The organism is Paenibacillus chitinolyticus NBRC 15660 (assembly GCF_000739915.1).
Classification (GTDB): Bacteria; Bacillota; Bacilli; order Paenibacillales; family NBRC-103111; genus Paenibacillus_F; species Paenibacillus_F chitinolyticus.
In genome coordinates, this window is record NZ_BBJT01000019.1 from 1 (window position 1) to 57671 (window position 57671).

Below are 57671 nucleotides of genomic sequence, written 5' to 3' on the forward strand. Positions count from 1 at the left end.
GCAGTCCCACAACTGTGGGTTTTTTTATGGGATTTTGTCTCGTATGCACAATGGAGAGGTGTCCGAGCTGGCCGAAGGAGCACGATTGGAAATCGTGTAGGCGCCAAAAGCGTCTCGAGGGTTCGAATCCCTCTCTCTCCGCCAGTATTAAGGCGGCGTAGCTCAGCTGGCTAGAGCGTACGGTTCATACCCGTGAGGTCGGGGGTTCGAGCCCCTCCGCCGCTATAGATACATAAGGCCCGTTGGTCAAGGGGTTAAGACACCTCCCTTTCACGGAGGTAACAGGGGTTCGAATCCCCTACGGGTCATTTACCTTTCTTAAGGTAAGAAGTACAGCAAGATTCAATTATGGACGCTTAGCTCAGCTGGGAGAGCATCTGCCTTACAAGCAGAGGGTCGGCGGTTCGATCCCGTCAGCGTCCACCATATATGCTTTTTACTGACGCGGGGTGGAGCAGCCCGGTAGCTCGTCGGGCTCATAACCCGAAGGCCGCAGGTTCAAATCCTGCCCCCGCAACCAATTTATATGGAGCTGTGGTGTAGAGGCCTAACATGCCTGCCTGTCACGCAGGAGACCGCGGGTTCGAATCCCGTCAGCTCCGCCATTTTTAACAACGCTAGTATTTGTGGCGGTCGTGGCGAAGTGGTTAACGCATCGGTTTGTGGATCCGACATTCGGGGGTTCAATTCCCCTCGTCCGCCCCATTACCTTGATATGAGTTTTAAATATTGGGGGTTAGCCAAGCGGTAAGGCAACGGACTTTGACTCCGTCATGCATAGGTTCAAATCCTATACCCCCAGCCATTTAGTTATGAGCCATTAGCTCAGTTGGTAGAGCACCTGACTTTTAATCAGGGTGTCGAAGGTTCGAGTCCTTCATGGCTCACCATGATTGTTTTATGTGCGCGTGTGGCGGAATTGGCAGACGCACTAGACTTAGGATCTAGCGTCTTTGACGTGGGGGTTCAAGTCCCTCCACGCGCACCAGATTTATGCGGAAGTGGCTCAGCGGTAGAGCATCGCCTTGCCAAGGCGAGGGTCGCGGGTTCGATTCCCGTCTTCCGCTCCATAATTTCATACGTGCCCTTAGCTCAGCTGGATAGAGCGTTTGACTACGAATCAAAAGGCCGGGAGTTCGAATCTCTCAGGGCACGCCATTATTACTTTCGGGACGTAGCTCAGCTTGGTAGAGCACCTGGTTTGGGACCAGGGGGTCGCATGTTCAAATCGTGTCGTCCCGATACGTCTGTCCCAGTAGCTCAGTTGGATAGAGCAACGGCCTTCTAAGCCGTGTGTCGGGGGTTCGAATCCCTCCTGGGACGTAATCTAATTAACATTAGATGCCGTGAAAACCGTCTAAATCCTTGTGCATCAAGGGTTTGGCGGTTTTTTGTTGTTTGAGAATGACATAGAATAACATATGTTTTTGATTTTTTTACACACGATTTTACACAAATCCGAGCCCTCTTTTCCTAAGTTTAAGCGATGAGCTGTATATTTTTAAAACGAATAATGAAAGGGTTATCATATATTTATTGATCGGATTTTTAAAGTTTTTCTGTATAAAATACCTCACTTTCTATGTTATTTGATGTAAATTTTATGTGTATTTTTTGACCATTGTTCAAAACTTTTAACCCCATTAAACCGATATAATTGATTAGGACATAGAAAATGGATGTCATCTCTTTTAAGTAAATACACATAGACGTTTAAACAGAAAGAGGGGGATTAAAGAGATGAAAAAAGAAATGCTAACGAAAAGCTTTAAAGGATTGAACCGGAACTCGCTAAAGGTGAAGATTCCGCTTCTTTTATTAATTCTGGCTTTGGTTCCGCTGCTTGTCTCGGAATATTTTCTCAGTAATCAATTCACATCGGTACTCCGGAAAAGCATAGAGGAGAATCAAGTGAAGATAACGACGTATACGGCCGATTACATATCTTCGACACTTGTTCAGAAAGTATCTACGGTTCAGAGTGTAATCCAAAACCATACTGAAATGGGCACTCAAACGGAGGCCCAAAAAATCGCGATTCTTAAAACAATGTCGGAAAACGATACCGAGGTGAAGATTGCTCTGTTTGCGGATAAAGACGGACAGGCGGTCGATCAGAACGGCAAGAAAAGCAGTCTCGCGAATGACGAGACGTTTAAAAGTGTCAAAGATACGAAGAAAAGGGTTGTGTCCGATATTATTAAGGACTCCAGCTCCAATCAATATTCTTTGAAAGTCAGCGCGCCTGTCATAGGGGCAAATGGAGAATTCGCAGGTATGCTGCAAACCTCGATAAATCCGAGCCGGATGATCAATCAGGTCAACAAGGTAAAGATCGGCGAGACCGGATATGCGTATCTCATGTCCAAAGAAGGCATCTACATGGTTCATCCTCAGACTGACCGTATCGGTAAGCCGTTATCGGATATGGCGACTCCGGAAAGACTGGAGCTTTTCAAAAAGACGGTACTTGTTAAAGAGCAGGGGCAAGTGGCTTATAAGGAAAAGGATAATACGAATAAGGCCGCGGTTTACGAAGAAATCAAGGTTCCTGGCTGGCGCATAGTCGTAACAGGAAACTCGGACGAAATTTATTCCCAGGTTGATCAGGTAAACTTCGTCGCCAAGATAATCGTTCTCGTTTCCGCTATTGTTGTAGTAGCTGCCGCAATCTGGCTGTCTACGTTTATTTTGAAGCCTCTTCTCGGTATTTCCGCTATGATGAAACGGATCGCCGGAGGAGACTTGTCCAGAAGGTTAAAGGTACAATCGCAGGATGAGATGGGAGACGTGCAGCAGAACATCAACGAGATGCTGAATTCCTTCTCTGCGCTTCTCCAGAAGTTAAGCATGGCGATTGAGCATATGGCGGCATCGTCCCAGCAGTTAAGCGCTATTGCAACCCAATCGGCGGATGTTTCCCAGAATGTGAATCAGACTGTCCTGGTTATGGTAAAAGGGGCGGAGACCCAATTCGAAACGGCTGAACAAACAACGGAGGCCATGAATGAAATGGCGGCGGGTGTGACCAAAATTGCGGATTCCGCCTCTACGGTGTCGGAGGTCGCACAGGGAGCCGTGCAAAGAGTAAACCAGGGTTCAAGAGACATGCAGGATGCGATTCACCAAATCCAACAGGCAAGCGAAGCAGTGGAAGCAACTTCCCTGACTATAAAGGCGCTGGAGGAAAGCTCAGCCCGTATTCATCAAGTAGTCGGGTTTATATCCGAAATCGCCAAACAGACGAATTTGCTTGCTTTAAACGCTTCTATCGAGGCGGCACGCGCGGGCGAGCACGGAAGAGGGTTCGCCGTGGTTGCGCAGGAAGTGAAAAATCTTGCGGAACAAACCTCCGGGGCGACAGTCCAAATCAACGACACGATCAAACAAGTACTGTCGGCCACCAAACAGGCTGCCGCGTCGATGTCGCACGGCAAAGCCGAAGTGGATCGGGGCGTAGAGCAGGTGCGCAATACGGATAGGGTGTTTGAGGATATTCTCGAGACCGTATCGTCGATAAACGGGCAAATCCAAGAAGTTTCCGCGGCGACACAGCAAATTTCGGCCGGTACGGAAGAGGTCGCGGCTTCCATGCAGGAAACGGTTCAAATTTCCAGAGATTCGCTTGGCAAAATGAACGACATGTCGCGTTCCACGGAAGAGCAGCACGCCGGTATGAAAGAGATCGTCATTTCCGCATCCGAGCTTAACCGGTTAGCTTCCGAGCTCCAGGAACTGTCCGGCAAGTTTACCGTAGAGAGGAACGCAGCCGAAGACAACGAAACCGAGGACAAAGAGGCCGGCAACAAAAAGATCAAACAGCCGAAACAGAAACGACAGAAGCCGGACAAGCCGATAAAAGGGGCCAAGAAAGGCAGAGCGGGTAAGGGCAATACAGAGAAATAGAGTGTTACCGGCAGGATTAGGATTGAAGCGGTAAGTACCCGACAAGGGCATACAGTGGCTTAAATGTGCCCTTACGGAACTACTGAGCTGCAGAGCTGCAGAGCACAAAGTCGGTAGAAGGCAGCTAAGTGTATGAACTCTTCATGCCGAATGAAAAGTCGCAGTGAATGTGAGGCATCAAGGGAGCAAATCCGAAACAGATGAGTCTTTAAGATTTGTCCCGGTTGGTAGGGGAAATAGATCTGAACGCAGCCTGCGTACAATCAACGACTGACAGATCAAACGACAAAAAAGCTATCTCCGAATTACCGGGATAGCTTCTTTGTTGTTTTCTTTTTAAAATACAGGGTCCGGATTACTTCTCTTCATCTTCCGTTTCGATTTCAAATTCAATGGTGTCGGCGTTTACTCTGACATCATGTACTTTAATCCCGTTACGCTCCAAGGAGGACGTGATCAGATTGCGGTCTTGCGACGGAAAGACATAGGAAGGCTTGTCTCTGTTGCTGAGAAGATCCTGAGCGACTTGAATGAGTCTTTCCATCGTAAACGGCTTCCGCATGAATTTCTCGATATCTTTCTCGTGGTAATCGAGAGGCGGCTCCAAAGCGGTGGAGACAATGACAGGCGTCCGGTTATAAACGGGATGGTGGTAGAGTTCCGAAATGAAATCCCATCCCGTCAGGCTGCCTTCCAGATGAATGTCCACGATGAAGAGCAGCGGCGCTTCCGTCGTTTTGCGCTTTAAGGAGAGAATGCCTTCCTCCGCGGAACGGAGCTGAACGGAAGGAAGCTGAAGCTTCGCAAGCGCGACTTGGATCAGTTTAGCGAGGTTGTCGTCGTCCTCGAAAATAACGATTTTGTTATTGAGCGAGACCATTTCAAACGGAACCAGCTCGACTGTAAAGGTAGAGCCTTTGCCCATCTGGGAACGAAAGGTGAGCTTACCCTGATGGCCTTCCACAATCTCTTTGACGATAGCAAGCCCAAGTCCGGTGCCGCCGATTTGCCTGCGGTCGGAGTTATCTACCCGGTAGAACTTGGAGAAAAGGTGCTCTTTCGCCTCTTCCGGAATTCCGAGCCCGTAGTCGGTCACATCAATGAAAACGGAACCGCCGCTTTCGCGGATCTGGAGATCTATCCGTTCCGCACCCGGGGAATATTTGATCGCATTGCTGAGCAGGTTCTGAACGACCTGGCGGAGCCGGTCGCTATCCCCGCGGACCCAAACTTCTGCCGGCGAAAGGACGGATATCCCAATGTCATGGTTTTGTTTGTCCTGCCACTTCTCGACGATGTCGTAAACCAGTTCCTTCATATCCACCGGGGCAAAATGATACACCTGGCGGCCGGATTCCATTCGCTGGAGATCGAGAAAATCGTTAATGAGATTGGCCAGACGCGTAGCTTCTTTAAAAATGGTATCCAGGTATTTCTGCTGCTTCTCGCGTGGAAGCTCACGGTGGATGAGAATCTCGATGAAACCGAGCACGCTGGCCAGCGGCGTACGAAGCTCGTGAGACACGATACTGACGAACTCGTTCTTCATGGCATCGATGCGCTCTTCCTCCGTCCGGTCGCGGAATACGAACAGATAACCGGATTCATCGCTATCGTTCTCGCCGACCGAGGTGGCGTAAATCTCCGTGAACTGCGGTTCTTCTCCGTTCATAAAGGTGAAGCGCTCGTTAAGCTGGTTGATATCGCCGTCAAACAGCGCTTTAATGGACTGCGAAACGCCGGTGAATCCGCTTGACGACGCGGCGATTTCCTGGCAGGAATCCACGAAGTCGTGTCCGATCTGCTCATCCAGATGGAAGAACTTATGCATCTGATTGTTCGCGATCAGAATTTTGCCGTTTCGGTCGCACATCATCATGCCTTCATGCGCCGCTTCCAGAATCCCTTCGATAAGATCGCGCTGGGACTCGATATACTGCTTCTCCAGGACGAGCTGATCGTTAAGCTCTTCCAGGTGTGCGGCCTGCTTGCGGCGCTCGTCGTTCATAATCTGGGCGTAAAACGCCAGATCGAACTGACGGATCAGACCCAGCGTCAGCCGCTCCTTCTCTTCATGCCGGTCGAAGCCATGGAAGTTGGTCAGGAGCAGGAAGCCGATCACCTGCTGCCGGTCATCCTGCAAAGGGAAGTAATGATCGACGGCAACGGAAATGCCGTCATGAAACCCCCGCTCCGCCTCGGTCGCTTCCCGCTTCTGAACAAAAGCGCAGCCTTCGTCGAACACCCGTTGAGACGCGCCGTAAAGCTCGCTCTGGGCTCTGGAGGCGAAACTGCGGGGATACCCGCTGGAGAAGAGCACCTCATAGTGTTCGGCCTCCTTGCACTTCAGAACGACAAGAGCCGCGTCATAGCTGACGGAATCGAGAAGGGCGGGAATCGAATGCTGCAGGAATTGCTTCAGCTCCGTAAAGCCGGTGAGCTTCTCCTGATAATTCGAGATCAGCTCGAGCTCCCGTTCGCGGTCGGACAGCTTAGCCAGCGTAATCTGCTGCTCTTCCTGCTGGGCGACAATTTCCTCGTTCTGGGCTTCGAGACTTTCGGCCATGAACCGGTAGGTTTCCTCGCTCTTGCGGAGCTGAGATTCGGCACGGCTGGCACGCAGTTGGATCAGGCCCGACCAGATTCCGATCAGGATACCGAGAATGCCGCCGCTCAAAATGATCATCCGCGAGACGGCCCCGGCTCTCTTAATGGAGTCGTGGGAAGAGTCGCTGATTTTGTTCAGCACGTCCAGGATGCTAAGGTGCAGAGTTCTGTACTGGTCCATATACTGTTTGCCGATATTGATACGCCCTTGGGCTTCCTGTACTTTACCCGACTGCACAAGTTCGATTTGGGAGGTGTAGAATGTAAGCATTTTCTGAATATGCGGATTCACTTGTGTCTGTATGAGTATGCGGAGATCGTCATGACCCGATTCAAGCGTGCGAATGACTTCCAGGTCTTTCTGAAGTGCCGCTTTGCCGTTCTCGTAAGGCTCCAGATATTTCGGATCGCTGGAGATCAGGTAGCCGCGTATGCCCGTTTCCTGGTTGAGCAGGTCTTGAAGGAGATTGTTGGCTGCCGATATGACGGGAATAGCGTTTTCAATAACCGCATCGCTCTGCCGCTCCATATTCAATGAAGAGATGTAACTGGACGTTCCGACGAGAGCAAGGAGTAAAACGATGGCAATCACGTACGAAAGAGATAAGCGCGAGCGATTGAATTTCATGCGTTCACCTGGTTTCTGAAAATAATTCTGGAAAAATCCAGCAACAGTCCACATTCGACATGAAAAGACGAAATCCTGCATAAAACGAGCGTACTTTTCGTCATTGTTCTCCAGAGCGAAATGGGGTAAAATGGAAGTAGGACAAGCCGTAATGCCGACCTGATTTCAGGGAATTAAGAAAGAATTGATTTTGTTTTGCTGATGCACTGTGTTAAAATACGGGTAGTTAACGTATAGATGGATTATGTGTGCGCGTGCAGCCGTGGCACTTTTGTATTTTTATGCATAAGCTATACCGTTCTCCATGCCAAAAAGACCGCGGATGCGGGGGCATCTGCGGTCTTTTTCAATAGCTCGCCCTTCAAGGGTGATCAGCTGCATATGGTGTGACGAAGATAGACCTCCAAGGCCGGTTGCCCAAGGGAGGTCTATTTCTTCTTCTGTGAAAGAATGAGAACCACTAAGCTCGCAAATGAGATCATCAGCGTCAAAGCGTCTTTAACTTCCACAGGGCATCACCTCCTACTCGAGAAGGTTAGCCGACCACCCTTGAAAATGCCTAGTCTATTGTAACTTTAGTATACCACCAATGTGGGAAAAGTTATAGCATTTTTTACCATTTCACCCATTCATCCATTCCATCCGCAAAGCAAGCAGATCACGCAGCTCGTCCGTAGACAGCTCCGTAATCCAATTCTCCCCGCTGCCCACAATTTGCTCGCTCAGACCGAGCTTTCTCTCGATCATTTCATCGATTTTCTCTTCCAGCGTACCGAGCGTAACGAATTTGTGCACCTGCACGTCCCGCGTCTGTCCGATCCGGAAAGCACGGTCCGTCGCCTGGTTCTCCACGGCGGGATTCCACCAGCGGTCAAAATGAAAGACGTGATTGGCGGCCGTCAGGTTCAGACCGGTTCCGCCTGCTTTAAGCGACAGCAGAAAGACGGAGAACTGCTCTTCCAGGGGAAGCTCTGCGTTCTGAAAACGGGCGATCATCGCATCCCTTGTCTGCCGCGGAGTGCCTCCGTGCAGGAAGGAGACGGACTCGCCGAGCTCGCTTTGCAAAATTTCCTGGAGAAGATGGCCAGTCTCCACGAATTGAGTGAAGATCAGGCACTTGTCGCCCTGCTGGCGCAGCTCCTGCACCATGTCCAGCAGACGCTCCACTTTACCGGAGCGGTTGCGCCAATCGGTGCGGGGTCCCTCGCGCATAATGAGCGCGGGATGGTTGCAGATCTGCTTGAGCTTCGTCAAAGCGGCAAGAATATGCCCTCTGCGTTCCATCGGAGACATCGCGTCGACTTTCTCGAAGAGGTCACGGATGTAATGCTCGTAGAGCGTACCCTGCTCGGCCGTAAGCGTCACGAATGTCTTGGACTCGTTCTTCTCCGGAAGATCGAGCTGGATGGCGGGGTCTTTCTTGATGCGGCGCATCAGGAAAGGCCGCACGAGGCGCTGTACGCCGGAGATCAGACCGCTGTCGCGGGATTTCTCGATCGGCGTGACGAACCGCCGCGTAAACTGCGTGAGCGTGCCGAGATAGCCGGGATTGAGGAAATCGAAGATGGACCACAGCTCCGTCAGCCTGTTTTCCATCGGTGTACCCGTCAAGGCGATCCGGTGGAGGCCCGAGAAACTGCGGATCGCGGCCGCTTGCTTCGTGTACGGATTCTTGACATTCTGGGCTTCGTCCAGACAGATGCAGCTCCAGGACACCTCGCGCAGTTCCTCCTCATCGAGGTGGGAAAGCGTATACGATGTGATGACGAGGTCCGCGCCTTCTACGGATTCCGCGAAGAAGCTTCCTTTGGCGCGCTGCGGCCCGTAATGAACGTGAACGCGGAGGTTCGGCGCAAAACGGCGCAGCTCCATCTGCCAGTTCCCGATTACGGAGGTTGGGCAGATGAGCAGGGAAGGCGCTTCCGGAGCTTCGGTTTCCTTCACCTGAAGAAGATAGGTGATGTACTGGATGGTCTTGCCGAGACCCATGTCGTCAGCAAGACAAGCCCCCAGGCCGAAGCGGCGCAGGAAGAGCAGCCACGTGCTGCCCTCCAACTGATAAGGACGCAGCGTCCCCAGGAAAGAAGCCGGGGGATCGATGCGGGGCAGCTCTGCCGTGCGCGTGAGCTGCTGGAACAGCCGGCGGAGCTGGCCGGTCAGCTCGATCTCGACCGCAGGCGGCCGGTTGTCGGGATCGGCGGCTTCGTCCGCCGGTCCCTCCGGCTCTCCGCCCGTACCGCCGCCCAGCAGCTGGAGCTCCAGCACCTCGCGCAGCGTAAGTCCCTGCTGCCGGTCCGCTCTGGCCAGCAGCTCCTCCGCTTGGCGCAGGAACTGCGGGTCGAGCTGGACCCAGCGGCCGCGGATGCGGATGAGCTTGCGCTTCTCTTCGAGCAGTTGGAGGAATTCTTCCTCGCTCAGCTCGAAATCGTCGATGGCGACGCGCCAGTCAAACTGCATAAGCTGGGTAAGCCCGAACATCGACTCGCCGCCTCCGCCGCCAAGCGAATTTTTGAGCTTGGCCTGGAGCTTGGGGCGCAGCTTGCGCGCCCGTTCCCACCAGGCGGGCAGCATGACGGCGAAGCCCGCCTCCACGAGCCGCACGCTGCCTTCCGCGAGGAAGCGCCACGCCTCCTCGTCGCTCAGGCGCGTGCGGAGCTGCGGCGGCTCTCCTTCGTCCGCCGCGTTCAGCCACGGCAGAAGGCGCAGCCATCTGCCGACATCCCGCGGGACGCGTCCGAGGTCCGCAGCCCAGGACTCCGGCAGGGCCAGCTCGCCTTCCAGCGGCTCGCCCGCCGGAGTTACGGCGCGCAGGATCGTGTCGTCGGATCGGTCCTGCAGCAAGATTTGCAGCCTCCAGTCCGGGTCCCCCTCGGGTTCCATGAGCTGGAGGCTGGAGCGGAACGGCGTCGGATCGTGCTTCCAGCCGATCGACACGAGCCAGTCCTCTTCGTCCAGCCAAGTATCGGCAGGACGTGTACCCAGCCGCAGCAGCGGATGCGCCTCTTCGAGCCGGCGGAGCGCCGCTTTGCGGGAGCCGTCGGCTTCGATCCAGGCGGGGATGAGCTGGTCGAGCCACAGCTCCGCCTGCGAGGTAACGGACGCGGCGGCCTCTCCTTCGAGCTGCAGCTTCCAGCTCAGGGTGCCCGCCTTCCACTGCTCGTAATCGGGAACGAAGCGTCCTCCGGCAAGCGCTTCCTTAACTTCGGGAGCGAGTCTTCGGAGATTCGCGGTGTCCGTATCCCATCGGATGGAAAGATGCTTCACCGTATGCGGATCGGCGAAAAAATCCAGCGCCGTAAGTGCGGGCAGGGACAAGCCTTCACGGTGTCCCCATTCGGTCGTCTCAATAAAGGTTCCGTAAAAGGAAGGGGCATGCCAGGCGAAAAGCAGGCCCTTCAGATCTTGTGCGTCCCAGATGCCGCCGTTCTCCCGAGTTCCCCACACGAAGAAGGCGCCGGACGGCATCCAGACGGCATGAACCGTCAGCGGACTCGTTTCTATCATGGCAGCCAGCTTCCTTTCTCCAGTTCTTCCTGAAACGCGCGGAGGCGGACGAAGTGATCCGACAACCGGTTAATGTATGTCTCCCATTCACGCTTCCGCCCGAGGGTCGTGTAATAGCCGTGAAGTTTTTTCAGAAGGCGGACAGCGGTTTTATAAGACGTCCGGTTCTTCTCCAGCACAGATCGTTCTACGGCCTGATGGTATAGGGGGAGAAGAAGGGACGGATCGGATTCCTCTACCGATCTCAGCTCCAGGGCATACAGGTTCTGGGGGCCGATCCGGTTGGCGATTTGCAGATCCACCCACTGCCGGTAGCGCTTCGTTTGAAGCAAATAGCCGGTGTAAACATAGTACGAACGCGGAAGAAGCGTCTCCATAATGCGAACCCATTCGTCGTCCGCATCGGCATGCTTGGCGGCGTCCGTCCAATACTGGCAGAGCAGGCGGAAATCGTCCTGTGCCGCAGACTGCATAGTCGGAGCGAGCCAGCGGAGCCAGCTCAGCAGGATGTCCCATTCGGCGCGTTCATGGCAGCGTCTCATATAGAGGATAAAATCTCTTGCTCTGCGCTGATGCAGAGCCTCCAGTCTAAGAAACGCCGCGTCCGCGTTGTTCTCCATGAGGTCGAAATGAGCCCGGGCCACAAGCAGAACGTCCTGCTTGCGGTTCCGGCGGCTTTCCTCCCGTTCCTGGAGCTGCTTATCCAGCCGTTCTTTCTCGCGCTTGATCCATTCCGCTTTCTTCGGCAGAGCCCACCATACCGCCCGGTAGGCATACAGCCAGTCGTTCGGTCCCTCTTTGCCCTGGAGGGCCAGAGAGGCCAGGCGGTTCAGCGCTTCCGTCCAGCGCTTGGGGTGCTCTTTGACCGAGACCGGAAGCGCGGGCGAAGCCAGAAGCCGGTCCAGACGGGACAGGCAGTCGGCCGCGGCCGTTTTGGCGTTGGATTCATGGTAGCCGGATAAGTAGGAATTTTTCGTATCTCCAAAAAACTGTTCCATGCGGTGCATCACAAAAAAGTTCACGTGCAGGTCGTATAGAAGGCGGATGCCGTCCGGCCAGCCGGAGGCAAAAGCTTGAAACCGCTCGAAAGCGGAAGTGACAAACAAATCGAACGAATACTGATGAGAAATCGAAAAACCGTGATACTGCGCTTCAAAAAAGCGGTGCCAATCTTCGGGAGAGCCTCCCGGCACCGGTTCGGAAGTGCGGCGCTTGGACTCGCGGTCGGCGTTCTTGGCGGACTTCCGCTTCGTCGTCATCGCGCGCTTCAATTCCTGAACAAGCAGTTCAGGCCTGCCGTGAGGAACGTACAAGGCAAAGATAACCGCTGCCATGTGTCTGCACGGTTTATCGAACGAGCAGGTGCAGTCACCCGCACTGAAGCTTTCCAGATCGATCGTGGTATGGTAACGGTCGTTGCCCCGTACCGATGCATGCACGACCGTTCCTCCCACAAGTTCCACGCCGCTCACGCGGCCTTTGTGGTGAAACAACCAACCCCGTTCCATATCCTCGGGGTCCATGTGGGTCTGCATCTGCTTGATCAAGTAGTTCATTCTGTTCTTGGGTATTTGCAGTTCGAGCATTCCGTCTGAACCTCCGGGGTATCCTGATCTCTCCATAGTACCAGATTTTTTCCTGTTTTGCCCATTGGTTTAGGATTGGCTAATGGAGGATTTTTTAGACGTGCCGTCAAGATAGGTGAAAGGGGCCTCGGCCTTATAAAAAAACCGCATCTGCCGGGAGGCGGCAGTCCTCGCTCGGGAGCACGCATGCGCACGGTCCGGCATGTAATAAAAAGAATAAACCGGCAGGGAAAAAAGGGCGAGGCTGCCGGAGCCTTCCTACCATTTTACCACTATACGTCTGCTGATTCAGGAATTCGGTTAAAATAATGAAAAACGAACGCAGGTTTGGAAATTCAAACACCCCGGTGTTATACTGGGAACACAAGAGCAAGGCTCCGGAGCAGGAGCTTTTTCCACTTAAGGGAGGCACTCGAAACGTATGGGGATCAAGTTCGGCAGAGAGTACGAAGACATCATCCGCGATTTGATGAACGGGCTTGGGCATGTGGACGGGTTTTACGGATTTTTTGAAATGAGCGAGACGGATTGGCATGAGCTTCCCGAGGAAGACCGTCAAGAATGCCTTCGTACGCTGGCCGACGATGTGTTCTACGGACTCGGTTCCGAGCCGCTGCTCCAGATTGCGGACGCGAAGGTACGCTATTTGAAGGATAGACACCTGATTCAGATCGACCATGACGATCAGGTTGTCACGATTGTGCGGCTGACATCCGCGTAAGCACGGATACGAAAGAGGTTCCGGTCTTTGAAGGCCGGTCCGCCCAGGAAAAGAAACAAGAGGTGCAATCTAACATGCTAGCCAAAGCGCAAGAGCTTCTGCAGCAGTATTACGGATACCCGGAATTCCGGGAAGGTCAGAAACGCATCATTTCCGCCCTGCTGGAGGGAAGGGATACACTCGGCATTATGCCGACCGGCGGGGGGAAATCAATCTGCTACCAGATCCCGGCGCTGATGATGGAGGGCGTAACGCTAGTCGTCTCGCCTCTCATCTCGCTGATGAAGGACCAGGTCGATGCGCTGCATACGGTCGGCATTCCGGCGACCTTCCTGAACAGCACGCTGGAAGCGGGAGAAGCCGGACGCCGGATTAGGGAGGCGATGCAGGGCAAGTACAAGCTGCTGTATATTGCCCCCGAGCGGCTTGAATCCGACTGGTTCCGCCAGTGGATGCATTCCATGAATATCTCATTCGTTGCGATAGATGAGGCGCACTGCGTCTCTCAGTGGGGGCATGACTTCCGCCCCAGCTATGTCAATATAGCTCCGTTCGTGCAGGACCTTCCGAGCCGTCCGCTCGTTGCGGCTTTTACCGCCACGGCGACCACGGAGGTTACGCAGGATATTGCCCGGCTGCTGGAACTCGACGACCCGGAGGTCGTGGTAACGGGCTTCGGCCGGAGCAATCTGGAGCTGTCGGTACTGCGGGGCGTCAACAAACGCGACTTTGTTTTCGACTACGCCAAGGCGCACACTCACCAGCCCGGCATCGTCTATGCGGCCACGCGTAAAGAGGTGGACGAGCTGTACGAGCAGCTGCGCCGCAAAGGCCTGGCCGCCGGACACTATCATGCCGGACTTTCCGACGAGGAGCGGGCCCGCAATCAGGAGGCCTTTCTCTACGACGACGTACGGGTGATGGTCGCCACGAACGCATTCGGGATGGGGATCGACAAGTCCAACGTCCGGTACGTGATTCATTACAATATGCCGAAAAACATGGAGGCGTATTACCAGGAAGCGGGCCGTGCGGGCCGTGACGGGGATCCCAGCGAATGCATGCTGCTGTTCAGCGCCCAGGACATTCTGACGCAGAAATTCCTTATCGAACAGAATCAGCTTTCCCAGGACCGCAAGAGCAACGAGTACAAGAAGCTGCAGACGATGATCGACTACTGCCACACACCGCGCTGCCTGCAAAATTATATTTTGCAATACTTCGGGGATGAAGGCGAGCTTGTGCCCTGCGGGAATTGCAGCTCGTGTAAGGATGACCGCGAAACCGTAGATATTACGGTGGAAGCGCAGAAAATCTTCTCCTGTGTGCGCCGTATGCAGGAACGGTTCGGGATCTCGATGGTTGCCGGCGTCCTGAAAGGATCACGGAACAAGAAGGTGCTTCAGTACAAGTTCGACAATCTGCCGACCTACGGCATTATGAAGGACCGGACCGAGAAAGAAATCGCCGATCTGATTAACGTGCTTATCGCGGAAGGGTACATGGGTTTGTCGGAGGGGCAATATCCTGTCGTCCGGCTCCAAGCGCCTGCCGTAGAGGTATTGCAGGGGCGTGTGCAGGTGTTCCAGAAGGTAACCCCGAGCCAGCCGCTGGAGTCGGCCGTGGACAACATGCTGTTCGAGCAGCTGCGTCTGCTGCGCCGGGACATGGCCGCGAAGGAAAAAGTGCCGCCGTACATTATTTTCAACGACAGTACGCTTCGTGAAATGAGCGAGCGCTGCCCGACGACCGAGGCTCAGATGCTGAAGATCAAAGGCGTCGGCGAGGTGAAGTTCCGCAATTACGGTCTTCCTTTCCTGGAGCTATTGCAGGAATACGTGCGGGAGCAGGAGGCTTACGCAGGGGAGTTTTGATTTGAGGCAAGGGACTTATTGTTATAAACATTTATAAGGCATTCTTTGAGGGATATGTTGGAAGCGGCTCGGACCGACTCCACTACTCCTTAAAGGATGCCTTTTTTGCTTATAAAAATAGTGGATGCTTCTTACAGTCATTGCTCATAAGTTCATGCTTGGCTTGATTCATGTCGGTTGTATTCATTTACTCAAATTTGAGGATTCTTAGCAGAATCATTAGCAGGTATATATAACCTTTTGTATAATATAAATGGTAAATATGTCGAATGAAAATAGCCTCTAAACCTAGAGGCTATTTTCAAGAAAACGTATCCAATTTTAATCTAGTTAAAATAAATGGTTAGCACCATGCTAATTTATAGATTGTATTTTTCTCCAGTTGTTGCTTTAAAATTTCTTCGACACTTAAGCGTGCAGTAGAATTTGCATTCTTCAACTTTTCCGACCTGATTTCTTTCTTCAATTCCGGCGACCATAAAATAAGAGTTTGATCCATGACAAAACCTCCTTTAATTGTTGGAAAATATAAGTAATTATAACATTTTTGTAGAGGTGAAGTATATTGACTAAGCGAAATCTTATCATTTTTTTATGTTTTTTAATATTTGTAAGTTTACAGGCTCGCTTTCTCAATTTGATCTATACGAATCCTTACTTAGGGATCTATTTGAAGGAGAATTCCGAGAAAAAATGGAGTGTCGATTCGTTCGATCCGCTAGGTGTGGGTAAATATTATGATTTAAAAAAAGGAGACGTTATACAACAAATCAACGGCAAGGATTCGATGGATCATACGGAGTTCAGACTATGGCGAAATGTAGAGAAGGCAGATGCGCTGACTGTTGCCAGGGGTTCTGAAGTAATGGAAATTCATTTTGACCAAAAAGTAAATATTCAGATACATGATTTGATTGCGCTATTTTTTGAAATGGTTTGCTTTTCTTTGGCCGGCTTCATTTATCGTAAAGGAAACGGCAACAATCAAGAGATGTCTGCGAAATATCTTGCCCTTGTTTTTTTCGCTATCGGGGCAACATTTATGGCTTTGGGAGCCTCCAACAGGGGAGATATTTCGGCGAAGATCTTAATATCAACTTTCATTGTTCTGATCCCCTGTTTTTTCTTGCATTTTTTAATCTTTTTCTTCAAACAAAAGAGGATCAATATTCCCTCCGAGGGTGCTTTACGGTTTTGGTATAGCATCATTATTTTCTGCACGCTTATCCGGATGTTATATTTTATCGATCCTCTTGCTTATGATATTTATATATGGTTTAACCTGATAGTTATTCCATGTTTTTTGTGCTGTTTATTCAATAATTTCTGGCTTTTACACCAAGTCAATAAAAAAGTTAAAAGGAACAGGGAACTAAATTCTTTGCTGAAGACGATTTGGTATTCGTTATTCATCAGTTTTGCGCCGTTTGCTCTGCTTTCTTTTCTTCCTGCTTTGATTATTCAAAGGGAACTCGTACATTCTTTTTACACAAGCTGGTTTGTTTTTATTTTTCCGGTTTCATTTGCTTATTTGATCTTATCTAAGAAACTTTACGATTTGGATTTATATATGCGCCGAATTTTGTTTTCAGCAACTATTTCAATTGTGCCGAGTGTTATTACGGTATCTTGCATTACCTTTATTTTTCATATGCATATTTCATGGATAGAAATCACTTATATATTTACAGTCATCCTGTTTATTTTCTCCAGCTTCGCTTACTCCATGGAATACTTCACTACCAAACTCGAAAAATTCATGTTTCCTCGTAAGTATTTTTTACAGCAGTCCCTTAAGAAAATTTCCAAAGCTCTTGGAACGATCACTAATTTTAACGCACTTAAGGAAATCATCCTCAACGATATTGTCACTACCCTCGAAATCCACGGCGGAGCCATCGTATTTGTAGAAAAAGACGGCATCCAAGTTATTACGGCGGGTGACATCGATGAGGAAGATGTTAAAACCTCTATGGAAAATGGAGTCTACAAAGGGGACAAGTATACGGCTTTTGAAATCAACCGGCACGAAGAGTATCGAAGTTTCCTGGTTGTAACCGGCAAAAAGTCCAACACGCATCTCGGCCAGGAAGACCGGCACTGGATCAATTTAATCGTGACTTATCTGTCCGCGAGCCTGGAGAATGTATACCTCATCCGTAAGCTGACACTGAAAATGTACGAGCTGATGGCGAATATCCCGAACGAAGAGGCAACGCCGGAATTTGTGTGGCTCCGCAAAACGATGTACGACATTCAGGAGAAGGAACGCATCCGCATTGCGATGGACTTGCACGATACGACGATGCAGGATCTTTTTCTGCTCAAAAGAAGGCTGTACCCGATTCTTCAGCGTTTCCCCAAGATGACGGACGAGTATGGACAGTTGACGGGCATTCTAACGCATATCGATTTGATTAATGAAAACTTACGGCAGAGCTGCTTCGAACTGAATCCTTATGTGCTGCAAAAGACGGGACTAATCGGCAGTATCCGCAAACTGGTCGATGTGGAGAGTTCCTACAGCGAATTTCAGGTTAATTTTATCGCCGACTGTACGGCGCAGATCGAGCTGCTTGAGGTCGAAAGGAAGAAGCACCTGTTCCGGGTCATTCAAGAGCTGCTCAATAATGCGAAGAAGCACTCGCAGGCTGAGCATGTCACGATCCGTCTGGTGGAAGAGAACAGCAGCATCAATCTGTTTTATGAGGATGACGGGATCGGGTTCGATCGCCAGTTAAAAGAGATGAACCGCAAGAACCGGATTATTTCGGGAGCGGGCATCGGGCTTGATCAGATGCAGGGAAGGGTGCTGCTGATGAACGGTGAGTTCTACATGGATACCGAACGTGGAAAAGGTGTACAGATCGAGATTCGAATCCCATTCCTGGAGGGTATTTCTGCTTAGAGGGGAAAGGAGGGAACACAATGGCTGCTGCAAATAAGCTTTCTTACGATCAGGTGGCTGTGAAGCTGGCCGGTTTGAACGGCTGGAATTTGCGGGATGAACGCACCATCGAGAAAACATATGAATGCCGTGATTTCAAAACGGCCATTGATTTTGTCCGCCGCGTGGCCGATGTGGCAGAGTCTCTAAATCATCATCCCTTTATCAAGGTGGACGATAGACGGGTAACGATGCAGCTCAGCACGCATGATGCGGGCGGTCTCACAGACCTTGATTTTACTTCGGCGGTACAATACGATGGTGTGCTTCCTGTAGCCTAGCCTCCGGCTTCAACCGGATGATAGATAGTGGACCGCTGTCTTGCGGTCTCTTTTTGTGAGAAGGTACGGCCGTTTGTTAAAATAAAAGAAAACCATTCACATGAAAAAAGGTTAATCACGTTAACGATGAAGCGGGAGGAGCAGACCGGTATGGAACGTAAGAATAACTGGCTGTCGGCCGGGTTCGGCAAGAAACTAAACCGTCTGCACGCCTGGAATGCTTGGGTCACGCTTGCACTGGCCCTGACCGGCATCGTACTCAGTATCGGCTGGATCCGGGGCGACCTGGGGGCTCTGCGTGTGGCGCTGAAGCAGGGGCACATCTGGCTCGGCGTGCTCTCCATCTTCCTGCTGGCGCTGTACGTGCCGCTGCTGCCCAAGCATCTGGGGCAACTGCGCAAGCGCAGGAAAGCCGGGCAGCAGGGCAATCTCGCCGGCGTGCTAGTGTTTACGGCCGGCTGGATTGTCAGCGGCGTCATCCTGTGGCAGTTCCGCAGCCTGCCGCCGGTGTGGAGCAATACGGCCCTGTTCGTCCACGATGCCTTTACGTGGGTGGGCGTGCCGTATTTGCTCTACCACTCCATCACCCGAAGCCGCTGGGTGAAGAAGCGCAGCGCGGGGCGGCCCGCCTCCGCCTCAGCGCCGAGTCCGCCTGCACGGGCAGCCGAAGCCGCACGTCCACAGGCGGATGCGCCGCAGCCTATCCTGCGCGCGGATACGGGCGCCATCTTCCGCGACGAGACGCGGGATGCCGGCGGAGCGGCGGAACAGCCGAGCGCCTGGAGCGACTCGCTGGGAAGGCGCATGACACGGGGCGCCTTCCTGAAGCTGGGCGCGGCGGCGGCGCTCGCGGTCGTCATCGGCCCATCGTTCGTCAGGTGGGCCCGCGGCAATCTCTTCGGCGGGGGAGGGCTGGAAGAGGCGGTGCGCGCGGATGCGAACCGCATGCTTCCGGCCCCCGTGCCGCTGGCGGAATCGTCGCCTCCCGTCGGCGGCGGGGCGAAGGGGGATTTCCGGATCTATACGGTCACGGAAATCCCCGCGTTCTCTTCCGACAACTGGGCGTTCAGCGTGTCGGGGATGGTCGACAAGCCGCTCCGGTTCACCTGGGAGGAGCTGCAGCAGGTGGAACGCCTCGTCCAGGTCAGCGACTTTCACTGCGTTACGGGCTGGTCGGTGAACAGCGTGACCTGGGAGGGCATCCGGCTGTCCGAGCTGCTCCGCCAGGCAGGGGTACGGCCCGGAGCGGGCTTCGTGAAGTTCATCTCCGGGGACGGGGTTTATACGGACTGCCTCAGCCTGGAGCAGGCGCGCATGGATGAAGTGCTCGTCGCGCTGCTCATGGACGGCAAACCCATCCCGCAAAAGCTCGGAGGGCCTGTCCGCCTTATCGTCCCGAGTATGTACGCCTACAAATCGGTCAAGTGGCTTCAGAGCATCGAGCTGATCCGCGATGAGCATATCGGGTACTGGGAAGTGCGGGGGTATGACAAAGACGCCTGGGTTCCCGCTTCCCGGCTGAAAAAGGGCGTTTAATGCGGCTTGGGACTTTGCGAGCCGCGCCGTTCCAAACAAGGGGAAGGGGAAAGGCTTGGCCCCTCCCTTGTCTTGTCGGACATCCGATTGCAGATCGTTTCCGTATGCACGGTCTCTATGTCCGGTAGGGGGCAAAGCACTTCGTTTAGTTGTAAGCGTTATCAAAACAAGGTGGCGCAAGCCCTTGCCGAAAGAAAGACCGCAGAGAAGATAGCCAAAGGCGCAGCCGGAAAGCTTTACGCGGGCTCCGCTCCGTGAACCATGCAGTGCATCATGGCCATACCGGTTGGGGTCATCCGCTCGTACGTATCCGTGACGGCAAAACCCGCCCGGATGTAAGCTTTTATGGCACGCTCGTTGCGTACGAGCACTTCCAAGTCAATTTCGTTGCCGGGATTCCGTCTGCGCGCTTCGGCAACCAGGCATTCCACGTATGAAGGCCCGAGCCCCTGCCCGCACAGATCCGGCCGGATTCCGAGTCCGAGGCGGGTCACGCCCGTCAGAGGGAAAAACTGCACAAACCCGCACAACTCGTCCCGCTCGTCGACAATGGCCGCATACTGTTTTTCACGGATATCGGGATCGGCGAATTCTTCCGCTCTCGCTGAAAGCTCTTCCCAGGAGGGCCAGTTGTATACGCTGTAGGGGGCGGGATAGGACCAGGTACAGATGGCCTTGCCATCGGTTTCGGTAAAAGGGCGCACGCGCCATGAGGTTGCAAGAGTCATGTTTTGTCCGCCTTTGGTTAAAATAGGATTGGGTCTATTATAGAACAGAATTCTGTATTAGAACAGGTGAAGTTAACCCTATACAGACTAAGAACAGCCGCATGGAACGAATGCTATGGTGAAGCGGGGTGATTCCGGAATAATCCGCCGAAAAGTAAAAACGGCCCCTTATCCCCGGTAATTTTCATGAAGGAATAGGCCGTTATTGTGTGTACAATATTCGGATGTGGTACCGCTTGCGCAGGAGGGACAGCTATCGTCAAGCTAGTCTGCCGCTTCCTCTCCTTTATCGAGGTTGTCGATCATATGAGCGAAAATACGCGACATATTGGTCATGTCCTCGTCGGTTAAGCCCTGCATCATGCGCTTGATAATGCCGAGCCGATACTCACTCATCACTTTTACCATCTCGCGGCCTTTCTCAGTAACAGCCAGGAACACGACACGGCGATCTTCTTCCGTCCGTATCCGTTCCGCATAGCCCCCGGCAATCAGTTTGTCCGACATTCCTGTGATAGCTCCCGCCGTAATAAACAACGCTTCCGCCAGGCTCGATACTTTCTGGGGTCCTTCTTTGACCAGCGTTTCCAGAATAAGAAACTGCGATTTGGAAAAAGAGCGGTCGACGTACTTCGTCCATTCATTGGACAATTTCCTCAAGAGCTGTCTGAAGGACTTTTCCATCTCAAGATAACCCTGATCGGGCATGATCCATCTCCTTTACCGGGCATAAGATTCTAAAGAAATATTTAGATCTAAATCATATACCGCTATAGATATTTTTCTTATAGGGTTCCATATGGTAAACTTATACTTACCCCCGTTTATTATCTCTATTATAAAATACCTTGTCTATAAGGGCAAAAAGAAATCCCACATTTTTTGTCGATAAAAATCAAGTGACAGGAATGGGAAATTAAGGAATACTAAGGGTTAGAAGAGGAGGTTGTGTATGAGCCGTGTTGAAATACGCGAGGCGGAGCTGAACGACCGTGATGCTCTCCGTGGGTTAATGAACACTTATATTTACGATTTTTATCACTATCCGCGTCCGGAAGAGGAAAAGTTGGAGAACCTGCTGGATGTCTTGATGGAAAAGAAAGCAGGCACGCAATTCGTCGCCGTGTACGACGGGGAGTTAGTCGGTTTCGCCACCTTATATTTTACATATAGCACGCTCCGCACGGGCAAAGTCGTTATTATGAACGACCTGTTCGTGACGGAGAAATGCCGGATTCAAGGCGTCGGTACCAAATTGTTCCGTGCATGCAACCAGTATGCCGCTTATAATGGCTATGTGGCCATGCTTTGGGAAACGTCCAAGGCCAATGAGAATGCTCAGAAATTTTATGAGAAAATGGGCGGAGAACGCGAAGAATGGTACCCTTACTCCATCAAACCTGTCATCGGTGTAGGAGACTAGGCGGCCGGACGGTTCTATAGCCGGGACGCTTGCGCTTCCGTCGGAGAAGGGCCGGTTCTTCCTGCTCCGCCATGCGGTTTTAAACTCAATATGCAGCCTGTAAGGGCGGGGAGGACTTTGACTCGGATGCGGAATATTGTCAGTTTGGAATGGCTTTACGAACACCTGCAGGACCCCGATCTTCTGATCGCGGACTGCCGGTTTGCGCTGGGTGAGCCGTGGAGCGGCCGCCAGGACTACAGCATCGACCATATCCCCGGTGCTTTCTATGTGGATCTGGAGGAAGACATGTCCGGCGAGAAGCGGGAGCACGGCGGCCGCCATCCTCTGCCGGATCTGGGCGCTTTCTCCATGCGCGCGAGCGCGATCGGAGTCGACGCCTCCAAGACAGTCGTCGCTTATGACGACCAGGGCGGAGCGATGGCAGCGAGGCTGTGGTGGATGCTGCGCTTTCTCGGTCATGAGCGCGTCTACGTGCTTGACCGCGGCTATTCGCAGTGGAAGGCGGCCGGTTACCCGGTAACGGCTGAAGCTCCGCAAGCAAGCCCGGCGACCTTCTCGCCGAAGGTTCAGCGGCACATGCTGGCGAGTATGGACGAGGTGAAGGCGAAGCTGGGCGAGAAGGGTACCGTCCTGATCGATTCGCGCGAGGGAGTCCGCTACCGCGGCGAGCAGGAAGCGATCGATCCGGTGGCGGGACACATCCCGGGCGCTCGGAACCGCTTCTGGAAGGACGCGCTCGACGCGGAAGGCTCCTGGCGGAGCGCGGAGGAGCAGAAGGAGAGGTTCAGCGGGCTGGAGAACGCGGAAGAGCTGATCGTGTACTGCGGCTCCGGCGTCACCGCCTGTCCGAACGTGCTCGCGCTGGAGGAAGCCGGCATCCCGGGCGTGAAGCTGTACGCGGGAAGCTGGAGCGATTGGGTCAGCTATGCGGACAACCCGGTGGCGACGGGAGAAGAGTAAGAGCCGAGAGGCCGCGTCGGACGCGGGTTTGGGGGCTGCGACAGGTTGTGAACAAGTGACCTGTTGCAGCCTTTTTTGGGCTTTCCGTTGAACAGCTTGCAAACAAGAAGCCGGAGAAAACAGTTGCAGCAGGCCCAGAACCAGCCACGGTTCAACAATTGAGACAGGTTACTGTTGAAAAGCTCGTCCAGTATATCCATCCACAAACGTGCGCGGTGTCTTTGGCTTGGGAGCAAGAGTCCGACCGTCATGCTAGGGTAGCTCTTCTTGATCTTATATTTCACTAGTGTTATATTACATATATGTAATATAACAAAGGAGAAAAACAATGAATTCTCTTTCCAACGTGGAATTTATGTTGCTGCAAATTATTGCGGAATCCAAACAAGCGTCGGGGTACCAAATCAATAAGTTAATAGAGCTTAGAGGCTACAGGGAATGGGCGAATATAGGTACTACTTCTATTTACGTCGGATTGCAGAAACTGAAAGACAAACGACTGATCCGATCCGAAGATTCCGTTCATAAGTCTGGCAAAGGACCTGTGCCGTCTACGTATGTCATGATGGAAGCGGGGATAGAAACATTAAGGAATGAAATCATCGTAAGCCTAGCTTCTACGCGGGAACGGGATAACCGTTTCGATCTCGGACTCGCGGCTCTCCCTTTTATAGGGAAAAATGAAGCCGTGGAAGCTTTGCGGAAACGGCAGAACTTTCTAGAGGAGACATTGAGGAACTTAGGTCAGAAATATGAATCGCAAGGCGGCTATCGATTGCCATTGCACGTTAGGGCTCTTTTCCGTCACCCGATGAGTCTCATTGAGACTGAAAAGACATTTGTCGCAAATCTGATCAGTGAACTAACAGGGGAACTGGAGGGACATGCCCATGTTGATTGAAGGTTTTGCTCTTTTTCAGGGAGAACACTGCGAGACGACAGCGATGGGCCATCTCCTTCAACATAAAGGTGTTCGATTATCGGAGCCGATGTTATTCGGTATAGGGCAAGGTTTGGGATTCATTTATTGGGATTCGAAGGGAATGGACTTTCCTTTTATTGGGGGTAGAGTAAAGCCTGATGAACTGTCTGCTTGCATAGCATCGCGGCTCAATTTGAATATCAGGGTGCAAGAAACCTCGTCTGTTACAAAAGCATGGCAGAACGTGCAAAGCTGCATAGACCGTGGAATTCCTGTGGGACTTAAATTAGATTCGTATTATTTAGATTACTTTACAAACAAGATACACTTTGCAGCCCACTATGCGGTGATATATGGCATGGATGACGAATATGCCTATATGGCAGACACAAGCCAACAAGGCGGACTCGTGACAACGCGATTGTCGAATTTGACTATGGCAAGAAACGCAAAGGGGCCCATGAGCTCCAGGAATCGCTCCTTTACGATCGAGCCAACGGAAACCCTTCCGCCGCTTGCACCCGCCATACGATCATCCCTTATCAACAATGCTCATGACTATTTGAATCCGCCTATCCGCAATATGGGCAATAAAGGAATCAAAAAAATGAGCGGTGAAATCCTGAATTGGCCTTCTAGAAGCAAGGATTTAGAGAAAGATCTGTGTTTGACCGCTTTATTGATGGAAAGAGCGGGGACCGGCGGCGCCTTATTTCGAAACCTGTATAGAGATTTTCTAAAAGAATGTGTGGATTTGTTCGGTGATTCTAAATTAGAGCAGGCATACTTTCTGTTTACGGAAATCGCGCCGATGTGGAACGGTGTTTCGGCATCGATTGATAATGCGGGAAGAACCGGAAATCAACAGGAGCTAAGACTTGCATCCGAGCTTCTAGTCGACATTGCGGAGAAAGAACGATTAGCCATGGAGTTTGTATCGACAATTTAACTTTATAATTGGTTTCGCAACTTAACTCGTTTTGAATCGACATTAGGGTAGAATCCGATTGCGGTGGGGGAAGAGGAGAAGGCGTAAGCAGTTATACAGGTTGTAACACGGAGTACGCCGTCGCTCATGTGACGATGTACTCCTTTGCTTTGTGTCCAGGAGTATCGAGGTCAATTTGCACGTGCATGCGATTCCACTTGATTCACAACCTCATGCGCGAGAAACAGCGGGGTCATCCCTCGTGTGGTCCTTAAAACGGGAGAGTCGACAAGGGACTAATTCGCTTCTTGATTCCCGATTGATTATTTCATTTGCAGCCAGACGCGCAAGCAGCGGCGCCAGCGTAAACAAACAACTTGTGTTTATGGAAATTTTTTTCTATAATCAATAATGAACGGAGGTTCATTTATGGTTCAAGTTTTGAAAGAGGAATTGAGGCAAGCGGTTATCAAGAGTGCTCAAGTTGAGTTTGCTCAATTCGGATATGCGGGGGCATCCATGAAAAGAATTGCGGCCCAGACAGGTATCTCCGTTGGGAACTTGTACAGATATTATAAGGATAAAGAAGACTTGTTTAATTCCGTTATATCGCCTGTGTACCATGAGCTGGAAACGCTGATAAGCAATCATCATGCTCAACCACACGGTCAAGGGAATATCTTTGAACTTATCGTTGAAGCTTTAACGAATATCGTCGTTGAATACCGTACACCACTCTTGATTTTAATCGATGGTGCTAGAGGCACCCGGAACGAAAACGCCGTTCAGAAATTTCACCAAATGATGGCGGATAATGTAGCTATGCATTTAGCGGATTACAGCAATAAGGGCGGGGAGGGTTTGAAGCCGCAAGTCGCGTGGCCTGTTTCTGTCGCATTTCTACAAGGATATTTTGAAATTATTAGGCTCCATGAAGGAACCGAAGATTGCAAAAGAATGGTTCGCCAATATTTATTGGTTTGGTTTCAAGGTCTGCAAGCTATTCTTTAAAAAGGATTACGATTTTTGCTTCAATAACGAATTTAAGTTCATTTATGGAGGGTGTAAATGAATAAGTCTATTCGTCAACACCAGACAAAAGACGGATTTATCTTAGAGTACAGCATTGTCGGCCAAGGAGAACCGGTTTTGGTTCTGCACGGGGGCCATTCGAGTTGCTATGGAGAATTAGGCAGAAACGAACTCACGGCTCGTCACTTCTCTGTCATTACTCCTTCGAGGCCAGGTTACGGCAGAACATCCAAGGAACTTGGAGAATCGCTTATTGTCGCATGTGATTCATATATCGAGCTGCTTGATGAGTTGCAAATTCCGCAGGTCAATGTTATTGCTATGTCCGCCGGAGGCCCGAGCGGAATTCATTTGGCATCCAGATTTCCAAATCGAGTAAGAAGCCTTGTCTTGCAATCCGCCGTAACCCAATGCTGGTTAAATCCTGACGACAAGCTGTATAAATTTTCCCAATTCTTGTTTCGGCCTCCTATAGAAAAATACGTTTGGACTATTATTCGACTTTTGAATAAGCTATTTCCGTCCTTTCTGTTGAGCAATATGATTCCCTCTTTTAGCAAACTGCCGAAGGAGGAGGTATTACCGCAAATCAATGATGCCGATCGTAGGAAATTTAAAAGCATTATAGCTCAACAGCGGTCAGGACACGGCTTTCTGATAGATTTGGTTCATACCGGTAAAGATGCGACTTCAGCACTTGCTGCCATCAAGTGCCCTACTCTAATTATGCATAGTATTCATGATGCATCCGTAAGTGTGGATCATGCTCGGCATGCTAGTCGACTAATACCGAACTCCCGACTTTGCGAGCTTGACTTATGGGGACACTTGATTTGGCTTGGAACAGGTGCCGATGAAATGAATCGACAGTTGTTTTCGTTCCTTGAAGCCGCAAACGATCATCAACAGTCTGCAAACAGCTGAGTCTTGACCGAACCACAACCCCTCAATCCCTTTTGCGAGAAGGCTAAACATCGTTGCTTCCTGTCGAAGGTCCTTTTTAAAACAACAAGCCAGGCTGCTGATCGAAGACGATTCGTTCAGTGCCTGGCCGCTGCCGTAGGTGATGAAGTCACCCGCGCCGAAGATGCCCGGCTGGCTCGTCCGCATTTTCGCATCGACGATGATTCCGTACTCTGCACGTTCCAGTCCCCAATTTCACGAGGTTTCCGGAATCACGATCATATCCGTGACTTACGACGACTTCATCGACTTCAGTCACATCCGACGCCCCGGTTCCCGCATGAGCAAGCATGACCCGTTCGATTCGATCAGCGGTGCCATGCAGGCTGGAGATGGTATATGGCGTCATGACTTTGGCAAAAGATCGCATCTGTGCAACTGGCTGCTCATGGGCGGTAAATTCGGACCGTCTGTGAACGACGATAACTTCTCGCGCCAGCTTTTCCATCTCGTTAGCCCAATCCACGGCAGAATCCCCTCCGCCGAAGGGCTAGTACTAGAGCAAAGCAGCCCACCCTCTGATAAGGAACGAGCTGCTTTTACTTTTTCATCTACACCATTCTCCAAAACGAGACATTTGCAGGTCTCTCTATTCAGGTGCTGAAAAATGCAAATGGGTTTTATGTTCTCGTTTTAACGGCAAGCCCACTGAACGATATAGGCCCGACAACATCTGCTCTTGTATTTGCAGTACGGTTTTCTGCTGTGACTGTATAAACATGGGTGCCCGTTTTTACATTTCTATCTTCCGCCTGGAACGTAACTGCATAATTTTGCTCAGAACCAATAGATTCGATACCTTGTTGTGTGTTGAAAATCTCTTTTCCATCGCGGAAGATTCTAAATAATATTTGGGCAATGCCCGTGACACCTCGAACACCGACGGTTGCTACCAAATCTACCCGATTAGGTTGAGAATTCCTTGGAATAACTATAGTGATTGTTGCAAGACGAGATCTTGCCGGTGAACGTCGGATTGTAAATGAGTTTGCTAAGTTGAATCTGCGGAGCGGCTGAACGGCAGCTTTATCGAGAATACGTACCAAAATATCAACTCCTCTTGATTGATATCTGTAATATATTCTGGGCAAGCGGAGAAAGATTGGGCAATTCTTTAATCTGCTTTGATTTGAGGCAAATACACTCACAACCCAAGCGCAGCCCGCCGGGTCTCGGGGGAAAATAAAAAGGAGCCGCAAATCTTGCGGCTCTTAAGTCTCGAACGTTCATCATCTTGCTTTCGAAAGGGTCAATTCCCGTATAATTTCGATGCCGTCCCGGCCTACTTCTTCGAAACCTAACGAAGCATATAAACGGGAAGCCCGTTCGTTTTCGGCCCGATGCCCGAGTACGATTTTGTCGCAGCCGTGCTTGTCGTGGATATAACGTACCAGCTCCTCCATGCCGGATCGGCCCAATCCTTTATGCTGGAACTTGTGATCGATCATATAGGCCATGATCCAGTAGCTTCCATCGTCAGGGTCGACGGCGTAGACCGCAAATCCGATTAATTCTTCACCGGTATACACGGCCAAAGGAGTAAATCCGCAATAAGCCGACTCCGCAAGCCAATACACAGCCGGAACAGGAAATACGTTCTTTTGCTCGTCCGAAACTTCAAGCTTGGTGCATTCATACCAGTTGTTCTCATCAATAGGTTTGAGTTCGACGGTTGGCTGGTACCGTTCATTTTCATCTATTTCCTCACTTGTTCCCGTCAGCTGATCTGTAGGCCGATCATCCCATTCCGGTGAGCCAAAGCGATTCATATACTCGTCACTGTTTGGGCTCTTTGTGTTTTTGCCCCTATTCAAACAACATCACTCCTTCAAATCGATAGTGGGGATTTGAAGCTGTTAAGTGTGCGGATGATCTGCTCCCCCAGAAACCATCGTCGAACAATTTTTCTCCAGTATCAAGGTTGAGTTTAGACTTATTCAATTTATCCGAAACCAATCTGCAACAATCCCGCTTCCCTTGACATTCCTCCAAACTTTTAAGATAATAAAAATGATATTGTTGTTATATCAACTAATATGAACAGGGTGAACGAATGGAACGGGACATGGAAGAGCATATCGGTTTGATGATCCATATGGCGGATTTGGAGATTACCAGCTACTTGAAGAAATGGCTGGCTCCCATACAGCTTGCTCCGGAACAGCATCTGGTGATTGCGCTCTTACTGAGGCAGGAGGGCTTGTCGCAGAACGAGATCGCGGAACGCCTTAGCAAAGACAAATCCGGCATTACGCGAATGCTTGCCAGTCTGGAGAACAAGGGCTTTATACGCCGTACCCCCAGCGCCGGCGACCGCCGCTCGGTTGAAGTGTATTTGACCGATGAGGGACGGGCGCTAAAAGCAACCGTGGAAGAGATCAGCAGCCATATGAGACAGCATCTCAGAGCAGGCTTTACGGCTGAAGAGGCGGCCGAGCTGAAGAGGCTTCTTACAAAGGTCCGCGAGAATGTGCGTAAGCGGTAGCCCGCCGCTCGCTCTTGTTTATCATTTGGTTGATATAGCAACTAAAACTACACATCGGAGGGTTTGCTTATGAAAATCGCAGCAGTTATCGGAAGCAACCGCAAAAATTCATATAACCTGAAGCTTGCGGAATATGTGCAGAAGACTTTTAAAGATCGGCTCGACGTGGAAATCGTCCGCGTAAACGATCTGCCGTTTTACAACGAAGATATCGAGCTGACTCCGGACCAGTCGGTGCTGGATTTCCGCGGCAAAATTGCAGGCGCCGACGCCGTGCTTTGGGTTACGCCCGAGTATAACTACTCGATCCCCGGCGTGCTGAAAAATGCCCTGGACTGGCTGTCACGCGGGGACCGCGTAATGATCGGCAAGCCATCCTGGATCATGGGCGCTTCGATGGGGCTTCTTGGCACTGTACGGGCGCAAGAGCATTTGCGCGATATTTTGTTCTCGCCGGGAGTTTCTTCCGTGCTTCTTCCCGGCAACGAAGTGTACGTAGGCCTTGTCCATGAAAAAATCGATAAAGACGGCAACCTGCACCACGAGCCTACTATTGAGTTCCTGAATGTGGTCGTGAACAATTTTATTAACTGGCACGGCAAGCTGCACAAAAATTAATCGGTAGCCGGGCGTGTCCCGATCCGAGTCTTGAGAGGCTCCTCTCTAAAAGGCTGCATGAGGTATGCAAAGTACCTCATGCGGCCTTTTCCTTTTACTAAATCTATCTTGACAGGAGTGAAGATTATTTGGTAAGTTTTTGTTGTCAATAAAAACTGACAAGTCAAATGGAGCTGACATGTATGGAAAAACAAAATGACATTATGGTGCTAACGCATCTCGAACAGTTGAAATCATTGAGCGATCCGCTGCGGATTGAAATCTTGTGCCTGCTGGTAGAGGAGGCTCGGTCGGGGCAGCAGCTTTCTCAGCAGATGGGGGAATCGCGATCGAAAGTCCACTACCACCTGCAGGATCTGGAGAAGAACGGCTTGATTCGGCTGGTGGAGGAAAATCGCAAAGGGAACATGACCCAGAAGCTGTATCGGGCCGTGGCGAAAAGCTTTATTCCGTCTACGGAACTGCTATCCTTCCACCATGAATACGGGGAGAGCCGACGGCTGATGACGATATCCACTCTGGACCGGGCCAAGAGCCGTGCCCTGGCGGCCCCGGAGAGCGCCTTCCTGACGGATTCCGAAGATCACAGGAAATGGCACCGCATAGCGAGTCAGACTGAAGTGAACATTCCAAAGGAAAAGTTTAAGAAATGGGTCGCGAAGTATCACGAGCTGATCCAGGAGCTGAACCGGATGGCGGAAGAAGAGGTTTCGGAAGAGGAGATGGAAACTTTTTATCTGATGACGGTAGCATTCCAGATCGACGAGCCGTATTTCAAAGGGGAGAAGGAAGATGAGTAGCTTGGAAGCCCGAATCCAGGCGGAGCGGATGCCCGGTCCGGCATCGTCGCTCTTCCGGGAAAGAGCGTTCGCGATGCTGTGGCTGTCTACGATTTTCTCGGGCCTCGCCCTAAACATGTTCTATTTCGCGGAAGCCTGGTACGTGGTGAACGTCTTGAACATGGAAGCTTCCCTCGGCGTTATTTATATGATCGGGACGCTGCCCCGCGTCTTGTTCATGGTGATCGGGGGCGTGCTGGCGGACCGGATCAGCCCGTCGAAGATCATGTTCGTGTCGACGATAACCAAATCGGCGCTGCTCGCCGTCTTGGTTCTGGTTCTGGTTGAGGGCGGGGGAATCGGACTGGGCGCATTGACCGCTTTCGCGCTGCTGTTCGGCATACTGGACGCGTTCTTTTGGCCCGCTTCGGGTTCGATCGTCCCGTCCATCGTTTCCAAAGAGGGGCTGACGAGGGCCAACTCCATTATCCAGACGACGAATCAGTCCACCTCGATATTCGGGCCGATGATCAGCGGTTTTGTCATCGTCGCTCTCCGGTATGAAGGAATCTTCGGCCTGATTACCGTGCTGCTGGCGCTGGGCGCCCTATTCGCGCTGCTTGTCCGCGTGCGGAAATCCCCATCGCCGGACACGAAAGCGGACCGGATTCCGATGCTGACCAGCGTCAAAGAAGGGATCGGCTACGTCCGTCAGGCGCCCGTGTTGAAGGCGTTTGTGCTGAAGACGCTGTTCTTGAATCTGTTTTTTACCGGTCCCTTTGCCATCGGCATCCCGATTTTCGTCAAACACGTTCTGCAAGGGGAGACACTCGATTTCAGCATGCTGCAATCCTTCCTGGCGGGAGGAATGCTGATCAGCTCGATTGTGCTGGGCTTTCTCAACTTGAAACGCCGAAGAGGCTTGATCAGCGTACTGGCCCAGTTAGGCCTGTCGTTCAGCTTTCTCGCGTTGAGCATGGCCGTCACACTGTGGACTGGAGCCGTGTTCGCCGCCTGTATGGGAATCTCGATGGGAATCTCAAACATCTGCGCCATTTCCGTGATCCAGAATCATACCGACAAAGCGTATATCGGTCGTGTGATGAGTATTCAGACGATGTCTTCCATGGGACTTACGCCAATTTCATACGGTTTGACTTCACTGCTTCTCAGCGTTGGCGTGGGAATACAGAACATTGTAATGGGCGGCGCTCTTATCCTGCTTGCCTTTACCTTCTGGCTGATCGTTAAAATCCCGTCTTTGCGGAAAGCGGACTAAAGACTAATTTCACAAAGCGGCCTCACTGAATTGCAGCGTGCTTCCAAGCGCTAAATCGGCGGGCCGTTCCGTTTTTTTAGGGGACTCTGGTTCTGCCGATCTAACCTTGTTTACTGCGCACGTACTCCTCCGGTGATTTGCCGATAACCGTTTTGAAATCTTTAATCAGATGAGCCTGGTCGTAATAGCCCAGATCTACCGCGAGCTTCGACCAGTCCGGCGATTCTCCCGCATCCGCCGATACGGCCGCATCCTGGAGCCGGTATCTCTTGATAACCCATTTCGGACTGACGCCGACATATTGGCTGAACATCCGCTGCATCGTTCTGACGGAGATGCCGAACTTGACCCCGACGTCCTCGACCCGGTTGATTTCCCTGTGTTCCGCAATGTAGTCGATAACCGAGTTGACGGTTTCGATTTGCTTGTCTTTTGACGGCCGTTCTTTTTTGAAAAAATCATCCACATAACGGACTTTCGTGTCTTCATCGGAATGAGAGAACAGAGCGTCATCCAGCGGAAGGCTGCTTATGCCGAAAACCTTCCGGAAAGCCAAGCTGCGGTTGACCAGCTCCGAAGCCGGCTGCCGGTAAAACGGATAAAACCCGCCTGGCCGGAACAAAACGCCGAATACTTCTCCTTTGCCCTCAAGAAGCTGCGACATTTTCCCTGTATTCGTTCCGTAGACCCGCGTGTTGTCTTTTTCGAAAACCAGATTAAAGCAGGGAGGCTGGAGCACCTCCTGGGTATGAGAAGGAAGTCCTCTCAAGTCCCAATGAATCAGCCAGTAATGCCGGATAAAAAAGGCCAGCTCCGGAGCCGGCAATCGTCGGGAAATGGTGAACCTTTGACGGCCTTCCTCGTAATTTAAAATGCCTTTGTTGACGACGGCCGGATTCTCTTCGGGTTTCATGCGGAGCCGCCTCCGTTCCAGATGAAGTCTCAGGGGAGATGACGCTTTTTTACAATCGGTTTGCGCCGTGGTCCTGTAATGTTGATGGTAGCAAAACGGCCAAGCTATCTCAAGACGCCGACACTAGGTTAGGGAGGAAAATTCAATGGATCTCAGTTATCATTTTTATATCGACGGCAGCCCGGAGCAGGTCTGGGAGGTTTTCGTGACGCCGGAAAAAACCCGTAAAATCTTTTTCGACTGTGTGATCGATTCTTCTTATGTCCCCGGTGAATCTATCCGGTTCATCGGACCCGGCAATGACGGCGAGCAGACCGTTCATATCTACGGAGAAGTGCTGGAATACGAGCCGAACCGTATCCTTAGTTACATTGAACACCCCGGTCCTACGTACTATCCGAATCATGCGGATATCACTACGCGTGTAACCATTAAGCTGGAGCCGTTCGCCGGCTGCACCAAGCTGACTCTGATCAACGATCAGTGGGTCGATAATCATCCTTCCTACGAAAAAGCGGACCCCGCATGGTGGATGCTGCTGAGCGCCATAAAAACATTCGTGGAAACCGGAAAGAAGCTGGATCTCGGCTGGTAAGGGGTAAAAGGGCGGAAGCCATACGAAATATGGCTGCAGAAGTAGGCGGAGCGTTTCGGCATGAAAAAAGCCGGACAGAATGGAGACTGTCCGGTCTTTAACCCGCCGCTGATCTCAGCGGGATTATTTTGTAAGCCGACAACAGGGGAGCGATAAGGTTCCTCTGCTGTCGGCATTTTCATTTTCTAATGAAAAGTTCGATTGAATTAGTGATGATGACGTTCCTCGAAAGTTTGACAGCAGGTGTCGGTGATGCCCTCGGCGGAATCCTGATGTCCGGAATCGTAAGGCAGACCGTCCCGCTCCTGCGGTTGCGGCTTGTTCGAATGAGCGTTTACTTCGATCATAATAACTTCCGCGCTGCAGTTATTGCCCTGCTCCCAGTATTCGCAGTTGGCAATGCTGCATTTCACCATTGGATTTTCCATGTTTATCACCTCGTACTTCTATTTACCCGAAGAACGAAGCTTTAAACAGGGGGAAAGCCGTCGGGTGAAAATCCGGCGGGGCCCGCACCGGCGTCAGGTTTAGCCTCCGCCAGCATGTGCTTGTAAATCTCGATCGCTGCGGCGCGTGAGCTCTTCAGATCGACAATCGCGTCAGCCTGCGGTTTGTGAATCTCCTTATCGCCCAGATGAGCGAGATGGGGAAGCCACCGCCGGATATACATACCCGTCGGATCATGCGTCTCCGACTGGGTGACGGGGTTCATGACGCGGAAGTACGGAGACGCGTCGAAGCCGAGCGAAGCGCTCCACAGCCAGCCGCCCCGGTTGAGCACGTTGTCGTAATCGGCGAGCTTGCGCCGGAAATACCGTTCACCCAGCGTGAAGGGACACCGCAGGTTCTTGGTCAAGAACATGGCCGTCACCATCCGCAGCCGGTTCGGCATGTGCCCCGTGGCGTTCAGCTCCGCCATGGCCGCATCCACGACCGGAATGCCGGTCTGCCCCCGGCACCACCGCTCGAAGAGCGTGTCCTCCAGGCCGGAGAAATCGAATTTCTTCTCGTAGACGAAGAAATCCGGGTTATAGACGGCCTGGTACAGGTAGAAGTCGCGCCACGCCAGCTGGCGCGTCCAGGCTTCGTGCCGCTCGCTGCCGAGAGCGGCTTCATACGCCCGGCGCACGGAGAGCGCGCCGGTGTTCAGGTGGCGGCTGATCCCGCTGGTCGTCTCGAAGGCGTACCGGTCCCTTTGCGCTTCATAAGCGCGGAGGCCTCCTTCGAGAAAGTCGCTCAGAGTCTGAGCGGGATCAGGCGCCGTGCCCGCCGCTTCCGGGTCCAGCGGAAGCGGGAACCGGGCGGACCAGGCTTCGCGGTCCGGCAGCGGCCGTGTCTGCAAATCGCGCACGGTGACGGCCGACGACGGCCGGAAAAAAAGGTGCATGTAAGCGTTCCATTTTTTATAAAAAGGGGTAAATACCTGGTAAGGGGTGCGGCGCTCCGCGAAATGCTGGAAATCCCCGAAATCGGCGAGAGTGTGGTCGATCAGCGTAGTAACCGGAACGCCTCGCGCAGAAGCTGAAACCTTCAGTTTGCGGTCGCGTACTAATGCGTAGGGCGTAATGTCGCCGTTCAGGACGATTTCTTCAATCGGAAGCGCGTCCAGCAGTTGATCGACCACGACATGAGGCTCACCGGCAAGCACTTCCAGATGAGCGCCCGCTTTCCGGTATTCGCGGATAAGCCTGGAAACGTGACGGAGGAAGTTGATTCCGCTGTGTTCCCGGTCCCGGCCGTCGCGCAGCAGGAAAGGGTCCAGTATCAGGACATGCAGGCTTGGACGCCCCAAGCTGTGAATGTAATCAAACGCAGTCAGGTCGTCAATCCGCAGATCTTTGCGATGGATAAAAAGGATCATAATGAAGGGACGCTCCTTGCTTTTTCGTCTAACTTCAATAGTAACAGGAAATCCGGCGTAAATGAAAAGAAGCCCGGCAAGCCAGGCGGCAACCTGGATTACGGGGCTCCCTTTCGGGTATATGCTGCGTTCCATTACGAGTGCGTCTTACTAGTCTGCAGTGATCTTGTTAAAAAGGTCATCGCCGATAACGCGGCGTGCAGAAACGTATCGTTTCGCATAGTAAGATTCGCTCAAGTCACTCTTTGTAACACCTTTGTTCGTGGCGGAGTGGGCGAACTTGTTGTTCCCGATGTAAATACCTACATGGGAGATGCCTTTTCCGTCGGTGTTAAAAAATACAAGGTCACCCGGTCTCAGATCGCTTTTCGCAACCGAGGATCCTTGGCCGTTCTGTGCTTTTGAAGTGCGTGCCAGATCAATGCCGAACCGGTCAAATACGTAGGACGTGAAACCCGAGCAATCAAAACCGCTGGTCGATGTGCCCGAATACTTGTAAGGCGTCCCTACCAATCCGTCAATCGTGGAGCTGAGCGTCGACTTCGCGGAAGCGCTGCCGATTTCCACACTCAAAAACAGGGTCAAGCTCAAAACAAACAACAAGACTTTCTTCAACTGTGTTGCTCCTTCCTGTGCCTACGAGGTTAGCTGGAGGGTTCGGTAGAAGGTCCCCTATGATCCCTGTGTTGCAAGATCAATTCACCCAGAGTGGATCCCCCGCTCTCTTCCTTTTGTCTGAGAAGAAATTCGGCAATCTTTTTCTGTTCCGACACTAAATATTCGCCATAGGTCCAGAAATTCCTTCCAAAAAACTAAAAATAGTTACAAAAAAGTTTCAAAAGCAGTTATTTAGTCGGATTTCAGGGAAAAAAGTAGATCAAAAAACCCGCCTTCTTGTATAAAAAGGGCGGGTTTTCCATGTCTTTCAGCTTAGAGCCGAGCTAAGTCTTCGGCTGGTCCGGAAACTTTACGCGCAGCCCCGGCTTCGTTTCGGCGAGCAGTTTTTCCTGCAGGGCGTTGAGATCTTCCTGCGTTTTCAGCTCGCCTTTTTTGACGAGGTACTCGATTGTCTTTTGCTGGAGGAGATATTTGGCGTACTGGTTGACGGTTTTAGGATCGGTCCAGTAGGTTGCCTCGGTCAAGCCGGCGCTTTTGTAAAGCATCTCCTTCAACTGAGCCGCTTCGGGACCGGCCGCTTCCAGCGCTTTGCGCTGCTGGTCGATAGCCTGCTTCACTTCGGCTTCCTTGACTTTGACTCCGCGCTTCTGGCCGTAACGGACGAAGAGCTCGTCCTTAAGCATCAGATCGAGAAGCTGATCGTTGGTCAAATTGTTTTGAGCGCCCTGCATCTGAAAGGCCAGATCGACTTCGGCTTTCATTTTGTCGAATGCCTGGTTGGAGATGCGGACGTCGTGACCGATCGCCACAACCTCTTTGGCTTTAACGTCGGACTGTCCGTAAAAGAACGACCCGGCGGCGACGCAAAGGCCAATTACTGCCGCCACGACGGTGCTTGTCCGTGGGGATATCATCGGTAATGCCTCCTTTTATCTTCTATCTTTCCATGATAGCTGAAAAAAACGCAAATGGAAACTAAAAACCCCCTGGCCAGTGAACGGCAGGGGGAGACGGATATCGCGCCGGAACAATCCGGAAAGAGGACGGTTAAGAAGGGGAGGGGCGAATGTGACTCGTTTGTCTTGCCGCCCGGCTTACGGGCAGAGAAACAAGCTTTTCTAGATGCGATAGCTTTCCCAGATTTCGCGCTGAGCGGCGATGGACCACATTTTGACAAAGGTGCGCACCAAAGGGTAGATCTGGTGGATAATGAGCGCCGTCAGGCCTGCCCATATATAGGAGGCATAAGTCGCCGCGACGGCAAGAAGGAAGCCGAGCAGGACGAGCAGGAGGGCATTGCCCGTGATCCGCAAGCCTTGGCGGAACACGACCGGAAGCACCGCGAGAAGTCCCCGTCGATCCTCGGAGGCCCGGCCGAACTGCAGGAACAGGAACAGGAGCTGAATAAGCAGGGCGTACACGGCATAGAGAGCCGCCCAGGGAAGCGCGGACAGAAGAAGCGGCTCGAAGCTGTAGGCTTTATTGAACAAAGCAAGCGCTTTGGGAGCCAGCCAGTAGAGCGGCGCAAGCATAAGGACCGTTTGAAGGAGATAATAGAGGAAGAAGGGCAGCAGTAGCTCGCGGATTCCTTTCATAAATCGGTAGCCCGCATTCATCTGCCGGTGTTCCAGAGAGTACAGCACGCCGGCGTTCAGCATGGGACTGATCAGCATCCGGACGGCCAGCAGGATGAGAAGCCATTCGAGATACGGCTGGATGAGATCCGTTTTTACAAGTCGGAACTGGCTTTCCGCCAAGAACAAATGAACGGCGCTCTGAGGTTGATCGCTGCCGGGATAACGGTGGAGCAGAGGGACGATAATGGATTGGACCCATTTATAAAGCAGAATCCCCCAGGCAAACTGGTACACATACAGCACGCAAACGGCGAACGGCTGCTTGAGGGCGGCCGTCAAGCCTTGTCGTAGATAGCGGAGCATCTCATCACCTCACCAGGCTACAGTATCGAACAGCGTTTCCAGCAGTTTGACGACGCCGAGGGTCCAGCGGATTCTCCACGTGGTGTCGACTTCGGTTTTCATATAGTTGTTGATATGCCGGTTTTCGAGCTTCATGGTGTATTTGGGATCCAGGGAAACCCAATCCACCGGCGATTTATGGGTCAGCTTGTACTCGATCTGCTCGCCCTGTCCGTCCCAGACCTTCTCTGTCGTCGAACCGTCGGCAAAATGGAACCGGATCGGCACAGCCGGTACAGTGCCGCCGAACTTGCGGACCAGCACGCTGCTTTCGTACAACGACTGTCCCGACTCGTTCGTCTGGCGGATGCGGATGTTATCGACCGCATAGTCGGTCATCATGCTGCCGTATACATATTGGTCGAAAAACTCCGTCCATTTCGTTTTGGTGATTTCCTCCACGACCGTTTGAAAATCGCGGGTTCCCGGGTGCTTGAATTTCCAACGCTGGAAGTATGTTTTCATGATGCGGTCCATCGTGTTCAGCCCGACCCGGTGCTCGATTTCCTTGAGGACCAGCTTGGCGCGGGTATACACGTTGTCGGCGTACTCGCTGTGGCTGCGGTAACTCCACGCATTTTTCTGCAGCGCGGCCGGAGAGGTGATATAGCTCGCTTCGACCGGAAGGTTGGGTTTCGACCCGTATTCCAGCTCCATCAGCTTATCCTCGGTGTAGGAAGTGAATCCTTCGTCCAGCCAAGCTTCCTCGAACTCATTGGTAGCAACGAGTCCGTACCAGAACTGGTGGCCGATCTCATGGACGACGACCCGCTCAAGGTCCAGATCGGGCGTCCCCTCGGAGGCTCCCCAAGCGGTAACGAGCGTGGGATATTCCATGCCGCCCGCCCCGTTAGCCTCTTCCGGAGGCACGACAATGGATAAGGTCGAGTACGGATACGTACCATACCACTGGGAGTAGCGGCTCAGCGCTTTTTTGGCGGCGATCATATAGCGGGACTTGTACGGTTCATGCTTGGGATCGAGGTACAGCTTGATCTTGACCCCCGGCAAATTGGGAGCGGCATAGGGCTCTTCAAACACCTTGAAGTTAGGCGAAGCGGACCAGGCGAAATCGTGTACGTCATCCGCATAAAACTGATAGGTTTTCTTGCCGGCTTCGACGACCGGATTTTTGGTCGGAAAACCGGTGGCGGCCACGATGTAATCCGCCGGGACTTTCACACGGACATCGAAAATGCCAAAGTCCGCGTAAAACTCCGAATTGCCGTGGTACTGGTGCAGGTTCCATCCTTCCGCGGTCCGTCCCCGGGTGCCGGCAGGCTCGTACACGGCAAGCTTGGGAAACCACTGGCCCGCCATAACGAAATCTTTCGTTATGCCCATGCGGGCGAACACTTGCGGAAGCTTGACCGCAAAATCCGTATGCAGCGTAATGGCGGCTCCTGCGGCGACAGGCTTCGGAAGCGTAATCTTGATCAGCGTCCGGTCGTCGGGGTTTCCGTCATCGGGCTGGACGAACTGCATCGCGGAGCTGAGGTCGGTTTCGTCCTCGGTTTTGATGCTGCGCAGTTCCATATCTCCGAAGCTGCCCTTTTTGGCTTCGTCTCTCCGCAGCTTGCCGCCGGATTCCTTCATAAAAGTCGTCTTTTCCGAAGCGAAGGCATTCGGATAAAGATGCATGTACAGTTCCTGTACAGGCTGACTGCCCGGGTTTTTCCAGGTGACGGTCTGCTGGCCGAGGAGTTTCTGGTTTTCCGGGCTGTATTCCACATTGATGTGATATTCGACGATGCGCTTGCTGAGAGGCTGGTGTACACCTTCTCCTGTCGCCGGCGGCTGACCGATTGAAGAAGAAGGTTCCGCATTCACCGGGGGGACTGGATTCTGAGCGGTTCCGGACAGAACGGCCCGGCTTGTCTGGCCCGTCCTTTCTTCAGGGGAAGAAAGGAGCGAGTTGGCGAGGAAAGCTGCGCCCAGGAACGCGGCGGCTGTGGATACGAGCCAGGCTTTTTTTCGGTTGGCCATCTTTACTTTCATGATTTTCACCCCGTTGACAAGCATCTACAGCATGTATATGTTTGCATTCCGGGGATTATTAGCTAAAATAAATGAAGAAGAGCAGAATTATTTTTCTAGGAAAGCGTAGGTGCCTTTCATGGATTCCCATAAAGAAGAACCGAAGAAAAAACCGGCGGCGCTGAATATCGTCAGCACGAAGGTGAATCACAAAGGATTCGGAGCGGGTTCGATTGATCTGAGCAACGTATCCAGCCTTATCCTCGACGGGGACGAAGCTTATCTCGACATGGGCGCGCTGCACGCGAAGAGCCAGGTGGAGAAGCGGATTAAATTCTCGACGAACAAAGAAGACGTCCCGGACGGACGCCGCTGCTGGATCGTATGGGTGGCCGTGGACCGCTCTCCGGAAGGAACTTCCTACGGCGGAGTGACGGCTTGCGAGATGCTGATCGATACGGAAGCGCGCAAGGGCTGGAAAATCCTAGCCGATCACGTGAACCGGATGGACGCCGCAATGAAGCGCAAGATCATGGTGGAAGGTCTGGATGAAACGGAAAAATCCGCGCTGCGCAAGGCTTTGATCGAACATAACGAGGAATGGTGGAACCACTCTTCCGAGGAGCTTAAACAGGCGCTTGCCTAGCCTCTCATTAAATGTGTACAAATTGTGTCATGGATTGTGAGACCCAGGGGAAGCGGGTATACTAACACTAGTGTATGTTACACTCATATACTAGGACAGCAAAAAGGCAGACTAAGGACGCTTAGTTCTGCCTTTTTGCGTTGGATATAAATAACTGCTCGACCGGTTATTTCCTGTAAAAGGGCTTTCGTCGCTTGGAGAAACTTCAATAAAAGAAGGCGCTTCAAGCCTCGAAAGAAGCTGAACACAAATCCTGACCGTCCGGTTTTAATCCGGCTGGAAAACAAAAAAAGCAGATGCGAGCGCTAGGCTTGCATCTGCTTTTTTGTTGTTTTACCGGGAAAGGATCAGCATCACCGGAAAATACTCAGCCTGGCCTTCGCAGGGAGCTGTCTCAACGTCCGCGAGCGAATTCCCGAGCGCGTGTTCCAGCCCGGCTCACGGCCGCTGAGCTGCCGCTCCTGCTACTCGTTCCACCAGCGCTTCATATCTTCCCACCAGGAGCGCGCTCCGCTGCCGAACCCTTTGCCTTTGGCAGCCCGGTTCGTGCAGTACTCCTTCGGCTCCGTGCCGGAAAGGAACGCCTCGTTGCGCGCGCCGGTCGTACAGTCTTCATTGGCGAGCTTGCCGCTCTTCGGATCAATGTAGACGGTCGTGACTCCCTCCGGCACCGGGAAGAGCTTAGGCGGAATCGCCTCCAGGACGGCTTCGGTGTAGCCGGCGAAGATCGGCGAAGCGAGATGCGATTCCGCCGTGTTGATCGCACGCCCTTTGTCGTAGCCGACCCAGACGGCGGTGGCCAGCTCGGGCGTGTAGCCGACCATCCACGCGTCGGTGTCGGTCGTGCCCGTCTTGCCCGCGACGGGCCGTTTGATCGTGGCGGCCACCCGGCTGCCGGTACCGCCCTCCTCGAATACGCTCTCCATCATATGGGTGAGCACGTAAGCGGGCGCGGCGTCGGCGACGCGTTCGCTTTTCGGCGCAGCCTGGTAGAGGACGCTGCCGGCCATATCTTCGATCTTGATAATGGCCGTCGGCTCGACTCGGACTCCCTGGTTGGCCAGGGCCGAGAAGGCGGCCACCATCTCGTACGGACTGACCGGATAAGTGCCCAGCGCGAGGGAGGGCAGCGGCTTCAGATCGCCCGTAATGCCGAATTTCCGAGCGTTGTCGATGACCTTCTGGGGGCCGACCTTCAGAATCGTATCGACCGCGAAAATATTGTCCGACTTCGCGATCGCCCGGCGCATGTCGATGTCCGCATTCTCGTACTGGTCATTGTAGTTGCGGGGCGTGTAAGACTGCCGGCCCTCGTCGTATTTGAAGACGGTCGGTTCGCTCCGGACCGTGCTGAGCGGCGTAAAGCCGTTCTGCAGAGCCGTCAGATAGACGAACGGCTTGAAGGAGGAGCCCGGCTGGCGGGTCGTCGCAAACACGCGGTTGAACTGATTCGCTCCGTAATCCTTGCCGCCTACCATCGCTTTAACGTAGCCGGTCCGCGGATCGAGCGAGATCAGAGCGCCCTGAATCTCGCTTTCTTTGGGCAACTGCTTGGCCATCTGCTCTTCCGCGATTTTTTGCGCTTTCAGATCCAGCGTCGTGTAGATGTTCAGGCCGCCCTGCTCGAACTGATCTTCCGTGATGCCGAGCTTCTGCACGGCCAGCGTTTTGATATAGTCGCGGAAGTACGGGGCCTGGGAAGGTTTCTTCTCCACCAGCGGCTGAACGGTCAGCTTCTCCTGCTTGGCCGCGTCCGCTTCCTGCTGGGTAATGAAGCCTTCCTTCGCCATCGTCTGGAGCACGACGTTTTTCCGGTCCATCGCATTCTCCATGTTATAGTAGGGCGAATAAAATTTCGGCCCTTTCGGAACGCCTACGAGCATCGCGCTCTGGGCCAGGGACAAGTCCTTGGCATGCTTGCCGAAGAACAGTTGGGAAGCCGCCTCGATTCCATACGTGGAATGGCCGTAGTAAATCTGATTCAGGTAGCTTTCCAATATCTGATCCTTGGTCAGCTGCATCTCCATCTGCACGGCATACACCGTTTCTTTGATTTTGCGCGTCCAGGTACGGTCATGATTCAGATACAAGTTCCGTGCCAACTGCTGGGTAATCGTCCCGGCCCCCTGCACCTTGGACATGCTTTTCAGATTGACGATGGCTGCGCGCGCAATGCTTTTGACATCAAAGCCCGGATGACTGTAGAAGTTCTGATCTTCTATCGCGAGCGTTGCTTTAACCACATACACGGAAATGTCGCTGATCGGCACGATCTTGCGGTTCTGGCCGGAATCCAGCGTATCGATTAAAGCTCCGTTAACGTCAAAAATTTGGGACGTCTGGAGCACCTTCGTGACCGGAAGCGCCTGTGAGCGCAGGTAGAGAAGGAACACCCCTCCCAGTACGCACAGGACCAGGAACGTCGTAAAGGAGAAAGTGAATCCCCGTTTTAAACGGCGAGGCCAGTTCTTGTCCGCTGGACCTGGCGGCTTTTTGTCGGGAGCGGCATTGTTTTCGGGTTCGTTCTGTTGGTCGTCGGCCAAGAGTCACTCACTCTCCTTTCTTGTCGGGCCTAACGGATTCAAGCGCAAGCTTAGGATAAATAATAGCGGCTTATTACACAGTATGGAAAAGCTTTCCGGCCCCTATTCAGGCATTATCCCTTCCGCTTCCTAAAATTTCGTAAAACGGCCCGTCCGTCCTGCAAATTTCTTGCATTTCGGGTTCAATCCTCTATAATACAATTTGTGCGTGCAAACCCTCAAGGCGCAAGGCTCATTCCGCGCATGGATTTACCCGCTTGTGGTACAATGATGAGGATACTATTCAGTACGAAATAATGGAGCGGTCGGTCTCATTTCCGGGCTTGTCCGCATGCACTCCTTACATCACTATACTTAAGAAAAGAGGCTGGGAATATGGAACTTTGGTATACCGAGAAACAGACGGAAGACTTCGGCATCACCGCCAAGATTAAAGAAACGCTGGTGACCGAGAAAACCGATTTTCAAGATCTGGCCATGATCGACACAGCTGAATGGGGCCGCATGCTCGTTCTGGACGGCATGGTTATGACGACCGTAAGAGACGAATTCGTCTATCATGAAATGGTTGCGCATCCTGCCCTGGTTACCCACCCGAACCCTAAGAACGTTCTTGTGGTAGGCGGCGGCGACGGCGGCGTTATTCGTGAAGTGCTCAAGCATCCGAAAGTGGAAAAAGCCGTTCTGGTTGAAATCGACGGCAAAGTAATCGAGTATTCGAAGAAATACCTTCCCGAGATTGCCGGCGAGTTGGACAACCCTCGTGTCGAAGTCATCGTCAACGACGGTTACATGCATATCCACGATCACAAAAATACATACGACGTGATCATGGTGGATTCCACCGAGCCTGTCGGTCCGGCCGTGGAACTGTTCACGAAAGGCTTCTACCAAGGCATCTACGATGCGCTTAAAGAAGACGGCATTTTCGTGGCGCAAACGGACAACCCTTGGTTCAAAGCGGACCTGATTCAAACGGTTAACCGCGACGTTCGCGAAATCTTCCCGATCGTCCGCGTATACGGCGCGAATATTCCGACTTACCCGAGCGGTCTCTGGACGTTCACCATGGGCAGCAAAAAATACGACCCGCTTCAAGTCGAAGAAGCTTCGATTCCCGAATTCGAAACGAAATACTACACGCCGCGCCTCCACAAGGCCGCGTTTGCCCTGCCTAAATTCGTTGAAGATCTCGTAAAATAAGGACCGTTTCCGAACAGAAAGGTGCGATGACCGCATGCGTTTAGACCAAGCTTACTCCGGCAACATTTTTATCGCCGCCTCTGAGGACTACGCGTCCTCCCGTGCCGTACTTTACGGAATGCCCATGGACTACACGGTCAGCTTCCGTCCGGGCTCCCGTTTCGGCCCTGCCCGTATCCGCGAGGTTTCCATCGGGCTGGAAGAATACAGCCCATATCTTGATAAGAGCCTCGACGAAGTGAAATACTTCGACGCCGGCGACCTGATGCTGCCTTTCGGCAACGCGGGACGCAGTCTCGACGTCATCGGCGAATACGTTCGCGGCCTTCTGAGCGACGGCAAGTTCCCGCTCGGTATGGGCGGCGAGCACCTCGTGTCCTGGCCGGTCATCCGCGAAGTGTACGCGAAGTACCCGGATTTGGCGCTCATTCACATCGACGCGCATGCCGACCTTCGCGAGCAGTACGAAGGCGAGCCGCTGTCTCACTCGACGCCGATCCGCAAAGCGGCCGAGCTTATCGGCGGCAAGAACGTGTACCAGTTCGGCATCCGTTCCGGTATGCGCGAGGAGTTCGAGTACGCGCGCAAGAACTTGAACCTGTACCCGTTCGAAGTTCTGGAGCCGCTCAAGAAGGTGCTGCCGGAGCTTGCGGGCCGTCCGGTTTACCTGACGATTGACATCGACGTGCTCGATCCGTCCGCAGCGCCGGGCACAGGCACGGCCGAAGCGGGCGGTATCACAAGCAAAGAATTGCTTGCGGCTGTTCACGCTATCGCAGGTTCCGAGCTGAACATCGTGGGCGCCGACGTGGTTGAAGTGGCCCCGGTATACGATCCGTCCGAACAGACGCAGATCGTAGCGGCCAAGCTGATCCGCGAGATTTTGCTGGGTCTGGTGAAATAACTTTTAATCGTCAACAACATACGATGCGTAATCCCGTCCTCCAGGCCTTGTGTCTGGGGGATTTTTACTCATCGGAGATTTCGCGTGCGACGGTGCCGGCGAATAAAGGCTTTGGGCGGCGGCTGCAATGATCCATTGAAAATACCCGTATGATACTATACACTTAGAGCTAACTTTGCTTTTTGCCGGGCCGCACGGGCGGGAAGACGGTTTTGGCCGATAAATTCCCGGAAGCGGCAGGGCGCAGTCAAGAAAGAACGGAGCGTTCGGGTCATGTCCAACAAGAAAAACGTCCGTATCCGCATAACAAGCGTTGCCGGACAAGAATCGATCATACAGGAAGCCCGCGGAGAGCTGTACATCCGGGAGGGGAAAGTATATGTCCTCTACCAGGAGACATCCGAAGAAATGGGCAGCACCTCGACGATGGTAAAAGCGGGTCCCGAGGAGCTTAAGATCACGCGAAAAGGGCAGATCGGATCCGAGCAGACGTTTGTCGCGGGTCATTCCCGGACAGGCTGGTACCGGATGCCCGAGGGCTCTATCCCTATCGAAACCCGCACGCGGACGTACGTCCGGAATCTCCAGGAAGGCATCGGCGTCATTGATTGGAGCTACGACCTGTATGTAGGCGAGGAACGTGCCGGTTTATATACATTATCGTTAACGATTCAGGAGGATGTAAGATGAATGTGCTCGAGCAGGTAAAAGAAACGCTTAAAGTAACGATAGGCGAGGCCGCGGTCGCAGCGGGGCTCGTACAGGCTTCGGAGCTTCCCGAGATTGTGCTGGAAGTGCCGAAAGATAAGGCTCACGGTGATTTTGCAACGAACCTGGCCATGCAGCTTTCCCGGATCGCGAAGCAGAACCCGCGCGCGATTGCGGAACAATTGATCCAGAAACTCGACAAAGAGAAAGCCCAGATCGCGGAAGTTCAAATCGCGGGCCCCGGGTTTATCAATTTCCGTATGGACAAAAGCTACCTCTATCCGATTCTTGCGCAAGTGGCGGAACAGGCGGACCGCTACGGTGCAGTGAACGTGGGGCAAGGGCGCAGGGTTCAGATGGAGTTCGTCAGTGCGAACCCGACCGGTTCCCTGCATCTCGGACACGCCCGCGGCGCGGCGGTAGGCGACGCTCTGTGCAACGTGCTGGCTCTTGCGGGTTACAACGTTACGCGTGAATATTACATCAACGATGCGGGCAACCAGGTCAACAACCTGGCCAAATCCATCGAAGCGCGCTATTTGCAGACTCTCGGGCAGGATGCCGAAATGCCGGAGGACGGCTACCACGGCGAAGATATTAAAGGATTCGCCGGCGAGCTGGCGGCCGAAGAGGGCGATCGTCTCACCAAACTCGGACAGGACGAGCGTTTGGCTTATTTCCGCGAGTACGGGCTGAAAAAAGAACTCGATAAAATCAAGCGGGATCTCGAACGGTTCGGCGTTAAGTTTGACGAATGGTTTTCCGAGACCTCGATTTATGAAAATAACCTGATCGACGACGTGCTCGGCAAACTCCGCGAATCCGGTTATGTGTACGAGCTGGACGGAGCAACCTGGCTGCGCACGACAGAGCTTGGTGACGATAAGGACCGTGTTCTGATCAAAAATGACGGTTCTTTCACGTATTTGACGCCGGACGTGGCTTATCACCGCAACAAATTCCAGCGCGGCTACGACGAGCTTATCAATATTTGGGGAGCGGACCACCACGGCTATATTCCGCGTATGAAAGCGGCCATGACGGCGCTCGGCTACGATGCGAACCGTCTGACGGTGCTTATCGCCCAGATGGTGAGCCTGTTCCAGAACGGCGAGAAAGTGAAAATGTCCAAGCGTACCGGCAAAGCGGTCACGATGGAAGACCTGATGGACGAAGTCGGCGTCGACGCCATCCGTTACTTCTTCACGATGCGCAGCATGGACTCGCATCTTGATTTCGACATGGATTTGGCGATCTCCAAGTCCAACGAGAATCCCGTGTTCTACGTGCAGTATGCACACGCACGGATTTGCAGCATCTTCCGGCAGGCGGAAGAGCAGGGAGTGGAGCTGCGCGGGCTGGCGCAGGTGGACCTGTCCCAGCTTTCTACGGAAGCCGAGTACGAGCTGCTGCGCAAAATCGGCGAGCTTCCGCAGGAAGTCGCCGTCGCGGCCGAGCTGTATGCGCCCCACCGCCTGATCCGCTACGTGTACGATCTGGCCGGGCTGTTCCACAGCTACTACAGAGCGGAGCGCGTGATCACCGAGGATGCGGAGCAGACACAGGCCCGCCTGGCGCTGCTGGGCGCGCTGCGCACCGTTATCGCCAACGTGCTGGCGGTCATAGGCGTATCCGCTCCGGACCGGATGTAGGCTCCGGCGGCGGCATCGTCCGCTCTGCGGCCGCAAGCATGCGCTCATCCTGCTCCGCGGGGTTTCCCCGCACATGGCTTGCAGCCGCTTCTTGCGCGCGGCGCTTCCGCGGGCGGGGCGGCGGCCGCGTGCAGAGGGTGCACCAAAACAAACAAAGCCTGACGCTTTTCAGCGGCGTCAGGTTTTGTTTGTTTTGAGCAGGGCGGTTATGGCCCGCCTCGCATGGATGAGGCCGGGAGCTTCCGTGCCTTCCGGCTGCTTCGCTTTCGTAAGCGGCGTTGCGCTTCGCCGGAGAATCTGCTTGATCTGCTGCGGCCGCAGGGAGGGCCTAACCGACAGCATAAGCGCGATGACACCGCTCACATGCGCCGTCGCCATCGAGGTGCCGCTGAGCTCGTTGTACTTGCCGTGCAGCCAGCATGAATAGATGCTTTCTCCCGGCGCATAAATGTCTATGCGTTTGCCGCGGTTGCTGAAGGGAGCGACTTTGTTGACCTTGGTCGTCGCTCCTACGGAGAAGACACTCGGAAAACGCGCCGGATAGTCAATCGCGGCCCCTTTGCCGTCGTTGCCGGATGAAGCGACGACGATGGTGCCGGATTGATAGGCGTTTATCACCGCTTCCTCCAGCGCCCGGCTGTACGTTTTCATCCCGAAGCTCATGTTGATGATGTCCAAGCCGCTGCGCACACACCAGTCGATACCCGCCACAATGTCCGAAACGAACGCGCTCCCGTTCATGTCGAATGCTTTAACCGGGTGGATGACGGCCTTTGGAGCCACCCCGGTAATACCTAACCGTCCCGCCGCGGCGATGGTTCCGGCTATATGTGTACCGTGTCCGTTGTCGTCATAGGGGGGCTGGCTGCGGTTGAGCAGGTTGATGCCCCGGGCGACCGAGGCCTGCAAGTCCGGGTGGTAGTAGTCGATGCCGGTGTCGATAACACCGATCGTGATGCGGCTTCCTTTGGCGTTTTTCCATACGTCCGGCGCTTTGATCTGTTGGATGCCCCAGGGGATAAACTGAGAGCCTTCGGACGTTTTTTCGACGATTTCCGATGTCTTTACTGTCTTTCTGGGCCGCAGCTGGATATTTATGGACGTGTCCTCTTCAATAGAGAGAACGGCGGGATGCTTAATCAATTCCGCGCGGTTACGGATAGGGCAAGAGATCCCCCGGATCAGTCTCAGATCATAGACGGAGGATAGGCTGGAATGCGTATCTTTGTGCAGGCGGATAAGCTCGGTGACCTGCCGGTAATCCCGATCGCTCTGGAAAAGAATGATATGCCGGCGCTCCCCCTGCGATGCCTGGATTTCTTCATGCAGCATCATGAGCAATCGTTTCGAGTCCAAAGCCCCATTCCTCCCATAAACCGAAGGTGCGATTCTGGCATATTATATGTACAGGTCGGGGGGCCCGACTGAGAATAAGGCCTCTTTCCAAATAAATAGGTTCAGTGCCGTGTCAACGTGCTTCTGCCTACATAACATAAAGGGAGAGGTGAAAGATCTCTCGGTTTCAAGGGGCGGAGATGGGCGGATCGCCGATTCGTTCGTAATCGCAGGATACAGTCGGGAAGCGGAGGGAAACCTTCGCTTTTACTCTTGTTTCGGAGGACAGGCGGGCGGGAGTTGCATTTTTACATAAAATAGGTTTTACTTAAGGATGAAATGGGATAAGGTAGTTAAAGTATTGTTAATACGGTGAAGGGAAGTGCCACAAATGAGTAGCCCGTACACACTGAAAATCAAGCCGGAAAAAGCCGCGGAAATGCCGATGGTGGATCTGGCGTTTGAGGTGCTTAAAGCGGCCAACACGCCGTTCTATTATCGCGACCTGATGCAGGAAATCGCGAAAATCAAAGGCTTGGCTGAAGACGAAACGATGAATGTCATTGCCCAACTATATACAGAGATTAATATCGATGGCCGTTTTGCTTGCGTCGGAACAAACCTGTGGGGTCTGAAGCGCTGGTATCCGGTCGAGAAATCGGACGATGCCGTAGGCAACGCCAAGCGTCCGCGCATCATCAACGATGAGGACGACGATCTCGATGAGGATCCGTACTCCGAGGAAGAAGAATACAAAGAAGAAGAGTACGATACCTTCACGGCGGACGGGTTTGACAAGAATGACGCCGAAGAAGAAGAAGAAGAGGAAGAGGAAGAGGAAGAATCCGAATTCTTCGAGGAAGAAGAGCTGGACGAAGAACTGGAAGACGCCGAACTCGACGAAGAAGTGGATGAAGAATCCGAAGACGATTCCGACGACGATGAAGATTTCGAGGCCGACGACGAGAAGGATAAATAATTCATCGCGGCGGTTCTTGACAGAGGATGTCGTTCTTAGTAAACTATTGCATGGGCTTTAAAAAGAACGACCAAATTTACGCCATATAAAAAGTGCCCCGTATACCACGGGTGTCACTTTTTTTGTTTTTTCAGGGACATTATTTGATGTCCCGGAGGTTTTGGTGGAAGCCTAGAAGGGACCGGCCGTTTTCTTGGACTGCCGCATATGCGGCAGGCACTCAGGCGTTCGGTCCCCCACTTTTGTACGGCGAACCTTATGCACCCAAGAATTTAGATATGCTCGAAAGGAGTTCTCAGATGACTAAGTATATTTTTGTAACCGGGGGTGTCGTTTCCTCGCTCGGTAAAGGCATCACGGCGGCTTCTCTGGGCCGCTTGCTCAAAAACCGGGGTCTGAAAGTGACCATCCAGAAGTTTGACCCCTACATTAACATCGATCCGGGGACGATGAGCCCTTACCAGCACGGGGAAGTTTTCGTAACGGACGACGGCGCCGAGACGGACCTCGATCTGGGTCACTACGAACGGTTTATTGACATCAATCTCTCTAAGAACTCCAACGTAACGACGGGTAAAGTGTATTCTTCCGTTATTACCAAAGAGCGCAGAGGCGAATACCTGGGCGGAACGGTACAAGTTATTCCTCACATTACAAATGAAATCAAGGACCGCGTGTTCCGTGCCGGCCGCGAAGCGGGTTCGGATGTAGTGATCACCGAAATCGGCGGAACCGTGGGCGATATCGAGAGCCTTCCGTTCCTCGAAGCGATCCGGCAGATCAAGAGCGACATTGGCCGCGAGAACGTGATGTACATTCACGTCACCCTGATTCCTTACATCAAAGCCGCGGGCGAAGTCAAAACGAAACCGACCCAGCACAGCGTAAAAGAACTGCGCAGCCTCGGTATCCAGCCGCACGTGATCGTCTGCCGTACGGAGCATGCTCTTACGGAAGACATGAAGCGCAAGATCGCCCAATTCTGCGACACGGACCCGGAGGCAGTCGTGGAATGCCTGGACGCCGAGACCTTGTACGAAGTGCCGATGATGCTCAGAGAGCAGGGACTTGACGATATCGTCGTCAACCACCTGAAACTCGGCGGCTCGGCGCAGCCGGACATGACCGAGTGGGAACAGCTCGTCCAGCGTGTCAAAGGCTTGAAAGAAACGACCGAGATCGCCATCGTGGGCAAGTATGTCGCCCTGCATGACGCTTACCTCAGCATCGTGGAATCTCTGGGCCATGCCGGCATCGACAACGGAGCCGAAGTGAAGATCCGCTGGGTCAACGCGGAAGAAGTGTACGATCACAACGTGGACGAGCTTCTCGGCGGCGTGGACGGCATCCTCGTTCCGGGCGGTTTCGGAGACCGTGGTATCGAGGGCAAGGTTATCGCCATCCGTCATGCGCGCGAGAAGAAGATTCCGTTCTTCGGCATCTGCCTGGGCATGCAAGTCGCGGTGATCGAGTATGCACGCGCGCTTGCCAACCTGGAAGGAGCCAACAGCTCCGAGATCAACCCGGTCACGCCGTACCCGGTGATCGACCTGCTGCCTGAGCAGAAGGATATCGAGAACCTTGGCGGAACGATGCGTCTGGGACTCTATCCTTGCAAACTGGCGGAAGGTTCCCTGGCCATGCAGTGCTACAACGACGAGCTGGTGTACGAACGTCACCGTCACCGGTACGAGTTTAACAACGAATACCGCGAAATGATCGAATCCGCAGGACTGCGCATCTCCGGTACTTCCCCGGACGGCCGTCTGGTCGAAATCGTCGAGCTTCCGGACCACCCTTGGTTCCTGGCCGTTCAATTCCATCCGGAATTCACGTCCCGTCCGAACCGTCCGCAGCCGCTCTTCCGTGAGTTCGTGAAAGCAGCCTTTACCTATAAGCAAGAATCCCGGGCGTAATAGCCGGGATTTTTCTTTTTTTTTACTTATTTGTTTATTCTTCCGGATGGCAGGGAGGAAATCGGCAAGTCAATAGCGAAGTAGGGGGGAGTTCGAGTTCGCACGGCTGCAAAGTTCATATTCGGAACTCAGCCTTAAGCTTGTGGAAGGAGGCTTTCCCGTGAGTAAAAAATTCCTAATCGTGGACGATCAGAATGGAATCCGGATGCTTCTTATGGAAGTGTTCAGTAACGAGGGTTACGAGACCTATCAAGCGCCTAACGGCAAAACCGCCTTGGAGATTGTTAAAACGCATTCTCCCGATCTGGTCCTTCTGGATATGAAAATTCCAGGCATGGACGGCTTAGATATTCTGAAGCACGTCAAAAGTATCGATCCCTCCATCAAGGTCATCATGATGACCGCCTACGGAGAGCTGGATATGATCAAAGAAGCCACGGAGCTCGGGGCCATCATGCACTTTACAAAACCGTTCGATATCGACGAATTGCGACTGGCTGTTCATACGCAGTTGATAGAAACTACACCGCTGGGATCCTGATTGCAAGGGGTCCTTTTTTTGTGAAAACTTTCACGTCACCCGGCAGGCTCGGTTACGTTTTGTCAGGGAGTGTGCTATAATAACACCGTATGACAAAAAGAGCGGCAGCGCATCTTAAAAACGATCAAGCCAACACACACAGTAGGAGGAAGAAATCATGCCATTGGTTTCAATGAATGAATTTTTACCTAAGGCTAAAGCAAACAAATTTGCGGTAGGCCAGTTCAACATGAACAACCTGGAGTTTGCCCAAGCGATCACGGAAGCGGCTATGGAGCTGAACTCTCCGTTCATTTTCGGTGTCAGCGAAGGCGCGCTCAAGTATATGGGGATCGAATACACGGTAGCGATCGCGGAAGCGGCTGCCAAGCAGTCCGGCCTTCCGATTGCTCTTCACCTCGACCACGGCAGCTCTTTTGAAGTGGCCATGAAGTGTATCCGTGCCGGCTTCAGCTCCGTTATGTTCGACGGTTCCCACTACTCTTATGAAGAGAACGTACGCCTGACCAAAGAAGTCGTAAAAGCCGCGCACGCAATGGGCGTTTCCGTTGAGGGCGAGCTTGGAACGATCGGCGGCGTTGAAGATGATATCTCCGTAGACGAAGCTGATGCTAACCTGGCTAAGCCGGAAGAAGCGATCCGCTACTACGAAGAAACCGGAGTCGATTGTGTGGCAATCGCGGTCGGAACTGCACACGGCATGTATGCAGGCGAGCCGAACATTCACTTTGACATCATCGAGAAAGTTTCGCAGGCGATCCCGATTCCTGTCGTTCTTCACGGCGGATCCGGCGTTCCGGACGAAATGATCAAGAAAGCGATCGCAGCAGGCGCAGGCAAAGTTAACGTGAACACGGAGAACCAAGTGGCCGCTACAGCCGCTATCCGTGAAGTTCTCGGTGCCGACGCTAAAGTATACGATCCTCGCAAATACCTCACCCCAGCACGCAAAGCGATGGTTGAAGTCGTGAAATCCAAAATTCAACTGTTCGGCAGCGCTAACCAAGCTTAATACCGATTCAGATAGAGACAGAGACGGGAAATGCATCTTAACGGATGCATTTCTCTCTTCTATTTTAGGTTCCGTATCCATCCCAGACGACCCATACTCCCTTAAAAGTTGACAACGCGCGTAAACTGCGTTTTATTTAGATATGTACACTTGATTTCTATCCAGGAGCCAGCCCCCGATTTAGCGGGCGGCCTTCTATTTTGTATGCAGCCAAACACGAGCTGCTTCTAGTTGTTCCAGCAGTTCACTTTTGATATTTTTACAAATTGTAGTTAAGCAGCTAAGCTATCTACCGGAAGCAGGGGGAAGATAACGCATTATGGAAAAATTAATGATCGCAGGCGGACGTCCGCTCAAAGGGACAGTAACAATCAGCGGGGCCAAGAACAGTGCCGTTGCTTTAATACCCGCCGCGATACTCGCCGAATCGACGGTTACCTTGGACAATTTGCCGCACCTCAGCGATGTGGCTATCTATACAGAAATTCTTAGCGAACTCGGGGCTTCCATCGAATGGAACAACGAGCAGATGATTATCGATCCGAGCGCCATGAAGAGCAAGCCGATGCCCAACGGCAACGTAAAGAAGCTTAGAGCCTCCTACTATCTTATGGGAGCCATGCTGGGAAGATTCGGCGAGGCCATAATCGGTCTGCCGGGCGGCTGCAATTTCGAGCCGCGTCCGATTGATTTGCATATCAAAGGGTTCGAGGCGCTGGGTGCCGAAATTTCGAATGAGAACGGCTCGCTGCATATTCGGGCCAAACAGCTCCGCGGAGCCAAAATTTATTTGGATATGGTCAGTGTAGGCGCAACCATCAACATCATGCTTGCCGCCTCCCGTGCCAAAGGCTTCACTTTGATTGAAAATGCGGCCAAAGAGCCTGAAATTATAGATGTAGCAACACTCCTCAACTCCATGGGAGCGAAAATCAAAGGAGCCGGTACGGAAACGATCCGCATCGAAGGGGTAGACGAGATGCACGGCTGCCGTCACTCCATTATCCCTGACCGTATCCAGGCGGGGACTTACATGATTGCCGCAGCCGCAACGCGAGGAGACGTAACGGTAGATAATATTATTCCGAAGCACATGGAGGCCATGACGGCCAAGTTGCAGGAAATGGGTGTTGAAATTCACGAGATGGATGAGTCGATTCGCGTGGTGGGTCGTGCTCTTTACGACAGTATAGATGTAAAAGCGCTGGTTTATCCCGGCTTTGCGACGGATCTTCAATCCCCGATGACGAGTCTGCTTACGCAGACCACCGGTGTGAGCATGCTGACGGACCTTGTCTACAGCAACCGGTTCAAGCATGTGCCTGAACTGGTCCGCATGGGAGCCAAGATCAAAGTAGAGGGCCGGACAGCCATCATCGAGGGTGGTACGCTAAGTGCGGCGAAAGTGAAAGCAAGCGACCTGCGGGCAGGCGCAGCCTTGGTTATTGCGGGTCTTACCGTGCCGTCCGATGTTACGGAGGTTACAGGCGTGGAATATATTGACCGCGGTTATGACAATCTTGTTGCCAACCTGACTCTACTTGGCGCGGAAGTATGGCGCGAGAACGGCGAAGAATAGGCCCGGAATAAGAAAGCGGCCTTAGGGCAACACTGGGTACTAGCTTTTTAGTTTTGTGGAATTAATAACTTACTAGTTTGGTGGTTGAATAGAATGGATATGCACCTCGCGCAGTTGGAGGCACTCAAGCTTACGGAGCTTTACAAGCTCGCCAAAAAATATCAGATCCCATACTATGGGCAGCTTAAGAAAAAAGAGCTCATCTTTTCCATTCTGCGGGCCCAGGCGGCGGAAAGCGGCCTCATGTTTATGGAAGGAGTTCTGGAGGTTCTGCAGGAGGGCTTTGGTTTCCTGCGTCCGATTAACTACCTTCCGAGTACGGAGGACATCTACATTTCTGCCTCCCAGATCCGTAAATTCGACCTCCGCTCAGGAGATCTTGTCTCTGGAAAATGTCGTCCGCCGAAAGAGAACGAGCGTTATTTCGGACTTCTGCATGTGGAAGCCGTCAATGGCGAAAGCCCCGACACGGCTTCCGAACGTCTGCACTTCCCGGCTCTCACGCCGCTGTATCCCCAGACGAAGGTTGTTCTCGAAACGTCTCCCGAGAAGCTCTCGACGAGAATCATGGACCTTATGGCACCCGTCGGTCTCGGACAGCGCGGTCTGATCGTTGCGCCTCCGAAAGCGGGGAAAACCTTGCTTCTCAAAGAAATCGCGAACAGCATTTCCACGAATTATCCGGAGATTGAGCTATTCGTTCTTCTGATCGACGAACGTCCGGAAGAAGTGACCGATATGCAGCGTTCCGTTAAAGGGGAAGTTGTCGCTTCCACTTTCGATGAGCTGCCGGAAAATCACATCAAGGTAGCGGAGCTTGTTCTGGAACGGGCGCAGCGTCTTGTGGAACATAAGAAGGATGTCGTCATTCTTTTGGACAGCATTACCCGCTTGGCTCGAGCTTACAACCTCGTTGTTCCGCCGTCCGGCCGCACATTGTCGGGGGGGATCGATCCAGGCGCGTTCCATCGTCCGAAGCGTTTCTTCGGTGCCGCCCGGAATATCGAAGAAGGCGGCAGTCTGACCATTCTGGCCACCGCGCTCGTCGAAACGGGATCACGTATGGATGACGTCATTTATGAAGAATTTAAAGGCACGGGGAACATGGAACTTCATTTGGACCGTAAACTTGCGGAACGCCGTACATTCCCGGCTATCGATATCCGCCGTTCAGGCACGCGCCGCGAAGAAAGTCTGCTTACCAAGGAAGAACTTGAGAAGGTATGGGGATTGCGTAAGAGCATGAACGATACTTATGAATATACGGAAGCTTTCATCAAGAAACTGGGTGAGACGAAGACGAATCAGGAATTTCTGGATTCCCTGGAGACCAACAACGGGAACGTTACGCTGGGTAAAGGGAAAATGAAAAATTCCGCTTCCTAAGTATAGGTTGCTGAAAAATTCGCTTCCATCTCCCATTCAAAGGAGTACCTGACAATGAATGTGGTTTATGCGGACCCGTCCGGCAATGTATTCGATCATCCCGATTACGAAGCGCTCGGACGGAGCGCCGATCAGATTGTGGAACTATTGGAAGAAGAGTTGATCCCGCTGCCGGAGGGGGCGACTTTGGTAAGTCTGCCTCATACGAGAGCGGTCGGGATAAACACGGAAACGGGCGAAATGGAAGTCCTGCCCGGGGAGTATGCGGCCGTTGGCGCGCTTCTGCCCCAGGGTTTTACACGACTTATGCTGCCCGGTTACGTGAAAACCGATAAAGAGGAGAAGTTTCCTCTATTCGGTTATACGGCCGTCGTGTGGAAAGACGGGGCCTTCTACGTCGCCGCGGAGCAGTGCGACGATCCGGAACCGTGGAACCCGCGCAACTGCGATCCGGACGAGCTGGAGGTCAGCGTTGAAAAGCTGCGCGCCCGGTATCCGGAGAACCGCCTGTACGAGCATCTGTCCAAATGCGCGCTGGAATACGAATGCCTGACCGCGTCGAATACCTTCCTGAACCGCTGGGAAGGCGCGGTGCCGGTTTCTTTCTCCTGCAACGCAGGCTGCTTCGGCTGCATCTCGGAACAACCCGACGACAGCGGTTTTCCCGCTCCGCAGACACGGATGAACTTCAAGCCGCAGGCTAAAGAACTCGCCGAAGTCATGCTGGAGCATCTTAAGACGCCGGACAGCATTATTTCCTTCGGTCAAGGCTGCGAAGGTGAGCCGTCCACTCAGGCCAAACTCATTATCGAGGCGATGCGCGAAGTGCGCAGCCGTACCGATATGGGCTATATCAATATCAATACCAACGCCGGTTTAAGCGACCATATCCGCGGAATTGTAGACGCGGGACTTGACCTCATGCGGGTCAGCACCATCTCCGCTCTCGACGATCACTATAACGCGTATTACAAGCCGCGGGGCTACACGCTCGCCAACGTCGAAAAATCGCTGAAATACGCTACAAGCAAAGGCGTCATCACATCGATCAACTATCTGATTTTCCCGGGTGTTACCGACCGCGAAGAAGAAGTGGAAGCGATGATCGAATTTGTGCGCCGAACCGGACTGCGTCTGATCCAGATGAGAAATCTCAATATCGATCCCGAGAGCTATCTGAATCTGATTCCGAAAGCCCAAGGAGACATTCTGGGTATGAAGCAGATGCTGGAGATTTATCGTGAGGAACTGCCCGATGTGGTAATCGGTTCGTACACGCATATACCGGCTTTCTTCGACCGTGCCCAGCGGGCTTGAACAACCCCATTGCAATAAAAGATACACTCATGCTATAATGAGTTTATGTGTCATCATAACTCTGGTTCGACGAATAGATCCAGGGCGGAAAGAGGTGAATGGGAATGAAACAAGGGATCCATCCCAACTATCACGAAACAACGGTAACTTGCGCATGCGGCAATACTTTCGAGAGCGGTTCTGTTAGAGAGAACCTTCGCGTAGAGATTTGCTCCAACTGCCATCCGTTCTTCACCGGCAAACAGAAGTTTATTGATGCCGGCGGTCGTGTGGACAAGTTCAAGAAGAAATACGGTA

The 57671-nt window shown here is 52.7% G+C and carries 49 protein-coding genes, 14 tRNA genes and 1 riboswitch (1 of these 64 running past the window's edge); of the genes, 44 read left to right on the forward strand and 19 right to left on the reverse strand.

Features of this window, described 5'->3' with window-relative positions; all coding sequences use genetic code 11:
• The first annotated feature begins 52 nt into the window (after positions 1-52).
• From PCH01S_RS26985 to PCH01S_RS27055, 15 genes are all read left to right on the forward strand, one after another.
• Positions 53-144: transfer RNA gene (locus PCH01S_RS26985), tRNA-Ser, on the forward strand.
• 7 nt (positions 145-151) lie between these two features.
• Positions 152-225, forward strand: a tRNA-Met gene (locus PCH01S_RS26990).
• Positions 226-236: 11 nt separating this feature from the next.
• Positions 237-308, forward strand: a tRNA-Glu gene (locus tag PCH01S_RS26995).
• A 42-nt stretch (positions 309-350) separates the two neighbouring features.
• A tRNA-Val gene (locus PCH01S_RS27000) sits at positions 351-426 on the forward strand.
• A 17-nt stretch (positions 427-443) separates the two neighbouring features.
• Positions 444-520, forward strand: a tRNA-Met gene (locus PCH01S_RS27005).
• An 8-nt stretch (positions 521-528) separates the two neighbouring features.
• Positions 529-605 (forward strand) — tRNA-Asp (locus PCH01S_RS27010).
• Positions 606-629: 24 nt separating this feature from the next.
• Positions 630-705 (forward strand) — tRNA-His (locus PCH01S_RS27015).
• A gap of 25 nt (positions 706-730) precedes the next feature.
• Positions 731-805: transfer RNA gene (locus tag PCH01S_RS27020), tRNA-Gln, on the forward strand.
• Positions 806-814: 9 nt separating this feature from the next.
• A tRNA-Lys gene (locus tag PCH01S_RS27025) sits at positions 815-890 on the forward strand.
• A gap of 14 nt (positions 891-904) precedes the next feature.
• Positions 905-988: transfer RNA gene (locus PCH01S_RS27030), tRNA-Leu, on the forward strand.
• A gap of 7 nt (positions 989-995) precedes the next feature.
• Positions 996-1070: transfer RNA gene (locus PCH01S_RS27035), tRNA-Gly, on the forward strand.
• Between the two features lie 11 nt (positions 1071-1081).
• Positions 1082-1158: transfer RNA gene (locus PCH01S_RS27040), tRNA-Arg, on the forward strand.
• 10 nt (positions 1159-1168) lie between these two features.
• A tRNA-Pro gene (locus tag PCH01S_RS27045) sits at positions 1169-1242 on the forward strand.
• 7 nt (positions 1243-1249) lie between these two features.
• Positions 1250-1323: transfer RNA gene (locus PCH01S_RS27050), tRNA-Arg, on the forward strand.
• Between the two features lie 417 nt (positions 1324-1740).
• Positions 1741-3906 carry a methyl-accepting chemotaxis protein gene (locus tag PCH01S_RS27055; protein WP_042235134.1) on the forward strand — a complete coding sequence of 722 codons (2166 nt, stop codon included), beginning with the start codon at positions 1741-1743 and terminating at the stop codon, positions 3904-3906.
• Positions 3907-4261: 355 nt separating this feature from the next.
• Here the strand turns inward: PCH01S_RS27055 and PCH01S_RS27060 are convergent, their stop codons facing one another.
• From PCH01S_RS27060 to PCH01S_RS27070, 4 genes are all read right to left on the reverse strand, one after another.
• Entirely contained in the window at positions 4262-7141 is a 2880-nt protein-coding gene (locus PCH01S_RS27060; RefSeq protein WP_042235136.1) for an ATP-binding protein, read from the reverse strand.
• Positions 7142-7569: 428 nt separating this feature from the next.
• Entirely contained in the window at positions 7570-7650 is an 81-nt protein-coding gene (locus tag PCH01S_RS31795; protein ID WP_219819079.1) for a putative holin-like toxin, read from the reverse strand.
• A gap of 112 nt (positions 7651-7762) precedes the next feature.
• The gene (locus PCH01S_RS27065) at positions 7763-10645 is read right to left on the reverse strand and encodes a DEAD/DEAH box helicase (protein ID WP_042235138.1); all 2883 of its coding nucleotides are present in this window, start codon (positions 10643-10645) and stop codon (positions 7763-7765) included.
• Positions 10642-12231 carry an SWIM zinc finger family protein gene (locus tag PCH01S_RS27070; protein ID WP_042235140.1) on the reverse strand — a complete coding sequence of 530 codons (1590 nt, stop codon included), beginning with the start codon at positions 12229-12231 and terminating at the stop codon, positions 10642-10644. The genes PCH01S_RS27065 and PCH01S_RS27070 overlap by 4 nt, the downstream gene beginning before the upstream one ends.
• Positions 12232-12652: 421 nt before the next feature.
• On the opposite strand from PCH01S_RS27070, the gene PCH01S_RS27075 reads away from it, so the two are divergent.
• Entirely contained in the window at positions 12653-12952 is a 300-nt protein-coding gene (locus tag PCH01S_RS27075; protein ID WP_042235142.1) for a hypothetical protein, read from the forward strand.
• A 74-nt stretch (positions 12953-13026) separates the two neighbouring features.
• Positions 13027-14826 (forward strand): DNA helicase RecQ, encoded by a 1800-nt coding sequence (gene recQ / locus PCH01S_RS27080; RefSeq protein ID WP_042235144.1) that lies wholly within the window; start codon positions 13027-13029, stop codon positions 14824-14826.
• A gap of 343 nt (positions 14827-15169) precedes the next feature.
• Here the strand turns inward: recQ and PCH01S_RS31000 are convergent, their stop codons facing one another.
• On the reverse strand, positions 15170-15325 hold the full coding sequence (locus tag PCH01S_RS31000; RefSeq protein ID WP_164977162.1) for a hypothetical protein: 156 nt from the start codon (positions 15323-15325) through the stop codon (positions 15170-15172).
• Between the two features lie 1107 nt (positions 15326-16432).
• Between PCH01S_RS31000 and PCH01S_RS31005 the strand changes: the two genes are divergently transcribed.
• From PCH01S_RS31005 to PCH01S_RS27095, 3 genes are all read left to right on the forward strand, one after another.
• Positions 16433-17734: a sensor histidine kinase gene (locus PCH01S_RS31005; RefSeq protein WP_164977161.1), complete on the forward strand. Its 1302-nt coding sequence runs from the start codon at positions 16433-16435 to the stop codon at positions 17732-17734.
• Positions 17735-17754: 20 nt separating this feature from the next.
• Positions 17755-18054, forward strand: coding sequence for a 4a-hydroxytetrahydrobiopterin dehydratase (locus PCH01S_RS27090; protein ID WP_042235149.1), 300 nt, complete (start codon positions 17755-17757; stop codon positions 18052-18054).
• 150 nt (positions 18055-18204) lie between these two features.
• Positions 18205-19590 carry a molybdopterin-dependent oxidoreductase gene (locus PCH01S_RS27095; protein WP_042235151.1) on the forward strand — a complete coding sequence of 462 codons (1386 nt, stop codon included), beginning with the start codon at positions 18205-18207 and terminating at the stop codon, positions 19588-19590.
• Between the two features lie 236 nt (positions 19591-19826).
• On the opposite strand, the gene PCH01S_RS27100 is transcribed toward PCH01S_RS27095, so the two are convergent.
• Together PCH01S_RS27100 and PCH01S_RS27105 are read right to left on the reverse strand one after the other, a co-directional pair.
• Positions 19827-20318, reverse strand: a complete 492-nt coding sequence (locus tag PCH01S_RS27100; protein ID WP_042235154.1) for a GNAT family N-acetyltransferase — start codon at positions 20316-20318, stop codon at positions 19827-19829.
• 264 nt (positions 20319-20582) lie between these two features.
• Positions 20583-21026: a MarR family winged helix-turn-helix transcriptional regulator gene (locus PCH01S_RS27105; RefSeq protein ID WP_042235156.1), complete on the reverse strand. Its 444-nt coding sequence runs from the start codon at positions 21024-21026 to the stop codon at positions 20583-20585.
• Positions 21027-21270: 244 nt separating this feature from the next.
• On the opposite strand from PCH01S_RS27105, the gene PCH01S_RS27110 reads away from it, so the two are divergent.
• The 6 genes from PCH01S_RS27110 (at position 21271) to PCH01S_RS27135 (ending at position 26510) form a co-directional block, all read left to right on the forward strand.
• Positions 21271-21741 (forward strand): GNAT family N-acetyltransferase, encoded by a 471-nt coding sequence (locus PCH01S_RS27110; protein WP_042235158.1) that lies wholly within the window; start codon positions 21271-21273, stop codon positions 21739-21741.
• 126 nt (positions 21742-21867) lie between these two features.
• Positions 21868-22704, forward strand: a complete 837-nt coding sequence (locus tag PCH01S_RS27115; RefSeq protein ID WP_042235160.1) for a sulfurtransferase — start codon at positions 21868-21870, stop codon at positions 22702-22704.
• 328 nt (positions 22705-23032) lie between these two features.
• Entirely contained in the window at positions 23033-23605 is a 573-nt protein-coding gene (locus PCH01S_RS27120; RefSeq protein ID WP_042235162.1) for a helix-turn-helix transcriptional regulator, read from the forward strand.
• Complete coding sequence (locus tag PCH01S_RS27125) at positions 23589-24575, forward strand: BtrH N-terminal domain-containing protein (protein ID WP_042235164.1); 987 nt, start codon at positions 23589-23591, stop codon at positions 24573-24575. Before PCH01S_RS27120 ends, PCH01S_RS27125 begins: the two co-directional genes overlap by 17 nt.
• A 408-nt stretch (positions 24576-24983) precedes the next feature.
• The gene (locus tag PCH01S_RS27130; protein ID WP_042235166.1) at positions 24984-25565 is read left to right on the forward strand and encodes a TetR/AcrR family transcriptional regulator; all 582 of its coding nucleotides are present in this window, start codon (positions 24984-24986) and stop codon (positions 25563-25565) included.
• Between the two features lie 57 nt (positions 25566-25622).
• The gene (locus PCH01S_RS27135; RefSeq protein ID WP_042235168.1) at positions 25623-26510 is read left to right on the forward strand and encodes an alpha/beta fold hydrolase; all 888 of its coding nucleotides are present in this window, start codon (positions 25623-25625) and stop codon (positions 26508-26510) included.
• Positions 26511-26658: 148 nt separating this feature from the next.
• Here the strand turns inward: PCH01S_RS27135 and PCH01S_RS31550 are convergent, their stop codons facing one another.
• From PCH01S_RS31550 to PCH01S_RS27150, 3 genes are all read right to left on the reverse strand, one after another.
• Positions 26659-26997 carry a hypothetical protein gene (locus PCH01S_RS31550; RefSeq protein WP_241688926.1) on the reverse strand — a complete coding sequence of 113 codons (339 nt, stop codon included), beginning with the start codon at positions 26995-26997 and terminating at the stop codon, positions 26659-26661.
• A gap of 172 nt (positions 26998-27169) precedes the next feature.
• Positions 27170-27595 (reverse strand): hypothetical protein, encoded by a 426-nt coding sequence (locus PCH01S_RS27145; RefSeq protein WP_042235170.1) that lies wholly within the window; start codon positions 27593-27595, stop codon positions 27170-27172.
• A gap of 183 nt (positions 27596-27778) precedes the next feature.
• On the reverse strand, positions 27779-28318 hold the full coding sequence (locus PCH01S_RS27150) for a GNAT family N-acetyltransferase (RefSeq protein ID WP_241688757.1): 540 nt from the start codon (positions 28316-28318) through the stop codon (positions 27779-27781).
• A gap of 284 nt (positions 28319-28602) precedes the next feature.
• Here PCH01S_RS27150 and PCH01S_RS27155 point away from each other — a divergent pair, with 284 nt between their 5' ends.
• The 4 genes from PCH01S_RS27155 to PCH01S_RS27170 all read left to right on the forward strand — a co-directional run bounded on the left by PCH01S_RS27155 (position 28603) and on the right by PCH01S_RS27170 (position 31710).
• On the forward strand, positions 28603-29034 hold the full coding sequence (locus PCH01S_RS27155; RefSeq protein ID WP_042235174.1) for a MarR family winged helix-turn-helix transcriptional regulator: 432 nt from the start codon (positions 28603-28605) through the stop codon (positions 29032-29034).
• 69 nt (positions 29035-29103) lie between these two features.
• Positions 29104-29652 carry an NADPH-dependent FMN reductase gene (locus tag PCH01S_RS27160; protein WP_042235176.1) on the forward strand — a complete coding sequence of 183 codons (549 nt, stop codon included), beginning with the start codon at positions 29104-29106 and terminating at the stop codon, positions 29650-29652.
• Between the two features lie 182 nt (positions 29653-29834).
• Complete coding sequence (locus tag PCH01S_RS27165; RefSeq protein ID WP_042235178.1) at positions 29835-30452, forward strand: ArsR/SmtB family transcription factor; 618 nt, start codon at positions 29835-29837, stop codon at positions 30450-30452.
• On the forward strand, positions 30445-31710 hold the full coding sequence (locus PCH01S_RS27170; protein ID WP_042235179.1) for an MFS transporter: 1266 nt from the start codon (positions 30445-30447) through the stop codon (positions 31708-31710). The genes PCH01S_RS27165 and PCH01S_RS27170 overlap by 8 nt, the downstream gene beginning before the upstream one ends.
• Positions 31711-31810: 100 nt before the next feature.
• Here PCH01S_RS27170 and PCH01S_RS27175 read toward each other — a convergent pair whose 3' ends face one another.
• On the reverse strand, positions 31811-32623 hold the full coding sequence (locus PCH01S_RS27175) for a helix-turn-helix domain-containing protein (RefSeq protein WP_042235181.1): 813 nt from the start codon (positions 32621-32623) through the stop codon (positions 31811-31813).
• Between the two features lie 145 nt (positions 32624-32768).
• Between PCH01S_RS27175 and PCH01S_RS27180 the strand changes: the two genes are divergently transcribed.
• On the forward strand, positions 32769-33218 hold the full coding sequence (locus PCH01S_RS27180) for an SRPBCC domain-containing protein (protein WP_042235183.1): 450 nt from the start codon (positions 32769-32771) through the stop codon (positions 33216-33218).
• Positions 33219-33424: 206 nt separating this feature from the next.
• Here the strand turns inward: PCH01S_RS27180 and PCH01S_RS27185 are convergent, their stop codons facing one another.
• The 6 genes from PCH01S_RS27185 to PCH01S_RS27210 all read right to left on the reverse strand — a co-directional run bounded on the left by PCH01S_RS27185 (position 33425) and on the right by PCH01S_RS27210 (position 39674).
• On the reverse strand, positions 33425-33646 hold the full coding sequence (locus PCH01S_RS27185) for a DUF1540 domain-containing protein (RefSeq protein WP_009671636.1): 222 nt from the start codon (positions 33644-33646) through the stop codon (positions 33425-33427).
• Between the two features lie 41 nt (positions 33647-33687).
• Positions 33688-35079 (reverse strand): cryptochrome/photolyase family protein, encoded by a 1392-nt coding sequence (locus PCH01S_RS27190; RefSeq protein WP_042235228.1) that lies wholly within the window; start codon positions 35077-35079, stop codon positions 33688-33690.
• 150 nt (positions 35080-35229) lie between these two features.
• A complete protein-coding gene (locus tag PCH01S_RS27195; protein WP_009671580.1) occupies positions 35230-35694 on the reverse strand; it encodes a C40 family peptidase in 465 nt (154 codons plus the stop codon).
• A gap of 3 nt (positions 35695-35697) precedes the next feature.
• Positions 35698-35842, reverse strand: a riboswitch (cyclic di-AMP (ydaO/yuaA leader).
• Positions 35843-36020: 178 nt separating this feature from the next.
• Positions 36021-36611 (reverse strand): SurA N-terminal domain-containing protein, encoded by a 591-nt coding sequence (locus PCH01S_RS27200; RefSeq protein WP_009671606.1) that lies wholly within the window; start codon positions 36609-36611, stop codon positions 36021-36023.
• A gap of 204 nt (positions 36612-36815) precedes the next feature.
• A complete protein-coding gene (locus PCH01S_RS27205) occupies positions 36816-37637 on the reverse strand; it encodes a hypothetical protein (protein ID WP_042235186.1) in 822 nt (273 codons plus the stop codon).
• A gap of 9 nt (positions 37638-37646) precedes the next feature.
• Positions 37647-39674: a M1 family metallopeptidase gene (locus PCH01S_RS27210; protein WP_241688756.1), complete on the reverse strand. Its 2028-nt coding sequence runs from the start codon at positions 39672-39674 to the stop codon at positions 37647-37649.
• Between the two features lie 118 nt (positions 39675-39792).
• On the opposite strand from PCH01S_RS27210, the gene PCH01S_RS27215 reads away from it, so the two are divergent.
• Positions 39793-40299 (forward strand): YwhD family protein, encoded by a 507-nt coding sequence (locus PCH01S_RS27215; protein ID WP_042235230.1) that lies wholly within the window; start codon positions 39793-39795, stop codon positions 40297-40299.
• Positions 40300-40763: 464 nt separating this feature from the next.
• Here PCH01S_RS27215 and PCH01S_RS27220 read toward each other — a convergent pair whose 3' ends face one another.
• Positions 40764-42842: a transglycosylase domain-containing protein gene (locus PCH01S_RS27220; protein ID WP_042235189.1), complete on the reverse strand. Its 2079-nt coding sequence runs from the start codon at positions 42840-42842 to the stop codon at positions 40764-40766.
• 375 nt (positions 42843-43217) lie between these two features.
• Between PCH01S_RS27220 and speE the strand changes: the two genes are divergently transcribed.
• The 4 genes from speE (at position 43218) to argS (ending at position 47309) form a co-directional block, all read left to right on the forward strand.
• The gene (gene speE, locus PCH01S_RS27225) at positions 43218-44045 is read left to right on the forward strand and encodes a polyamine aminopropyltransferase (RefSeq protein WP_042235191.1); all 828 of its coding nucleotides are present in this window, start codon (positions 43218-43220) and stop codon (positions 44043-44045) included.
• A 34-nt stretch (positions 44046-44079) separates the two neighbouring features.
• Complete coding sequence (gene speB / locus PCH01S_RS27230; protein ID WP_042235193.1) at positions 44080-44949, forward strand: agmatinase; 870 nt, start codon at positions 44080-44082, stop codon at positions 44947-44949.
• A gap of 273 nt (positions 44950-45222) precedes the next feature.
• Positions 45223-45639 (forward strand): YwiB family protein, encoded by a 417-nt coding sequence (locus tag PCH01S_RS27235; protein WP_042235196.1) that lies wholly within the window; start codon positions 45223-45225, stop codon positions 45637-45639.
• Positions 45636-47309, forward strand: coding sequence for an arginine--tRNA ligase (gene argS, locus PCH01S_RS27240; RefSeq protein ID WP_042235198.1), 1674 nt, complete (start codon positions 45636-45638; stop codon positions 47307-47309). Before PCH01S_RS27235 ends, argS begins: the two co-directional genes overlap by 4 nt.
• 177 nt (positions 47310-47486) lie before the next feature.
• On the opposite strand, the gene PCH01S_RS27245 is transcribed toward argS, so the two are convergent.
• Positions 47487-48665: a S8 family peptidase gene (locus PCH01S_RS27245; protein ID WP_042235200.1), complete on the reverse strand. Its 1179-nt coding sequence runs from the start codon at positions 48663-48665 to the stop codon at positions 47487-47489.
• A 370-nt stretch (positions 48666-49035) separates the two neighbouring features.
• Between PCH01S_RS27245 and rpoE the strand changes: the two genes are divergently transcribed.
• The 8 genes from rpoE to rpmE all read left to right on the forward strand — a co-directional run.
• On the forward strand, positions 49036-49623 hold the full coding sequence (gene rpoE / locus PCH01S_RS27250) for a DNA-directed RNA polymerase subunit delta (RefSeq protein WP_042235203.1): 588 nt from the start codon (positions 49036-49038) through the stop codon (positions 49621-49623).
• Positions 49624-49922: 299 nt separating this feature from the next.
• On the forward strand, positions 49923-51539 hold the full coding sequence (locus PCH01S_RS27255) for a CTP synthase (RefSeq protein WP_009671614.1): 1617 nt from the start codon (positions 49923-49925) through the stop codon (positions 51537-51539).
• A gap of 160 nt (positions 51540-51699) precedes the next feature.
• On the forward strand, positions 51700-52080 hold the full coding sequence (locus PCH01S_RS27260; protein WP_042235205.1) for a response regulator: 381 nt from the start codon (positions 51700-51702) through the stop codon (positions 52078-52080).
• A 157-nt stretch (positions 52081-52237) separates the two neighbouring features.
• On the forward strand, positions 52238-53092 hold the full coding sequence (gene fba / locus PCH01S_RS27265; RefSeq protein ID WP_009671622.1) for a class II fructose-1,6-bisphosphate aldolase: 855 nt from the start codon (positions 52238-52240) through the stop codon (positions 53090-53092).
• Between the two features lie 319 nt (positions 53093-53411).
• Positions 53412-54671: a UDP-N-acetylglucosamine 1-carboxyvinyltransferase gene (locus PCH01S_RS27270; RefSeq protein ID WP_042235207.1), complete on the forward strand. Its 1260-nt coding sequence runs from the start codon at positions 53412-53414 to the stop codon at positions 54669-54671.
• Between the two features lie 93 nt (positions 54672-54764).
• Complete coding sequence (gene rho, locus PCH01S_RS27275) at positions 54765-56057, forward strand: transcription termination factor Rho (protein WP_009671576.1); 1293 nt, start codon at positions 54765-54767, stop codon at positions 56055-56057.
• Between the two features lie 54 nt (positions 56058-56111).
• Complete coding sequence (locus tag PCH01S_RS27280) at positions 56112-57374, forward strand: radical SAM protein (RefSeq protein WP_042235209.1); 1263 nt, start codon at positions 56112-56114, stop codon at positions 57372-57374.
• 104 nt (positions 57375-57478) lie between these two features.
• Positions 57479-57671, forward strand: partial view of a 50S ribosomal protein L31 gene (gene rpmE, locus PCH01S_RS30025; RefSeq protein ID WP_016423669.1) — the 5' portion only. It continues 5 nt past the right edge of the window; 193 of the gene's 198 nt are visible here — the first part of the coding sequence; its start codon is at positions 57479-57481; its stop codon lies beyond the right edge, outside the window.

Excerpts from the sequence above, each read along its gene's own strand:
- PCH01S_RS27055 (WP_042235134.1), top strand. The coding sequence starts at position 1,741 with ATGAAAAAAGAAATGCTAACGAAAAGCTTTAAAGGATTGAACCGGAAC.
- PCH01S_RS27060 (WP_042235136.1), bottom strand. The coding sequence starts at position 7,141 with ATGAAATTCAATCGCTCGCGCTTATCTCTTTCGTACGTGATTGCCATC.
- PCH01S_RS27065 (WP_042235138.1), bottom strand. The coding sequence starts at position 10,645 with ATGATAGAAACGAGTCCGCTGACGGTTCATGCCGTCTGGATGCCGTCC.
- PCH01S_RS27070 (WP_042235140.1), bottom strand. The coding sequence starts at position 12,231 with ATGCTCGAACTGCAAATACCCAAGAACAGAATGAACTACTTGATCAAG.
- PCH01S_RS27075 (WP_042235142.1), top strand. The coding sequence starts at position 12,653 with ATGGGGATCAAGTTCGGCAGAGAGTACGAAGACATCATCCGCGATTTG.
- recQ (WP_042235144.1), top strand. The coding sequence starts at position 13,027 with ATGCTAGCCAAAGCGCAAGAGCTTCTGCAGCAGTATTACGGATACCCG.
- PCH01S_RS31000 (WP_164977162.1), bottom strand. The coding sequence starts at position 15,325 with ATGGATCAAACTCTTATTTTATGGTCGCCGGAATTGAAGAAAGAAATC.
- PCH01S_RS27090 (WP_042235149.1), top strand. The coding sequence starts at position 17,755 with ATGGCTGCTGCAAATAAGCTTTCTTACGATCAGGTGGCTGTGAAGCTG.
- PCH01S_RS27095 (WP_042235151.1), top strand. The coding sequence starts at position 18,205 with ATGGAACGTAAGAATAACTGGCTGTCGGCCGGGTTCGGCAAGAAACTA.
- PCH01S_RS27100 (WP_042235154.1), bottom strand. The coding sequence starts at position 20,318 with ATGACTCTTGCAACCTCATGGCGCGTGCGCCCTTTTACCGAAACCGAT.
- PCH01S_RS27105 (WP_042235156.1), bottom strand. The coding sequence starts at position 21,026 with ATGCCCGATCAGGGTTATCTTGAGATGGAAAAGTCCTTCAGACAGCTC.
- PCH01S_RS27110 (WP_042235158.1), top strand. The coding sequence starts at position 21,271 with ATGAGCCGTGTTGAAATACGCGAGGCGGAGCTGAACGACCGTGATGCT.
- PCH01S_RS27115 (WP_042235160.1), top strand. The coding sequence starts at position 21,868 with ATGCGGAATATTGTCAGTTTGGAATGGCTTTACGAACACCTGCAGGAC.
- PCH01S_RS27120 (WP_042235162.1), top strand. The coding sequence starts at position 23,033 with ATGAATTCTCTTTCCAACGTGGAATTTATGTTGCTGCAAATTATTGCG.
- PCH01S_RS27125 (WP_042235164.1), top strand. The coding sequence starts at position 23,589 with ATGCCCATGTTGATTGAAGGTTTTGCTCTTTTTCAGGGAGAACACTGC.
- PCH01S_RS27130 (WP_042235166.1), top strand. The coding sequence starts at position 24,984 with ATGGTTCAAGTTTTGAAAGAGGAATTGAGGCAAGCGGTTATCAAGAGT.
- PCH01S_RS27135 (WP_042235168.1), top strand. The coding sequence starts at position 25,623 with ATGAATAAGTCTATTCGTCAACACCAGACAAAAGACGGATTTATCTTA.
- PCH01S_RS31550 (WP_241688926.1), bottom strand. The coding sequence starts at position 26,997 with ATGGAAAAGCTGGCGCGAGAAGTTATCGTCGTTCACAGACGGTCCGAA.
- PCH01S_RS27150 (WP_241688757.1), bottom strand. The coding sequence starts at position 28,318 with ATGAATCGCTTTGGCTCACCGGAATGGGATGATCGGCCTACAGATCAG.
- PCH01S_RS27155 (WP_042235174.1), top strand. The coding sequence starts at position 28,603 with ATGGAACGGGACATGGAAGAGCATATCGGTTTGATGATCCATATGGCG.
- PCH01S_RS27160 (WP_042235176.1), top strand. The coding sequence starts at position 29,104 with ATGAAAATCGCAGCAGTTATCGGAAGCAACCGCAAAAATTCATATAAC.
- PCH01S_RS27165 (WP_042235178.1), top strand. The coding sequence starts at position 29,835 with ATGGAAAAACAAAATGACATTATGGTGCTAACGCATCTCGAACAGTTG.
- PCH01S_RS27170 (WP_042235179.1), top strand. The coding sequence starts at position 30,445 with ATGAGTAGCTTGGAAGCCCGAATCCAGGCGGAGCGGATGCCCGGTCCG.
- PCH01S_RS27175 (WP_042235181.1), bottom strand. The coding sequence starts at position 32,623 with ATGAAACCCGAAGAGAATCCGGCCGTCGTCAACAAAGGCATTTTAAAT.
- PCH01S_RS27180 (WP_042235183.1), top strand. The coding sequence starts at position 32,769 with ATGGATCTCAGTTATCATTTTTATATCGACGGCAGCCCGGAGCAGGTC.
- PCH01S_RS27185 (WP_009671636.1), bottom strand. The coding sequence starts at position 33,646 with ATGGAAAATCCAATGGTGAAATGCAGCATTGCCAACTGCGAATACTGG.
- PCH01S_RS27190 (WP_042235228.1), bottom strand. The coding sequence starts at position 35,079 with ATGATCCTTTTTATCCATCGCAAAGATCTGCGGATTGACGACCTGACT.
- PCH01S_RS27200 (WP_009671606.1), bottom strand. The coding sequence starts at position 36,611 with ATGATATCCCCACGGACAAGCACCGTCGTGGCGGCAGTAATTGGCCTT.
- PCH01S_RS27205 (WP_042235186.1), bottom strand. The coding sequence starts at position 37,637 with ATGCTCCGCTATCTACGACAAGGCTTGACGGCCGCCCTCAAGCAGCCG.
- PCH01S_RS27210 (WP_241688756.1), bottom strand. The coding sequence starts at position 39,674 with ATGAAAGTAAAGATGGCCAACCGAAAAAAAGCCTGGCTCGTATCCACA.
- PCH01S_RS27215 (WP_042235230.1), top strand. The coding sequence starts at position 39,793 with ATGGATTCCCATAAAGAAGAACCGAAGAAAAAACCGGCGGCGCTGAAT.
- speE (WP_042235191.1), top strand. The coding sequence starts at position 43,218 with ATGGAACTTTGGTATACCGAGAAACAGACGGAAGACTTCGGCATCACC.
- speB (WP_042235193.1), top strand. The coding sequence starts at position 44,080 with ATGCGTTTAGACCAAGCTTACTCCGGCAACATTTTTATCGCCGCCTCT.
- PCH01S_RS27235 (WP_042235196.1), top strand. The coding sequence starts at position 45,223 with ATGTCCAACAAGAAAAACGTCCGTATCCGCATAACAAGCGTTGCCGGA.
- argS (WP_042235198.1), top strand. The coding sequence starts at position 45,636 with ATGAATGTGCTCGAGCAGGTAAAAGAAACGCTTAAAGTAACGATAGGC.
- rpoE (WP_042235203.1), top strand. The coding sequence starts at position 49,036 with ATGAGTAGCCCGTACACACTGAAAATCAAGCCGGAAAAAGCCGCGGAA.
- PCH01S_RS27255 (WP_009671614.1), top strand. The coding sequence starts at position 49,923 with ATGACTAAGTATATTTTTGTAACCGGGGGTGTCGTTTCCTCGCTCGGT.
- fba (WP_009671622.1), top strand. The coding sequence starts at position 52,238 with ATGCCATTGGTTTCAATGAATGAATTTTTACCTAAGGCTAAAGCAAAC.
- PCH01S_RS27270 (WP_042235207.1), top strand. The coding sequence starts at position 53,412 with ATGGAAAAATTAATGATCGCAGGCGGACGTCCGCTCAAAGGGACAGTA.
- rho (WP_009671576.1), top strand. The coding sequence starts at position 54,765 with ATGGATATGCACCTCGCGCAGTTGGAGGCACTCAAGCTTACGGAGCTT.
- PCH01S_RS27280 (WP_042235209.1), top strand. The coding sequence starts at position 56,112 with ATGAATGTGGTTTATGCGGACCCGTCCGGCAATGTATTCGATCATCCC.